We start from the raw sequence: 57,671 nt of genomic DNA on the forward strand, positions 1-57,671 counted from the left end.
GTGTCTGATCGACTGTTATGGCAGTTCACACAGCCTTGCTTGCTCATGAAGTCGGCTTTGGCAACCCGGATGATTTCCTTACCACCAACGTTTTGACGCTGGACGTAGGTTCCCTTGGGATTTTTATTTAGGTATTTCCAGGCTTCTTTCTGGTAGGAGTCCAAAACTCGTTCACTTCGGTTCGGGAATGGATAGGAACTGTATAGCTTTACTTTGGTTTCTTTTTTGGAGAGAACTTCACTAATGTCATGAATGAAAGTCGCCGGTAGCGGAATGCCTTTTTTCATTTTCTTATGATCAAAGGACGGTTTTAGATTTCCGTCCGCCTTAACCTTGGAAATAATGTTGGCAGTGTAGTAACCGCGGATTGATTTGAATTGCTCAACGATGGCACTTGCGGCTTCAACGGCGCTTTGTTCTGCATTATTTTCCACAACACGCGGAAGAATTATCCAAGCCCCTACCACAACAACAAATAATGCTATGGGAATTGGTAGATTAAGCATTCCCACGATACTTCCCGTAATCGCCTTCATTTATTAATCTCCTCAATGTCTCAGATGAATCATTCGTCTCTTAGTTTCGTCGTATTCTCAGGCCTAATAGCCACCCATTGCTATTTCCTGTTGTTAATTCTTAGGCATTCTAAGGCGCATTCTTAGTATGTGCCTATTTATCGATCATATATGACAATTGTTACACCAGTTTTACCGAACCGTTTCTAATTGTGTCTACGTATGTATGCAGATTACAACTATCCGCCTAAACGGCTTCTTGACCTAGGTCATGGAAACACTTGAACGAACGTCTATGACTATCCGTATGAAATCTCAACTTATCCACAAGTACGCCGCCAATGTGCCGCGCTACACGAGCTATCCGACGGCGCCGCATTTTTCGGATGCCGTTGATGGAGCGACATATCGGGAGTGGCTTGGGCAACTTGATCCTGCCCAAGAACTCTCGCTCTATTTCCATATTCCATTTTGTGCGGAGATGTGTTGGTTCTGTGGCTGCCACACGAAGATTACGCGTCAGTACGCACCAATTTCTGATTATATCGACACCCTGATGGCAGAAGTAGATTTGGTCGCAGATGCCCTTCCAGCCAAAATGACGGCGCGGCATATTCACTGGGGCGGTGGCAGTCCGTCCATGCTGGAAGAACAAGATTGGCTAAAAGTTCTTGATCATTTACGCAGTCGTTTTCATACCGATAGCGCGACAAAGATTGCCATCGAACTCGACCCCCGCACGACCCGGGAAAGCTATATCGCAGCTTTGGCCACGGCCGGCGTCAACCGGGTCAGCATCGGCGTCCAGGACTTCCATCCTGAAGTGCAAGAAGCCATTCACCGCATTCAACCCTACGACGTCACCAAGCGGGTCGTCGATCAGCTACGCGCCCATGGCATCAAAGACATTAACGTGGACCTGATGTATGGATTGCCGCATCAAACAGTTGAACGTGTTAAAAAGAGTGTGGACTTGGCGGTTGATCTAGACCCGACACGGTTGTCGCTGTTTGGCTACGCCCATGTTCCGTGGATGAAATCTCATCAGAAAATGATTAAGGACTCAACCTTACCCGATCCGTTCGATCGCGCGCTTCAGTTTGAAGCCGCATCAAGGCGCTTGCAGATGTGGGACTTTCTGCCAATCGGATTGGATCATTTTGCCCGTCCAGATGACGATTTAACAATCGCCATGCAGAAAGGCGAGTTGCGGCGGAATTTTCAAGGCTATACCACTGATACCGCGGCTGTCTTACTAGGTTTTGGCGCATCATCTATTGGCAAAGTGCCGCAAGGCTATATCCAGAATCAATCTCCTCTAAAAACCTATCGAGATCAGGTCAAAAATGGACACCTGGCAACGACAAAGGGGATCGCGTTTAGCGCCGAAGATCGGCTGCGCGGCGACGTCATCGAACGTTTGATGTGCGATTCCAGGGTCGACTTGGCAGACATTGCGAAGCGCCACGAAACTGACGTCTCCGTTTTCTACGATGATCTCGACGCTCTTACACCCATGGCAGAAGACCTGCTTGTCTATGTTGATGGAACACATGTTCGGGTTACGGATAAGGGGAAACCCTTCCTTCGCACAATCGCGGCAACCTTTGATTCTTATCTAAAAAAAGGCACAGCCCGCCATTCGGTTGCCGTCTAGCAGACTGCTAGAAAATCGTTCCTCCTCAGCAACAAATTTTATCGTGGTAATTTTCAATTTCCTTACTACCTTATTATTAATTGGTTCAGATAATTTGGATAGTAGGGCGCTCGTTTATCATGAACGAAACCACTGCAAAATTTAGTGTCGGACAACTCGTCAGCCACAAGCTGTTTGATTACCGCGGTGTTGTTGTGGATGTGGACCCCTTCTTCAAAGGCACCGAGCAATGGTACCAAGGCATGGCAAAATCCAAGCCGCCGCGCGACCAGCCCTGGTATCACGTCCTTGTCGATGGCCAAAACATCAACACCTATGTCGCGGAACGAAATCTCGAAGCCGATGATAATATTATGCCGGTAAATCACTACGAAATTGGCCTCCATTTTGAACGCCTTGGAGAGACCGGCTATATCTCTCTTCGCAAGGGCAATTAAAGCAAATCCACATACGGCCCCAATTGTTTCTCATACCTACGCCACCGCGCCACCGCACCGCCATGAATAGGACGCCGCACCTGCCAACTGCTGGCCGTCTTAACCGGTCTGGGACTCTTGTAAAAATTGAGACATGCGTCATCCCACGCGAGCCCTACCGCTTCTATTAAGCGGCGGCTTTCCGCCTCTTGATCGGCGACCAGGGACTCATAACGCACCTCTGTTAGGGTGACAGGAAGAACCTCTCTCCAATGATCCATGATCCGGCCATAGGCCCTGATATAGCGCGCAATATCACCCAGGTCCGTACTCCACGCATGGGCAGAAACAAAGTTCTGGAAGTAACACGATATCGCGGTATCGCGAGGATCACGCATACAATGGATAAGTGACGCTCCTGGGAACGCCTGCGCGATGAGGCCCAAGTACAGAAAATTAAACGGCGTCTTGTCGATCACCCGCAATGCACCCTCGCCAAGCTCACCAAGAGATTTTACATGTGCCTTTGCAGCCCGGGAGATGTCGGTCTGCTCCGCCGTTTTGAATCCTGAAGGAAAAGAGCCCGCAGACAAGTCCTTGGCTATCATGGAAATTCGATCAAGCTCTCCGGCACCATGAACATCTGGATGGGCCGCGAGAATCTGTTCCACCAGCGTCGTCCCAGAGCGCGGCATGCCGACAACAAACACTGGCTTATCAGAACCCTTAGCGCTTGCCCTATTATTTTGAAAATAAGCACCGTCAAATACGCCAATGATCTCCCCCACCCACGCATCAAACGTATCTGCATCGAAGCCATTACCCTCAGCCTCTAAAAGCTCGCGCCGAAGAGTGTTTCCTTGTCGGGCATGCTCGAAGGCATTGTCCCAATCTTGGCGCTGATCGGCGACCTCAGCGAGGGCAAAGTGCAAAAGGACCGTGCCAGAATGATCAACGGTTCCCTTCGAAATTAAATCTTCGACCGTCGCGACATCGCTGTCTCCAAATTGCTCGCCACGGCTGGAAGCTAAGTTATAGAACGCGTCAGCTAGCAACGGATTCAAGTCCACAGCACGGCGAAATTGGCCGACAGCGTCATCCGTTCGGCCCAAGGCCAACTGAACGATTCCCAGTCCATTATACGCCTTGGCATCGCCGGGGTTGAGAGCAATAGCCTCGTGATAAGCCGCTTCGGCCTCTTCCAATCGATCCATCCGATACAACGTTGCGCCACGATTTGCCTCCGCATCCGACATATTGGGGTTGAGAGTTAGGGCCCGACGAAAGGCGACCAACGCCGCCTCCCCGTCGTCTGCAGCCTGCAACACATTGCCTAGATTGTTATAGGCCTCCGCATAATCTGGCCGCAGATCAATGGCCTTGCGGCAGGCTGTCTCGGCGGCATCCAACTTTCCAAGTTCGCGTAAGGCCGCTCCCATATTTGCATGTGCCATGGCATCGCTGGGGGCCAATTTAATTGCCTGTTTGTACCCCTCAACCGCCTGATCTAATTCTCCCAAACGGCGGTAGATATTGCCCAACGTAATCTGTGATGCCGGGTTGGTAGCGTCACTCTGAACCGCTTGTTCGCAGAACTCTAACGCCTCATCAGGCCGCCCCAGTTCCATTAATGCCGTAGCCAGGCCAGCCAAGGCTTGCGGGTTACCAGGGTCCCCTTTCAATGCCTGGCGATGCGCTACCTCAGCTTCGGGCCATCGGCCTAACGCATTAAGGACAGACCCGTAATTTGCCATGACCGCTGGATGGTTGGCTGTTGCTGCAGCCGCTTTTTGCAACAGGGGAACCGCAGCCTCTGCATCGCCAGACTGGTATCGGATCAAGCCTAAGAAATGTAAGGCATCGCCGTGTTCTGGAGTCTGGCTCAAAACCCCTTCAAGTAGAATTCCGGCTCCCGTCCAGTCCCCGGTCTGTACTTTTTGGGTTGCTTGCTGAAAGAGTTGCTCAATGGTCAGGGACATTTGCATTAGAACCTTATGTATAATATCGACCTTGGTAACAGATATGCATATATTCTCCTAGTCTGGAACTCGCAAAACATGTATTCTCACACAATTAATTCGAACCAAATTCGCGACAATTAAATTAACGTCTATTCATATTTTGCGCGACGCTAATTAAAAATGAGCACAAAGCCTCTAAATAGCCTGAAGGGAAGGTTCTTACTTCTTCTCGTGCCCCTGTTGGTGGCACTGGGGGCCGTATTCTTTGTCGCCTTTGATATTGTGATACGCGATGTCGTTAATGCCTTAGGCCGAAGCGCTGCAGAAAAGCAGGTTCTCAATGATCGGGCTCGATCACTTGTCCCAATTGTAAAAGAAATCACTCTCGCAGAGCGCTTATCTCAATCACCGGCAATGCTCGTTTGGGCTCGTGATGAGGCAGACTCAAAGCTCAAACAACAGGGCTTAGCGGTTCTAGAGAGCTACCGTAAAGCATTTCGAGACGGCAGTTACTTCTTCGTTATCGACAAATCCGGCAATTACTATTTCAACGACCGCGCCAACAAATATGCTGGCAAACAACTCCGCTATACCCTGAAGCCCGATAATCCAAAAGACGGCTGGTACTATTCCACCAAAGCCAAAGGGGGCAACTGCACCTTGAACGTGGATTTCGACCCTGAGCTAAAAGTCACGAAACTTTGGATCAACTGTCTCCTCAAGGATGAAACCGGCGTCGCCGGGATCATTGGCACCGGACTCGATCTTTCTAGTTTTATCAACAGTGTGGTAAAGGCTAACGAGCCGGGCGTGGCCAACATGTTCATTGACCAGGATGGGGCGATCCAGGCACATCCGAATATAGATGCCATTGATTTCCATACGGTAACTAAAAAAGCCGATGCAAAAAAAACCATCTTCAGTTTGATCGGCTCAGAAATCGAGCGTCAAAATTTAAAAGATCAGATGGTGGCCCTGGCAAAGTCGCCTGGCGCTGTTTCGACCCTATTCATGAATATTGAAGGTCAGACACAATTGGTAGGGCTCGCCTATGTGAAGGAAATTGGTTGGTATAATGTCACGGTGATGGACCTTGAGCAGATTATCTTGTCGTCTCATTTCCTGCCACTGGCGCTTTTGGTTCTTGTCTCAATTATCATTACCGTCGTGTTAATTGGCGGCTTGCTGAACCGAGTTGTTCTCGTCCCCATCGCCAAATTGGACATGTCGGTGCAGGCGATGAGGGAAGGTGACTACCAAATCGATATTAAGGTAGACAGCAATGACGAAATTGGACGACTGGCGACAAACTTTACAAATATGGCTGGCAACGTAAATAGCGCGATTGAGCGCATTAGCACGGCCCACAAAGCCGCCCAAGCTGCAAACATGTCCAAGTCAGAATTCCTAGCCAACATGTCGCACGAACTGCGGACGCCGCTGAACGCCATTATCGGGTTTTCTGAAGCACTGAGTTCCGGCGCCTTGAACGTTGAACTCCCCGAGTTGGCTCAAAGCTACGTCAACGACATCAATAGCTCTGGCCATCATCTGCTGGAATTGATCAATGACATCCTCGACATGTCAGCCATTGAATCAGGAAAAATGACGCTCCACCAAGCGCCGGTCCACTTGATGCAATTGGTGTCCTTTGGCAAAGAAATCGTCGTCCCGGTGGCGACCAAAAAGGATATTTCGATCACCAGCGAAGTACCGATAGATTTTCCCGTCATCAACGTCGATGAGCGTCGCATGCGCCAAGTGGTTATCAACCTGCTCACAAATGCGGTTAAGTATAGCAACCCGGGCTCGCACGTTACGATCACCGCAAAAAATATCGGTGACAATATTGCATTGGGGTTTCGTGATAATGGCATAGGCATGACAGACGAAGAGTTGAAAATCGCTTTAACACCCTTCGGGCGGGTGGAAAGCAGCTATTCCGCGCATGAAGATGGCGGCGGCACAGGATTGGGATTGCCGCTGTGCCAAAGCCTGGCCGAAGCGCACGGCGGATCTATGATCGTGGAAAGCGTGAAGGGGGAAGGAACGACTGTAACCGTTAATTTGCCCGCATCTCTATTCGTTTCCACTTAGTAGCATTGTATCGTTTGCCTTCACATATAATCCCCACCTTTTTAAGATAAACATTTCTATGATATAGAAAGTTGGCTCGCTCTGAACCAATTCTAAACGGACGCCATGATACGACTTTTTTTAACCTGCCTTAGCCTGATCACCTGTTTTACAGCGCTGCCATTGCCGCCCTCGCTGTCCCCTGCGCTTGCCAGCATGGCCGAGGGGAAGGCTGCTTTAAGACAAGGCGATCTTTTTAACGCACACGGACATTTTATAACCGAGGGCAACAAGGGAAACCCACAGGCGCAGCTTTACTTAGGGTGGATGTATTACAACGGCAAAGGCGTAAAACGGAACTTCAAAACTTCTTTCTCATGGTACGAGGCGGCGGCCAAAAATGGAATGTTGGAGGCATGGAACGCGCTTGGGCTGATGTATGAGAGAGGTCTAGGTGTTTCCAAAGACGGCAAGAAAGCGACGGAATGGTACCTGAAAGGTGCCGCAAAGGGAGATGCGGTGACTCAATATCACCTGGGCGTCGTCTACCGCGAAGGCAAGATTATCAAACAAGATTACAAAGAAGCCGCCAAGTGGTTCTATGCTGCCGCCAAACAAGAAGATTCTCTCGCCCAATATGAACTGGCCGTTCTCTACGACTTTGGCCGGGGCGTTAAAAAGAATACAACAGCTGCTGCCGGCTGGTACTGGAAAGCCGCCCATCAAGGACATGTGGATGCGCAGTTTAATCTCGGCGTCGCCTACGAACGGGGCGACGGAGTAGAAAAAGACCTCATCCAGGCCCTCACCTGGTACAAGATCGCGTTAACTGGCGGGGGCAAGGACGGTACTGCCGCCGTAATTGGCCAGTTAGAACCCCAAGACATTAATCGCGCAGAAGCACTGGCACAGCGCTGGCTGCGTCAAAACAAAAAACCTAATTAAAACGGATAGAAGAGCCATGCCAACAGACAGCCAAACCACCGAAGCCGGTCTTGCGACAGCCAAGGCCCTGCTTGATATCAAAGCCGTTAATTTCAGGCCTGAAGAGCCTTATATTCTGACCGCAGGTTGGGCGAGTCCGGTCTATATTGATTGCCGCTGGGTGATCTCGTTTACTGAGGAACGACGGAAGATTATCCAGTTGGGCGTTGATCTCTTACAAAGCGAAGGTGTCTTGGATGCAACCGATATGATGGCGGGCGGTGAAACTGCGGGAATTCCTTATGCTGCCTGGCTTTCAGAAGCGACATCCAAGCCCATGCTCTACGTCCGAAAAGAACCAAAAGGATTTGGCCGGAGAGCTCGCATCGAAGGGAACTTGGATGACGGCAAGCACGTGCTGCTGGTCGAAGACCTTGCAACCGACGGCGGTAGCAAGCTCAACTTCGTCAACGCCCTGCGGGAGGCTGGTGCTACCGTCAGCGACTCATTCGTTGTATTTTATTACGGCGTCTTTGCCGGGGCGCTGGATAGCCTTGAAGAAGCCGGTATCACACTTCGCTATCTGGCAACATGGCATGATGTTTTGAAGGTTGCGGAAGAACAGCAATCCTTCAGCCCGGAAGCCATCCAAGGCGTAAAAGAATTTTTGGCAGATCCGATTGGATGGTCCGCAGATCATGGCGGCAAGGGAGCGGATTAGCTTCTTGTCACCAAAGCGACACCTGACACAGCGACTCCCATCCCCATGATGCCATAAATGTCTAACGACTCGCCAAAAAATAGGAACCCTAGAACGGCAACGACGGGGGGAATTAAGTAAAATAAGCTGCCGACCTCAAACGCTGAATTTAGTTTAATAAGCACATAAGTAATGGCGACAGCCCCAATTGATAGAGCAAAAACAAGCCAAGCCTGTACTAAAATTAATTCACCCGACCACTGGACTTCCATGGTTTCGAAAAGAACAGCGAATACAGCAAATGCCAGCGATGCAGCGGTAAACTGTATGACCATATTCGTTCGCATATCAATTTCAGAGCCGTAACGTTTCTGAAGCAGTGTTCCGATGGTCATGCCGAACAATGACATGACGGCGAAACCGGTGCCGTTAAATTCTGGGGTCCCAATTGAGAACTTATTCGAAATCACCATAACCACGCCGATAAATCCTAGATACAATCCAGACCATTGTCGCTTGGTAATTTGTTCGCCCAGAAACAGCCCTGCAGCAACCGCAGTCAGCAACGGTTGCACCCCGACAATAAGAGCGACAATTCCAGTTGTGACACCCTGACTAACCGCAAGATAACTCCCACTTAGAAAGAAACCGTGGATACAAATACCCACGAGGGAGGCCATCGCAATGGACTTTATATTCTTGGGCCATGGTGCCTTCATCAGCAAGCTTACCACCGCCATAAAGGCCGCCGTTATCGCGCATCGCCAAAGTAGGAGCGTGAAGGGTTCACCGTAATAGAGGCTTAGCTTGGTCCCAATAAAGCCCGTGCTCCAGAGCAGGACCATGACAACGGGAGCGAAGCGAATTAACACAGTGTTCGTGTCCTGTCCGCGATCCGCAGATGTAAAAGTAAGCATCAAAAATCCTGAAACGAGAGGGAGGTTACGGGGTAATAGACGCGTGCCAAGTTTGATCCTTCTACAGTGACAAATTTTTTAGCTGCCCAAATTGACCCCGATCATGTTTCAGAAATTTAATCTGTTCTACGGTCTGCCTTTGTTCAGTCCGACGAGCGGACCGTGTCGGCGCGTCCGGTAAGTTTTCGCTCGCCCAATTAATTAAGGCGAAGATTATGACCGCATCCTCTAAGTACAACTTTTTGCTCATCCCACCCTTCAAGCTGCCCGATCAAGACCAGTTTACTGTTCCTGGCTATTCATTACCGACGGAAACACCTAAGGAACAACGGCTTCTCAATAACGACTTTGTCCTCTCCCATCTTGATGATGTGAACTGGGAACTTCATCCGGGGGCAGAACCGCCCTATGGCAACTGGTCGGTCGAATCCCGCGAAGAATTCGCCTACGCCGCCACGGCGCGTATGAAAGGCGTTCGTGAAGCGTGTGAGTCTGGAAAATACAACGGGATCATTCTGTTGGGTGGTGGTGAACCTGGGTTTATCGAATCTCGTGAAATTGGCCGTAAATTTGGCGTCGTTGTCACTGCCAACGCATTCTCTCAGATGTACCTAGCAACCCTTCTGGGGGATGGTTTCTCGATTATCGATATCGAAGGTGTGCACAACGTTTATTACCGCGATCTCATCCGCGCCCACCAGTTACAAGATCGCTGCCGGTCGATCCGAAACATTGGCTACAGCCTGCCAAGACCGGGAGATACAGACCCGGACACCTTGACCGAACAAACCTTTGCCGCAGAACGCGGCGAGCCTTCCGTCGCCGTCGAACGCGCCATCGACCAGGCAGAGGCCGCGATTATCGAAGACGGTGCCGAAGTCATAACTCTTGGCTGCTCAATGACCTTCTGGCTCCAGCCTTACATTCGGGACGGCCTAAGAGCCCGCGGATGGGATGTACCTGTGCTTGAGGGATACACAGCCGCCATCGAACTCGCCAAACTCATGGTCAACCTTGGGGTCAACGCCAGCGGCATCACCTACATGGATGTTCGGCCCCAACGCATTCTAACCAAGGTCTATGTATGACGGCGCTAAATATTCCCAAAACAATGAAAGCTTGGGTCCTAGGAGACCCGGACGAGCTTTTACTCATCGAAAAACCGGTTCCGCAACCAGGTCCGGCCGAAGTCCTCGTTCGCATTGACGCGATTGCTGTCTGTGCCACGGACCTGGAAGTCATTTCCCACGGCCCACCTGCCATGATTGAAGGCGGGCTGCCGTTCAACAAGCAATTCATCCCGGGCCACGAATACATGGGGACCGTGGTGAAACTGGGGACTAGCGTTGACGAAATTGAGGTTGGTGAACGGGTCGCTGTTGAAATACATGCGGGGTGTGGGCGCTGCAAACGCTGCCGCCAAGGCATGTACACGTCCTGCCACAACTACGGCAAAAACTACGGCGACCAGGATAAGGGACACAGGGCAAATGGCTACACGACAGATGGTGGTTTTACCGAATACGCGGTTAATAATATCAACACTCTTATACGCGTGCCGGAAGGCATAAGTGACGAAGAAGCGACGCTTATTGTCACGGCAGGAACCGCCACCTACGGGCTTGATGTCTTGGGCGGGCTTATTGCTGGGGAAAGCGTAGTCGTCACGGGAGGTGGCCCCATCGGCTTGCTGGCAATTGCCGTCGCTAAGACGCTCGGCGCCGCTCCGGTCATTTTGACGGACATTGAGAATAACCGCCTGGAGATCGGTCGTGAACTTGGCGCGGACATCACCCTGAATGCCCGCGACGTGAATGTCGTTGAAGAGGTCCGTAAGATTTCCGGAGGTCCTGGCTGTGACTACGTCATGGAATGTTCCGGTGCGCCCAATGCCCTGAATGAAGCCGCCGATATGGTCAGTCGTGGCGGACGCATCTGTCTCGCAGCATTCGCCGCCCAACCTGTCACGTTCGATCCAGCCAAACTGGTCATGGATAACATCTATATGTTCGGCATTCGCGGCGAAGGCAAAAGCGCCGTCAAACGGGCTGGCTCTCTCATGGCGCAAGGACGAATTAACGCCAAGCCAATCCACACCCACACCTTCGGGTTAGACGAAGTGCCCACAGCCATCAAATACGCGCGCGAAAAGATTGATGGCGCCATAAAAGTTGTTATTAAAATGCGAGAGGCGTAAACCACCCTCACGTGGCAAATAACACCTGAGACGGATTCTATTATGGCGCGTTATGCATACTATACTCTAGACGTCTTCACAGATCGTATTTTTGGTGGCAATCCGCTGGCCGTATTTCCCGATGGTCGCGGGCTGGATACGGCGCAAATGCAGACGGTTGCGCGTGAATTCAATATTTCGGAAACCGTGTTCGTGTTGCCACCGGATCAACCTGACCATACCCGAAAGTTGCGCATCTTTACGCCGGGTACAGAACTACCCTTTGCAGGCCATCCAACCGTCGGTACGGCTCATCTATTGGCTGCCATCGGCGAGATTCCACTCGAAGGTCCTGAAACTCGTATTGTCTTTGAAGAAGGTGTCGGCCCTGTTCCGGTGACAATCTATGGGGCCAATGGTCACCCCACCCAGGCACAATTATCTGCGGCTCAAATGCCTGAGTACGGCGCACCCCCGCCCTCCAACACGGACCTTGCGGAGGTTCTATCACTCAATGAAGATGATATTCTAAGCGATCCCGCCCCTAATGCTGTATCCTGTGGCGTGGGTTTTCTTTTCATAATGCTCAGGGACCTTGATGCGTTGGCCAGGGCTCAAATTCGGCCCGAGGCTTGGGAACGTCTTCTCTCAGATTATTGGGCGCCTCATCCCTACCTCCTGACCCCATCCGGTTCATTTGGCGATGGTGGTCCGTATTCGACATATCGTGCCCGGATGTTCGCCCCATCCATGGGAATTGTAGAAGACCCTGCTACTGGCGGCGCAGCCACGGCACTTGCTGGTTTTCTTGTTCCATCCGGGACTTTAAAAAACGGAACCGCCTGCTGGTCGGTGGATCAAGGAGTTGAAATGGGGCGCCCCAGTCGGCTTGAAATAGAAGCCGATATTTCGAAAGGCGTAATTACAGGCATTCGGGTCAGTGGTAGTTCTGTCATGGTCAGCCAAGGCGAAATGGAAATTCAAGACAACACCTAGCGGCCCCTATATCCCAGCCACAAAAAGACCTTATTTGCGACACGCTTGCGCCATTGTCGAGCGCCCTAATGGACATGGGTCAGGAAAACAACTCGGAAGGTGCCCTTCCAATCCCATCCCACCGACACCCACAGGAAGGCACATTCCTTTTCTGACCCAATACCTAGACTCCCACTTGGCCGGTCCTTTTCACCAAGGACCGGCCCTTTTTATGGGTTTTAAAACGCTAAATTATGTCAAAAATGAATGAACGACTCGCGTCGATAAGGTGCTAAAATTATAGCCCCTTTCTTCGATGAGCGAGGGCGCTATACTATAATCTCAAGTTAAGTTAAAATTTATTTGATTGCGTCTCCGTTAAATAACTAAAATTTAAATATGATATTTCATAGACTCGCAGATGAAAATGACGCCTTACAATAGTAAAAATAACACTATAGCCAAGAAGCTAATATTATTTATTATATTATTTAGTTCTATTATTACGATTCTGGCAACAGCATTTCAGATTTATATCGAATACAAAGGCGAAATTAAACTTATAGACAAAAGCTTCTCACAAATTAAAACAGGCTATTTAAATAGCATATCCCAAGCAGTTTGGGTTGTTGACGAAACACAAATTGCTCTCCTTCTGAATGGAATTACCCGCTTGCCCAACATGGCTTTCGCGGAAATTTATCATGAGAACGAGATCATCAGCAGCACCGGGACAAAATTAGATCGCCAATCTATTACACGAAAATTTACTCTAATTGCGCCCTACAAAGGATCAGCCCAGGACATCGGTAGATTGACCGTTCATGCGGATTTGTCCCGTATTTACAACACACTATTCAATCGGGCCCTTGTAATTCTTTTCTCGACAGGCGTTATTATCGCACTCGTTGCAATCTTAATTTTTGTCCTCTTTTCAAACTTGGTGACTCGCCACGTCACTACGGCAACAAACTTTTTACGCCAAATCAACTTAGATCAACTCGACACCCCCCTAAAACTGGACCGTCCACCAGCCGCAGCAGATTCAAAGGACGAACTTGATCAATTAGTGGCCTCCATCAACGAGATGAGATTCAGTTTAAAAGACGCTATCGAAAAAAGAGACGAAAGCGAAGAACACTTCAAAAGGATCGTCGATAACTTCCCAAACTCCGTAAGCATAAAAAACCGTGAAGGAAAACTTGTATTTTCGAATAAAGCTTATGGTGAATGGATGGAGATGGAGCCTTCTGAAATGGTAGGTAAGTCTCTATACGACCTATTTCCCGAAAACACGGCCCGTTCTATCATTGAGAGTGACAGATCCGTTCTCTCGACCGGCAAGCCTTCATTTTCAGAACTCACGCGAACGTTCGGGAACGGAACAACCCGCATCCTCTACAACCAAAAATATCCATTTAACTTACGCTCAGAAGAAGATACCGCCGTCATATCGGTCATGACGGACATTACCGAACGCAAAAAAGCCGAAGCCTCCATTCGCGAAAGTGAAAGACAGCTCCGTGAGGTTCTGGAAAATAGCCCGGTTGGGATAGCAATCGTGACCCAGTCGAATGACGATAAATATAATTCTGGCAACCGCCTATTTGTTAACAGTGCGCTTGTTCAAATGTTCGCAGGTAACACTCGCCAACAAATACTAGAGGCTAATATCGTAGATACATTTGTTGATCCGGATGTATTTCATCAGACTCTAAAGATCATGTCGAAACATAAAGATTTAGTTGATTTTGAGGCACTGCGTCTAAGAGCAGATGGAACTCAGTGGTGGGATTCTATGAACTCTCGCCCCGTCAAATTCGATGATCAAAATTGTACTATGATTTGGCACTTCGATATTACCGCCCGGAAAGAGGCGGAAGACGCACTTCGTCAAGCACACGACAACCTTGAAATTCGAATTGAAGAACGTACAGAGCAATTACGGGGCGAAATCGAAGAGCGCAAACGAATTGAAGTCGAACTTCTTCAAGCCACAAAACTTGCCGAATCAGCGAGTCACGCCAAATCGGAATTTTTGGCAAATATGAGCCATGAACTGCGCACTCCTCTGAACGCCATCATTGGTTTTTCAGAAACCCTGGATCGGAATGTATTCGGTGAACTCGCTAATGAAAAACAGGTGGAATACATAAAGGACATTCATATTTCAGGCCAACACCTGCTCGAATTAATCAATGACATTCTTGATGTATCGGTGATTGAGGCTGGCAAACTTGACCTTCACGAAACCGACGTCGGCATAAAAACATTGACCGACGAGGCAATTCTTTTGGTGCAGACCCGTGCCGACCAAGACAATATCGAATTACAAAACATCATTGATGACGAAGGCTTAAAACTTAGAGCGGACGAACGCCGGTTGAAGCAGATTATGGTAAATTTGCTCTCCAACGCGATTAAGTATTCTCGTGATTCTGGAACCGTTAAAATTGAGGGCAGGATGGCCAAGGACGGGGCTTTGATTATGGAAGTCATTGATAATGGTACAGGAATGGATCCTGCTGACCTGGAAACTGCAATGGCAAAATTTGGCCAAGTCTATTCTAATTCAGAGATACATACAGAAGGGACAGGGTTGGGGTTGCCGCTCACCAACGGATTGGTCGAGGCCCACGGCGGGACCCTTGTTCTTGAAAGCGAAATAGACATAGGGACAACGGCCCGCGTCATATTCCCAAAAGAACGCGTGGTCTCTTAAACACACTATTTTTTGACTTCTCGCGTGCCCTCTGAGCGCCTATAACCAAAGAACTTTGGCGACAGGCGGGCAAATCGGTGTACTTAAAAGCAACTCTATTATTGGCAGTCATGTTTTTTCAGGTGGTCGGTGCCAACGCTGCCGATAAGAAGGACGAACTGACCATCGGGATCACGCAATTCCCGTCTACCTTTCATCCCAATATAGATTCGATGATGGCCAAGACCTATATCCTGTCCATGACCCGCCGTCCGTTTACGGCATACGACAAAAATTGGAAATTGGTCTGCCTGCTCTGCACCAAGCTCCCGACCCTCAAGAACGGCCTGGCGAAGCCTGAACTCACGCCAAAAGGAAAACGCGGCATCGCCGTTACCTATACCATCTTACCTCAAGCTGTGTGGGGAGATGGCGTACCTGTCACAACTGAAGACGTGGTGTTTACCTGGAAAATCGGTCGCCATCGCCTGAGTGGTGTTGCCGGCATGGAATTCTATCGCAGCCTTTACAAGATCGATGTGAAAGATGCGAAAACCTTCACCCTGCACTTTGATAAGCGCACTTTCGATTACAGCGCCATCAATGGATTTCTTCTGGTCCCGAAACACATCGACAAAAATAACTTCGCCAAGCCCGCCGAATATAAGCATCAGACTGCGTTCGATACCGACACGGCCAATGCGGGCCTTTACTTCGGCCCCTACGTTATAAGCAAGGTCAAACCAGGCTCTCATGTTGTTCTGGAACGAAATCCTAAATGGTGGGGCAAGAAGCCTTATTTCCAGCGTATAATTGTCCGCGTCATCGGCAATACCGCCGCCCTGGAGGCCAATCTTTTATCCGGCACGATCGATATGATCGCGGGGGAATTAGGGCTAACCGTGGATCAGGCTGTGGCCTTCGAACGCCGCCACGGTAAGAAATTCAATATTTCCTACAAGGCCGGGCTGATTTACGAACATCTTGATTTAAACTTGGACAACCCGTTCTTGAAAGATAAACGGGTCCGAAAGGCGCTTCTATATGCGCTCGACAGAGACCTGATCGTTGGGCAGTTGTTTGGCGGTCGCCAGCCTGTCGCACATACGTCCGTCAGCCCGCTCGACTGGATTGTTGCGAAAGATATTCCGACCTATCGTCACGATCCAAAAATGGCCAAGCAGCTTTTGACACAAGCCGGCTGGACCAAGCGCGGTCGCAAGCTGGTCAATAAAAAGGGCGAAACCCTAACCCTCGACATCATGACTACGGCAGGTAACCGGTCGCGTGAATTGGTTGAGCAAGTTCTGCAAAGCCAGTGGAAGAAACTTGGAATTGATGTTCGTATTAAGAACCAACCCGCACGCGTCTTCTTCGGCCAGACAGTCACCCAACGAAAATTCAAAGCCATGGCCATGTTCGCCTGGATCAGTTCGCCTGAGAGTGTTCCCAGAACGACCTTGCATTCCGACCACATCCCCAGCAAAGAAAACAATTTCGCGGGCCAGAATTACACTGGATACAAGAACCCGGAAATGGATGGGTTGCTGGAAAGAATTGAAGTGGAGCTAGACCGCGACAAACGCCAAAAGCTCTGGCATCGGTTTCAAACCATCTACGCCGACGACCTGCCGGTGATCCCCCTCTATTTCCGGGCAGAGCCCTATATACTTCCCAAATGGCTCAAGGGCCTAGAGCCTACGGGGCATCAGGACCCGTCAACATTGTGGGTCGAGCACTGGCGGAGAGGCTAAGTATTCAACGCCGAACAAAGAGAAAATCACCGCCTTCATGACCGGCCTTTCGGACATCGGCATATTCAGGCGTTTGGTCGGCCTTTAGCATTACCGGGCGGCGCAGTTGATTAAACAACTGAGTACCATCCAAAATACTATCGTTATTTTTCAGAGACTCCAGAAATGCCGTCGCAAATGGGGAATGCCCACCCCCTGTGCTATCGGCAACGGGTTCCAGCCCACCAGAGGTAATCACCAGACGTGCTCTCTTTTCGGCCATTCGGCGGATGTAATCTGGGGTTGGTTGACTAACTTTTATCCCTCTCACGAGTGTTCCGGAGTAGCAACTGTCCGCAACAACCAGGACGTGTCTGGCATTCAAGGCGCGCAGCGTGCTGGTGATGCGCGCATTGGAAATCCAGTTGGTGCGTCGGTTGGCGCGCGCGTTCACCGGCAGCCAGTAGCCTTCCTCACCTGCCTGATCAAGCCAGCCGTGACCGGCGTAATAGATCAAGAGATTATCTTTGTCGGTTAGCTGCTCGCGGTAGGTGTCCAGTGCATCAAGAATTTCCGAGCGTGTCGCATTTTCGAGCATGGTTACCTTGTAGCCATACGCGGACGTCAACAACGCCGCCACAGCCTTGGCATCGCCTGTGGCAGTCTTAAGTTTAGGCAGGTAGCGGTAGTCATTCGACCCAATGACAAGGGCGTGGTACGTCCCAAAATCAATATCGCCAAGGCGCACCATCTTTGCCTTCTGGGTAGGAACGGCTACCGCCATAGGCGTCGATGGAATAGCAGCGCGCTCAATACCCAAATGGCGATTCAACACGACCTGTTTTTTGGCTTCGTATTCGGTATCGTTGATCAGTCCCCGGTCCTTGAGCCGCTTGAGCAACGCCAGTTGCTGTTCAAGCGCGCCACTCGGCGCGGACTTGGCCGCAATGGCAGGGGGTGGCGCTTTTTTCTTAATCTTACACTTATCGACCCAAGTGCGCCCGGAAGCGCGAATTTTAGCCTCAAACTCCTCTCTCTTATCACTGATAGTCTCCCCATCAGCGTCATAGACAAAGTGAAAAACGTTACCGCATTCATCTTTGCCTTGGCCGCTGCCGGCGAGCGTCCCCTCGACCACGAGTTCCATCTCACCTTTGCGTCCATCATTGCAGCGAAGAGTGCCGTTAAATCGATCCCCAACGCCGCCAAAGCCCGGTGATTTAAAGGTCCGGTGTGCCTCTCCATTGCACGTTAGGTTTTGGCCGGGAAGGCGAAGGTGGTAGTTGGCAATCAAGGTCAGGGGATCAATAGAGCCGGAAGCGACCATTAGCTGGCTCATGTCAGTGGAATGGCCGACAATTTCGACTTGGCAGCCGACGAGTGCTGCACCCGTAGCAATCACAAGTCCAATTCGTTTCATTTTCCGTCGCAGTGTTTGCACTGGTCTGTTCCCAATCCACCCCCAACCGACCGAACATGTTAGCATAAAAATGCTTAGCTACTGTTCCCCTTGATCACAACCTTCAAACTATCCTTAGCGATCATCGAACGCAGCGCTGCTTCCGTATCCTCAACCGACATTTCAGCAGACAACAACAGGTCCGCCTTAAACGCCGGGTCGGCCAGGAGTTGCAGCGCCCGGCGGATGGTATCAGGCCGATGGTGGTAAACGCCCTTGACCGTCAGTTCGCTGTAGTGAACCAAGTGGGTATCCAACTCAATCGACGTGCCCGGTGCACAGCCGCCAAACAGGTTGACCAATCCGCCCGGCCGAACGCAGTTTATGGCATCCACCCAGACTTCGGGAACGCCGGATGCATCAACGGCGACCCACGCTCCTTTGCCTTCATCAGTGACCGCTCGAACCGCGTCGGCCTGTCCTCCGCCTCTGACGATCTTCACAGTCTTCGCAGCCCCCAAAGCCTTACCGACGTCCAAGCGACTCGGGTTGGGATCGGCCAGGATGACCTGATGCCCTGACATGGCCAGCGCGCCGACGAACAATAACCCAATCGGACCCCCGCCAAAGACAATGACCTCTGTCTCACCATACCGATCTAACTCACACGCATCCATGCCGTGCAGCACACACGCCAGCGGCTCTGTCAGGGCTGCACGCTCGAAAGACAAACCGTTCGGTATGTTGTGGGTATTACGGTCGACAAAGCGCTTAGGAACCAACAAATACTCAGCAAATGCGCCATTTATATACAGTAAATCGTCGCATAGGTTTTCGCGACCCCGCTGGCAATAGTCACACTCCCCGCACGAAGCAGAGTTGGCAGCAACAATGTTATCGCCCACAGAAAATTTGCTAACACCCTCTCCTACCGCTGCCACAGTTCCAGCCATTTCATGACCAAACAGGGTCGGAACCTTCAGCATGCGCGGATGCCCACCGCGCTTAAAAACTTTTACATCTGTGCCGCATGTAGTCGCGGCTTCAACGCGCATCAATAGTTCGCCAGGACCCGGACGGGGAACAGGAATATCCTGAACCTGTATCTCTTCAGGTCCCAAGAGCACCGCCCCCCGCATGGTTTCCATTACGCAGACTCCCGCGAAGGCGTGAACAGGACTTTGAGCGCCTTATGCTGGCGCACCAAATCGACACCCTTTTGAAATTCATCCAGCGGCATGGAATGGGTCACCAAAGGCGTCGGATCCAAGGCACCGGACGTGATCAATTCAAAAATGCCCACTTGTTCTTTGACCGCACCAGAATAGGTCCCCAAAATTCGGCGTTCGTACTTGAATAAATCATTCAAATCAAAATCAGCCCGCTCGCCATCTCCAGCATGGGCGAATAGCACAATGGACCCGCCTTGCCGCGACAGGTCGAGCCCCGCCTGCAAAGTCCTATTCCCGCCAACCGTATCGAATATCGCATCGGCACCGGTGTCATCGGTCAAAGATTTCACCACTGCCAAGGCCTCATTACCGGGCATAGCTGCTTTAGCCGCCCCCAGTTCCAGCGCGAGTTCTCGTCGTTCGGGCACAGGATCAATGACGATGACCTTCACTCCTGGCAACGCAGCATGCAAAACCAATAGATGCAGCAACCCCATACTGCCGCCACCTAAGACCACGGCGGTCCCTTCGGCTGTGATACCGGACCTTTCCACACCGCGCAGCACGCACGCCGCAGGCTCCACAAACACCGCGGCCTCGTCGCTCACATGATCCGGCAGGACGTGGGCGGCGAGCTCGACAGCGCGCGGACGGATTAAGACCGTGTCGGCAAATCCCCCCGGCTCCATCAAATTCTCACGAAATGTCTCGCACATGGTTTCATTACCACGTCTGCACACCACGCATTTACCGCATGGCACGTGGTGCGGGACAGCGACTCGGTTTCCAACGTTAAAACCTTCAACGCCATCACCAACGGCAACAACTTCGCCAACCAATTCATGGCCCAACACGGTGCCAACAGAGGCACTGCCGGTATTCAGCTTAAATAAATCAGTACCACAAAAGCCCACGACCCGAAGTTTTAGCAATAATTCCCCAGCACCAACCTCCGGCATAGGCCGCTGTTCCAGGGCGGTTTTATCGCTTCCTTGGCAGGCAACAACGTTGTGAAGGCCGTTTGATTGCATAAATACTGTTTAGGACCTCTACGCGTGGATTTCCAGGTTAAGTTATGCCAGTGTAGCGAAACAAAATCTTACGGAGGACACCATGGCTAAAAGCGTCATCATTACCTGTGCAGTCACAGGATCAATTCACACCCCATCCATGTCGGAATATTTGCCCCTTACCCCCAATGAAATAGCCGAAGGCGCCATTGCTGCGGCCGAGGCTGGAGCTTCTATCCTGCACCTACATGCCCGCGACCCGGAAGATGGTAAACCGACTGCATCTGCAGACAGGTTCATGGAATTCCTGCCGCGCATTAAGCAGTCCACGGACGCTGTGGTCAACATTACTACTGGCGGCGGACACGGCATGACATTGGAAGAACGCTGCGCCGGCGCGCTTCGGGCCAGTCCTGAAATGACGTCGTTGAACATGGGTTCCATGAACTTCGGCCTCTACCCCATCCTAGACAAACCTTTCGACTGGAAACACAAATGGGAGCCGGAATACCTGGAAATGACCCGCGACTTCATCTTTAGAAACACGTTTAAGGACATTGAATGGGTCTTACAGGAACTCGGCGAAGGCCACGGCGTTCGGTTTGAATTCGAATGCTATGACATGGGACATCTCTATAACCTCGCCCACTTCGTTGACCGGGGCCTCGTCAAACCGCCGTTCTTCGTTCAAACCATCTTTGGCATTCTGGGCGGCATCGGTGCCGATATTGAAAATCTGACCCACATGCGACGCATGGCTAACAAGCTGTTCGGTGAGGAAAACTACGAATGGTCAATCTTGGCAGCAGGACGCCACCAAATGGCTTTTACCACGACAGGCGCAATTTTGGGCGGTAATGTCCGGGTGGGGCTGGAAGATTCGCTCTACATCGGCAAAGGCAAACTCGCCAAGTCCAACGCCGAACAAGTCAGCAAAATCAGGCGCATCGTTGAAGATCTTTCGTTGGAAGTTGCGACCCCAACCGAAGCCCGCCAACGCTTGGCCCTAAAAGGCGGCGACCAAGTGGCGTTTTAGGCAAACGACCTTGACCACCTCCCTTCAGGTTGAAGACCTCCGCGTTGCCTTCGCAACGGACGGCGGAGACCTAGCCGCCGTTGATGGCGTTTCGTTTGCTCTCCAAGCGGGTAGAACCCTCGGGTTGGTGGGCGAATCGGGCTGTGGGAAGTCGGTTACGGCCCTGTCGCTGTTAGGCCTAGTGCCGCCGCCAGGACACATCACGGGCGGGCGGATTTCATATGGCGGCGATGACCTTCTGGAACTCACCGAGCCAGAACTCACGGCCCTTCGCGGTAAGCGCATTGGCATGATCTTCCAAGAACCGATGACCGCGCTCAACCCTGTATTTTCAGTTGGGGCACAGGTCGCTGAAGCCTTGTGGCTGCATGAACCTATGAGCAAGGCGGACGCTCACAGCCAAGCCGTGCAGATGCTGGAACAGGTCGGAATTGCCGATGCGGCAGCGCGGGCCGATAGCTATCCCCACCAACTTTCCGGCGGCATGCGTCAGCGGGTGATGATTGCGATGGCGTTGATCTGTAAGCCCGATATTCTGATCGCAGACGAGCCTACCACGGCGCTCGACGTCACCGTTCAGGCGCAAATTCTCGACCTAATCATGGAGATGCAGGCGGAATTGGGGCTGGCTGTTTTGTTTATTTCTCACGATCTAGGGGTGGTCTCTGAAATTGCTGACGAGGTCATGGTGATGTACGCGGGCCGGGTGGTTGAACAGGAATCTGCCACCCATTTGTTTGCTACCCCAAATCATCCCTACACCCAGGGACTCATCGCTACCTTGCCTCAGTCTCATACTAAAAATGAACGTCTTCCGGCGATCCCAGGGCAGGTTCCAGACCTGCGTAACCTACCCGGAGGTTGCGCGTTTGCGCCTCGCTGCCCCATTGCGGAAGACCGGTGCAGGGTTGAAACACCACCGTTAGTCGACGGTACAGCGTGTTGGAAGGGCGGATCATGAGCCACCCCCCCCTCCTCCAAGCCCCCCTCCTCCAAGCTCGGGCCATCACTCATCGCTTTCCTGTCTCCCATGGCAGAAACCTCGTGGCGGTGAACAACGCCGATCTCGACCTATATGCAGGAGAGACCCTGGCCATCGTCGGAGAATCTGGCTGCGGCAAGACGACCTTGGCCCGCGCGGTCTCGTGGCTTGTTCCGCCGACCGGTGGCAGCGTCCACCTGGAAGGAGTGGAGTTGGGCAAACTTTCAAAAAAAGACCTCCGACACGCCCGGCAAGAAATTCAAATGGTCTTTCAGGACCCATACGGATCATTGAACCCACGCCAGCCTGTGGGGGCAGCCATTGCTGAGCCACTGACCATTCACCGCATTGGCACGGCACGGGAACGAACAGAGAAAGTGGCGGCGCTTATGGAGTCGGTAGGGCTGCGCCCGGACGACGTTAACCGCTATCCACACCAGTTTTCAGGTGGCCAACGCCAACGCGTCGCCATCGCCCGCGCCATTGCTTTGGAGCCCAAAATCATCGTCGCTGATGAGCCGGTTTCAGCCTTAGATGTGTCAGTACAGAGCCAAGTCTTGAACCTATTGGCTGACCTGAAGGAGGCGCACAGCCTCACCTTCCTATTCATCAGCCATGACTTAACCGTCGTCCGGCACTTCGCAGATCGGGTCGCAGTAATGTATCTCGGTAAAATTGTTGAGGAAGGTCCCGTTGCAGAAGTCTTCGAGAATCCCAGACATCCCTATACCCAAGCCCTAATTGCCGCTGCACCCAAGATCGGCGAAGGCAAGCGCACACCCGGCAGCACGCTCAAGGGTGACGTGCCAAGCCCGCTGAACCCACCTTCAGGCTGTGCATTCCATCCTCGTTGCCCGGTGGCGGTTGATCGATGCCGGAGGGAGGCTCCGTTATTGAAGGGCGGCGTCGCTTGCCACCTAAATGAAGAGGGCGGGTCATGATTGGTTATTTAGGCCACCGCGCTCTGCATTCCTTGATCGTGCTGTCTGTCATGTCGTTTGTCATTTACGGGCTGATGGGCTTGATGCCGGGTGATCCAATTGACCTGATGATCAGCGCGGACCCTAAGCTCACAAGCGAAGACGCTATTCGGTTGCGCGAACTATATGGACTGGATAAGTCGATTATGGAGCGTTATGGAAACTGGCTGGGAGCTGCAGTTTCCGGAGACTTTGGGTATTCTCGATTGTTCGCCAAACCCGTGCTGGATGTTTTGTTCCCGGCACTCGCCAATACAGTGGTGCTCATTGGGATCGCGATTGGACTTTCGTTGCTGATTGGCCTGCCTGCTGGTTTGATTGCGGCCCTAAAGCCCTATTCCAAGTTGGACTACTCAATTAATTTGCTCGCGTTCGGCGGGATTTCCATGCCGGCATTCTGGCTGGCCCTGCTGCTGATTATCTTATTCGCCGTAACATGGGGGGTTCTACCGGCGGGTGGAACTGGAGAGTTGGCGGCGGGCGGTGCTTGGACCAAGCTTCAGTTCCTGGTTCTACCGGTGATGACCCTGACCATCGCCAGCGTCGGCGGCCATACCCGCTATATGCGGGCGGCGATGCTTGAGACGCTCCGCCAAGACTACATTCGCACGGCCAAGGCCAAGGGAGCCGGGCAGGTTCGGATCGTCCTTGTCCACGCCCTCCGGAACGCAATGATTCCGGTCGTTACCATTATCGCGCTGGATTTTGGCTTCCTATTTTCAGGTGCCCTGGTGACGGAAACGGTGTTTGCCTATCCCGGCATGGGCAAGCTGATCTTCGACTCAATCATGGGCAACGATTTTAACTTAGCGTTGGTGGCGCTTTTGCTGGCAACAGGCGTGACCTTGATCGGGAACTTATTAGCGGATTTGGCCTATGCCTGGTTGGACCCGAGGATTTCCTATAGATGACCGCTTCAACCACCCTCCTCTCCCTCGCTTATAAGCGTTTTAAGCGCCATAAGCTGGCCCTTGCCAGTGGACTGGTACTAATCGTGCTGACGGTGCTGGCCCTCGGCGCACCGGTGGCTGAGGCCATTCTTGGTATTGCCGCAGATGACGTAGATTTGTTGGCGAGGTTCTCAGGTCCCTCAGCCAGCCATCCTCTGGGCACGGATGAGTTAGGACGCGATTTCCTGATTCGCCTGCTCTACGGCGGCCAAGTATCGTTGATGGTCGGCATGACGGCAGCCTTGGCCGCGGCTGGATTGGGCACTGCTGTTGGCCTATACGCGGGATATCATGGCGGCAGGGCCGATGCGTTCTTAATGCGATTTACGGATGGCATTATTTCGTTGCCGCTTCTGCCGCTGCTGATCGTGCTTGCGGCGCTGGATTTGGAAAAGGTTGGCATTCCCGACGCCATCGCCAATTCCGAAAACGTCAGCCTTTATCGGATTATCCTGATCGTTGCCTTGGTTGGATGGACGACAGTCGCGCGGTTGGTTCGGGGGGCGGCATTAAGTCTGAGAGAAAGGGATTTCGTGCTCGCCGCCCGCTCCCACGGGGCCAGTGACCTGCGCATCATGGGGGTCCATATTCTGCCCAATCTGGTTTCCCCGATCGTTGTTGCGACGACCTTATCGGTGGGCAACGTGATCCTTCTAGAATCAGTGCTGAGCTTTTTAGGACTTGGCATACAACCGCCCCTCCCGAGCTGGGGGAATCTGCTTACGAACGCACAGGAATTAATCTGGACCGCGCCCGCCTTGGCGGTTTACCCAGGCATGATGATCTTCACCACCGTTATTGCCTTTAATTTCCTAGGCGACGGTTTGCAAGACGCATTGGACCCAAAAGCGATGGAATAATCACGATAATCCATCCTGTGGATAAATTGCTAATTAGGTTTAAAACTTACTAACAACCCTTTATTTACAATAGGTAATAATATGGATAACTTATTCACACCCGGTGGATAAATTGGCAATCCCACGGCATGGTTTAAAAATAAGACTGGCACCTTCATTTATCGCCCCCAAATGACGACTGAGAACAAAGTTGGCACCCGGCGGAACGGGAGCCGTCAATATTAGCAGTGAATTAAACGTGATGGCGGCTGATAGCATGCTGGGTCTTATTCAAGCACCGGAAATAAACCGGAGTGGCATCGATTGGTTTAATATTGATGCGCCGGTGAAAATCAGCGACCTTCACGGACGTCTGGGTGTTATTGCATTTTGGGTATCAGGCTGCTTTCCCTGCATTAATACTCTTTCCGTTCTCAAAACCATTGAGGACGAATTCCCCGATGATGCCTCCGTTGTCAGCATTCACGCGCCAACATTTCCGGCAGAGCCTGCTTCGGCTCAACTCCTAAAAGTTATTGATTACCATGGGATTACCCTGCCTGTAGCCCATGATATCAAACTGGAACTGTGGACCAGCTATAAAATTAATACCTGCCCGACCCTCATAATTACCGACCCGAGTGGTAAAATTATTGGTTCCCTGCCAGGAGAACCAGACCCGGACAAGCTTATCCCTGGTCTTGCCCGTATGATCTTGGATTGGCAGGCGGGTGGCCTATTTGATGCCGGAAGAGCTTAAACTCGTTTAAAATTCATTTTAAATCGTTATATATACGAGCCATATATATGGGGCTGCCAAAAATTTTTGATCTAATCGCAGGGTCTGTTGCTCATCCATTGATTAAGATCAAGGCTCATCCCATTAATATAAACAACTATTGCCGTGATAAAGCGGCGGATTTAAAAGGTTTTTGAACATGACGAACCAAGGCAACTCGGCCGCCAGCCGGGACATCGCGAACTATTTGCATCCCTACACGAACCTCCGCGCTCACGAAAAATCCGGCCCCTTGGTCATTACCCGCGGCGAAGGTGTTCGCGTGTTTGATGATTCCGGCAACGGATATATCGAAGGCATGGCCGGGCTGTGGTGCACGTCTTTGGGATTTGGCGAAGAACGCTTGGTCGAAGCTGCCGTGGCGCAAATGCGGAAACTGCCATTTTATCATGGATTTGGCGGAAAAGTTCCCGATATCGGCATCGAATTGGCTGAAAGGCTAATAAACCTCGCGCCTTGCCCCATGTCCAAGGTGTTTTTTGCAAACTCCGGGTCAGAAGCCATCGACACAGCAATCAAGCTGACGCGCTATTTCAATAACGCCAAAGGTCGTCCTGAGAAAAAGAAGCTCATTTCACGGACTAAAGCCTATCACGGTGTGACCCTTGCCGCCGCCAGCCTGACCCGGCTGCCGATCAACCAGACAGATTTTGATCTGCCCATTCCCGGTATTCTCTACACCGATTGCCCGCACTATTACCGCTTTGCTGAAGACGGCGAGAGCGAAGAGGCATTCTCTGCCCGTCTTGCAGACAATCTCGAAAAGCTAATCGTGGACGAAGGCCCGGATACCATTGCCGCCTTTTTCGCTGAGCCGGTCCAAGGTGCTGGCGGGGTTATCGTGCCCCCTGCAGGCTACTTTGAAAAAGTTCAGGCGATCTTGAAGAAATACGACATCCTGTTCGTCGCAGATGAAGTCATTTGTGGGTTTGGCCGCACCGCCAATATGTGGGGCAGCACCACGTTTGACCTGAAACCGGACATGATCACCATGGCGAAGGCGCTATCGTCGGCGTATCTCCCTATTTCAGCCCTGATGATTAGCGACGAAATGTATCAAGCCCTTGCCGACAACAGCGCCAAGATCGGCATGCTGGGTCATGGCTACACCTATGGTGGCCATCCTGTGCCCGCTGCTGTCGCCGTGGAAACCCTCAAAATTTACGAAGAGCGCGATACCATCGGACACGTTCGCCAAGTCTCCCCTACACTGCAAGACGGCCTTAATAAATTCGCAGATCACCCAATGGTCGGCGAAGTCAGGGGTGTAGGTTTGGTCGCTGGTGTGGAACTGGTCCAGAGCAAAGAAACCAAAGAAGCATTCGATCCGTCAGCAAAGGTTGGCATGAAGCTCGTCTCCATCGCTCAGGAACGGGGACTAATTGGTCGTGCTATCGGTGACACCATCGCGTTTTCGCCGCCGTTGATTATCAGCGATGCCGAAATCGAAGAAATGATCGGCATTTTCGCCGCGGCGTTGGATGAAACCCATGATTGGGCCAAGGGTGAAGGTTTATTGCCTTAATCAAAATAACAGCGTCAGCGTTGAAGTTCGCATACAGAATAGGTTAGAATAAACTGATATTAAGATTATTTTGGTCTATTTCTGTTTACGGTTAGGTAACAGAGAAAGGGATTGTAGTGGACTACGACGAGATATTTAAAAATGGCGTTCGTGAGCTAAAAGACGAAGGCCGGTATAGAGTTTTTGCTGACCTTGAACGCCAAGTCGGGGCCTTCCCCATGGCCAAGAACCATTATGAAGGCGGTGTCAGAGACATCGTCGTCTGGTGTGCCAACGATTATCTGGGCATGGGACAGCATCCAATAGTTTTGGAAGCGATGCACGAAGCGATTGATCTCTGTGGCGCTGGTGCGGGTGGCACTCGAAATATTTCTGGCACCAACCACTTTCATGTGTTGCTTGAAGAAACCTTAGCGAAACTACACCAGACCGAGGCTGCGCTGTTGTTTGCCTCCGGCTGGGTCGCCAACATGACCACTTTGAGCACCCTTGGACGGAACATTCCTGACTTGGTAATCCTATCGGATGAACTCAATCATAACTCGATGATCGAGGGAATTATCTCTGCCAAGTGCGAGAAAAAGGTTTTTAAGCACAATAGTGTAGAGGCGCTGGAAGATCTTTTAAAATCTTACCCGAAAGACCGTCCAAAGTTGATCGCCTTTGAATCCGTCTATTCCATGGACGGCGACATAGCGCCGATTAAGGAATTCTGTGATCTGGCAGACAAATATAATGCCATGACCTTCCTGGATGAAGTGCACGCGGTCGGCATGTACGGCCAACACGGTGGCGGCGTCGCCGAACGTGAAGGTCAGATGGATCGGATTACCGTCATTCAAGGCACATTGGCCAAGGCTTTTGGCGTTGTTGGCGGCTACATCGCGGGCTCTGACGCAATGTGCGACTTCATTCGTTCTTACGGTACTGGATTCATTTTCTCTACCTCACCGCCCCCGGGCGTTGCAGCTGCAGCCCTCGCCAGTATCAAATACCTGATGGACCACAACGAAATTCGCGAACGTCACCAAGAACGCTCAGCGACGTTAAAGCGTCGTCTGATTGAGGCCGGCATTCCGTTGATGCCGTCGGTCAGCCACGTCGTCCCTGTCTTGGTCGGCGATCCTGTGCTTTGCAAACAGGCCAGCGACGACCTTATGAATATCCACGGCATTTACGTCCAGCCGATCAACTATCCGACCGTCCCCCGTGGCACGGAGCGTCTGCGCTTTACGCCGACGCCTTTGCATACGGATGATCACATGGATCACTTGTTGGACGCGTTAAAAGAAGTTTGGGGCCGTTTGGGCCTTAGAGCGGCAGCGTAATAGTACTTTAGGGAGAAACGTCATGTATGCAGACAATACCCTAACACCAAAAGAAGCCATCCGGCTTTGTGCGCTCGGCACGCTCGCGGTTAAACCGTACCGTTATAGTGTGCTGGCAAATTCCGTGCGCCACTTTGTCAGCCATTTGTTGGGACCGTCTTTAGATATGATGGGAACGTCAATTGAGCTGCTGAAATATGAAGGCTTGGTTGAATCTGTTGAAGATGACGGCGCAGATGATGAAGAGATCGCGATTACGGAAGAAGGCCGCACGGCGCTTCATGCCCTTCTAACCGCCAATGTCCGGTCTTCAGCACAAGACCTCAACGATCTCATAATTGCGCTCAAGTTTAGGTTTCTTCACCTGTTGGCCGCATCTGATCAAAAAGACCAAATCGCATTGCTTAAAGATGTTTGCGAGGGAGAATTGGGTCGGCTGGAAAATCTACGTCAGCATCATGCGGAAGACGAAGGCCATCTGCCAAAATGGCTCGACCAAGCCCTGCACGAAACAGAGTCGCGGCTGACTTGGCTAACAGACTTCGAAGTTAATCTTTAAGATTATTAGGAATTGCGGACTTTTGTGGAGACCTGAACAAGGCCTTCAAGCAGAGTCCGACCGCCCATACCGCCATCACCTTCCATACGCTCAGCTATGACCAACTTCATGGTAGAGATGTGAACTTGAATGACTTCAATAAGATCAGGCGTCGCTTCTGTCCGTTCTTCGACCAAGCCACACAACATATCCCCAATGGACGTCATTAACTGATAGCCAAAGCTTCCGCCTTGACCCTTCATGTCATGGGAAATCTGAAACACATCGTTTAGCCCACTGGCCATTTCATCAGCCGTCGCCGTTTTCAAGGCATTGGCAGCGTTTTGAATGCGCTCAAGATCTTCTTCGACCCATTCAAGGTAATCGCCGGCCAGATTAGCAATAGCCTGCTCAGCACGCTCAATGGCCTTCAAGTCCACAGCACCAGGGCCACCAACGCCAACCTTATCATTTAAAGAGGTTGGGGGCTTAATGACCTTATTTTCGCCGTTATCAGCCATGAATTAAATGTCCTTCTCGAGTATACCTAAAACCGATCCCTGAAAAAGCGCACCATCAGTATCTTAGGCCGCATAATATAGATAAATTTATTTTCAAACAATCTTCGTGTTCACCAGAACACATTAAATATTTATATCTATCGCTTCAAGACTACTATAGTAACCCCAGATTTCGCAACTCAGCCGCCATTTCTGCTGGTAATTCAACCTCTGAAGCATCTGAATTTACATCAACAGGGGCGTTTTCACCTTCAAGATAGCGCCATCCCTGAAAGGGTTTCCACGGCATCATCTGCGTCCGCACTAGAATCGGTTCCAGCACCAAGCCACACCCGGACCGGGTTTCGCCCTCGATTCCGTCTTCAACCCCGAGGATGCACTGGCGTGCACGAACAAACCCTTTTATGACCCAATACATAGAGCCACCTTCGATAAGTTCCGCCATGCGCCGGGGCTTGTTGCGGGTAATATGAAATAACTTTGTCTCTTTCGAGCGCAAGGCCGCCGCTTTCAAACGCCGCGTCTGAATTTCCTGAAGATGATCCACGTCTTCGACGCCGACCGCTAATTTGATTAAATTAAGTGTCATATCCCAATCAGCATTCTTCTCTGGACTTGGTCCAACTGTCCCGCTGTAGATGCTTCTTGATCATCCACATGCGATCCGAGCCCCAGAAGCCCTCACCATCCACAATGAAAAAGGGCGATCCGAAAACACCACGCTCTACAGCCTCTGTAGTCTCGCGCTTCAATCGATCCTTGATTGCTGGATCGCCAACCGCAGCCGTCAGTTCATCGCCGTCTACACCTAGCCCTGTGGCAATTTCAGCAACGACCTCGACTGGTGTGATATCCACCCCTTCGCCGAAATAGCGGTGGTACGCGGCCTGGGCAAAGCGTTTCGCCAAGGGTCGATCCTGATCATCGAGCCAATAAAACGCGCGCGCCGCTGCCAGGGTCGGAATGGGAAACGCAACCGGCAGAACCCAAGGCATATCCATAAACTCGCCCATGCGTTCCCAATCATGAATACAATAATCGCCTTTTATCGGTTGTTGGGCCAAGGGGATGTTGCCGGTTTCTTTAAACGCAGCACCTAGCATGATGGGTTTCCACACGGTTTCCCGCCCTTGCTTCTTCGCTAAACCTTCAATCTTAGCCGTCGCAAAATAACCATAGGGGGACGAAAAATCGAAAAAGAACTCAATAATATCAGTCATCTACAAAAACCTTACCAGGGAATAACGGTGCCGTCGTAATTTAGGAACTGCCCCGTGTCACCGCGTCGGATGCCATCAATCACCTGCCGCATGGCGCGAATACTCTCAGCGGCCTCCATATCAGCCCCGGCGCCGCCCATATCGGTCGTGACCCAGCCCGGATGCATGGCAACCACTGTTACTCCCCGGTCGCGAAGATCGATGGCGAGGTTCTTGGTCACCGCATTGGCCGCAGCCTTGGTCGAACGATAGCTATAGGCGCCACCAACTTCATTGTCAGTGATGCTGCCCATGATACTCGATACAACGACGATTAGCTTTCGGTCGCTGCGGGCAATATGATCAATAAAACATTCTGTCATGCGCATGGGTCCCATGGTGTTGACGCGAAACACCTCATCCCAGGCTTCGTAATCAATTGCACCAAGACGAGATGGCCTGGGACCATGAATACCGGCATTATTCAACAAAACATCAATCGATTCGCGCCTAAGGGTATGGGCGAGCGCCAAGATTTGATCGTGGTCAGAGATGTCGAGCTTATGAACTTCGATCTCACCGCCGAGTTTGGTTAGCGGTTCCATATCCTTTGCACCGCGACAGGTCGCAATAACGCGCCAGCCCGCAAGGGAGTACTGGCGTGCAAATTCGAAACCTAACCCTCGGCTAGCGCCTGTTAATAATACCGTCGGCACTCAAAATTCCCCTATAACAAAAATACCGCAGCCAACCCCAAGAAGGCGGCAAATCCAACGACGTCTGTTATCGTCGTCAAAAACACGCTCGATGCAACCGCCGGGTCTGCGCCTAAGCGTTCCAGAAACAACGGAATCGTCGTTCCGGCAATACCAGCGACCAGCATATTAACCACCATAGCCATGGCAATCACCAAACCCAATCCGATATTTTCGAACCAAAACCAAGCAACGACCCCGCTCAAGATCGCAAAGAGAACTCCATTTATGCCCCCGACCAGGACTTCCTTGCCAACAACCCGCATGGCATTGGTGGCCGATAGCTCCTTCATCGCCAAGGCGCGAACGGTCACCGTCATGGTCTGTGTTCCGGCATTCCCCCCCATCGAGGCCACAATCGGCATCAAAATAGCAACCGCGACAATTTCCTCCAACGTCCCTTCAAACAGACTGATCACCATGGAAGCAACGATGGCCGTTCCCAAATTCACAAACAGCCAAGAAAACCGCGACCACGTCGTCGCCATCGTCGCTTCGTACAGATCATCCTCCCGCACGCCGCCCAAGCGCATAATATCTTCTTCGACTTCCTCATGGATAACGTCGACCACGTCATCAACCGTCACGACACCAACCAGACGTCCGCCGTCGTCTACCACAGGGGCCGACGTTAGATCGCGCTGGCGGAAGATAAACGCGACATCTTCCTGGTCCATAGTGACCGGAATAATCCTCATTTCCGGCTCCATAATTTCCGTCGTCTTCACCGGGCGTTTGGTCCTGAGCAGACGGCTCACCGGAATGGTACCGACCGGCATATGGGTCGGGCTTACAACGAAAATGTCATAAAACATCTCCGGTAGGTCCAAGGTTTCATCGTCGACGCTTTCGCGCAGGAAATCGATGGTCTGTCCGACGCTCCAGAATTCCGGCACCGTCACCACCTCGCGCTGCATCAGGCGCCCGGCACTGTCTTCCGGGAACGAAAGACTTTCTTCGATCAGCGTTCGGTCGCTGACCGGAATGGCGTCCAAGACCTGCTTTTGTTCGTGCTCTTCCAGTTCTTCGACAATTTGAACCGCGTCGTCAGATTCCAACTCTCGAACAACGGCAGCGACGCTTGCCAGCCCCAAATCGTCGATTACGTCGTCGCGGACAGTTTCATCTAGTTCGGAAACGATTTCGGGCAGGTCTTCGTCGTCGCCCAAAATGCCCAGAACCACATGGCGATCATCAGGAGTCAGACGTTCGAGAAGGTCGGCCACATCGGCGTAATGCAACGGCTCGATCAGGCCTTCGACCCTGTCGATATCCCCCGCATCCAAAGCCTGAACGATCAGGTCCTCAAGCTCGACATGCAGGTCGCGAACGGGATCTCCGTCACCTGGTCCCGGATCGTTCCGCTCGACATCCAAATTTTCAGACGGTTCGCTCACCAGACACCCTCCAACACTTGTGGATAATGTGCCCGAGGCCGTATGCAGAGACAACGCCTAAAAGGCGCTGCCCTGTAAAGTACTAAGGTAAAGTACTGAGGATTTTGAAGGGGATGGTGCGGTCGAGAAGACTCGAACTTCCACGGGATTAACTCCCACAGCGACCTCAACGCTGCGCGTCTACCAGTTCCGCCACGACCGCACATGACATCCAGCAACTGAAACAGTTGCCTTTTTGGTTCGCCGGGAATACCAAATCCCTAAGAGGTTATCAAGCGCTGCTGTTCAATTGGGTGAAAATTAGGAAAATGTCCCATGGCCGAGGTCGAATGGAAAATCAGCGACACCCCCGTCGACTATGACGAGGCGGTAGATATTATGGAAGCCCGAGCGGCTGAAATCCTCGACGGCCGCACGCCTGAACTGGTTTGGCTTTTGGAACACCCGCCGCTTTACACCGCCGGCACCAGCGCCAATTCAGTCGATCTTCTGACCCCGGATCGGTTCCCTGTATACAAGACCGGGCGCGGTGGGGAATACACCTACCACGGGCCTGGCCAACGGGTTGCCTATGTGATGTTGAACTTGAATGAACGGACGCGGGATGTGCGCGCCTATGTCCGCAACTTGGAAGAATGGATCATCCAAACCCTAGGCGAATTCTCCATCACCGGCGAGCGCCGGGACGGGCGGGTCGGGATCTGGGTGGACCGGGGCGCCAATTCAGATGGCTCACGCATCGAAAATAAAATCGCCGCCATTGGTGTGCGAGTACGCCGTTGGGTAACGTTCCATGGCATTTCCATCAATGTGGAACCAGAGTTGGAGCATTTTTCAGGGATTGTGCCCTGTGGGATTGCGGAGCATGGGGTGACGTCGCTGGTTGACCTTGGTATTCCCGCAACGACGACGGATGTGGATGTGGCGTTGAGGAAGACATTTGGGGAGGTGTTTTAGGATACACGCCCTTCGAGACGCCGCTGACGCGGCTCCTCAGGATGAAGAATTTTTTTATTCTAAATTAGAATCTTCATCCTGAGGAGCGCTGAAAGCGCGTCTCGAAGGACGCTGAACAGAGTTCAAATGCGAATTACTCCTCTGCCGGTTCCGGCAGTTCCGTCCACGCGACCACTTCGCCCAACAGCACCTCATGAGATTCTGAGCCCAGCCAAAACGGCCCGTGCCGGTGGCCGACTGAAACGTAGCGCTTGTCGACATATTTAGTGGAAACCAGAACATCAACGCTTTCGTCAGGCACCCGATCTTCCACGCTGATCCATTCAACCTTCATAACTCGCTCCTTATACCGTCGGCAGTTGCCGAAATCCTGGAGTCAGGGGGCCTTCGAACGGCTCTACCACGACATCTGCAACCTGGGCAGACGGCGGTCCCTGACGGCAGGCTTCTATCATGGCATCCACGGAGTCCTCAAGCCCCGCGAAAAGAGCTTCAACGCTGCCATCGGAATGATTTCGAACCCAGCCGTTTAAATCTGCCCGCTGGGCCTCTTGGACAGTCCAGCCCCTATACCAGACCCCCTGCACACGTCCTGTAATGTGGACGCGAACAATTTTCGTCGCCACCGCGTTCACTCCTTATTCGAATTCAATAATTGTCTGATCCACAACCAAATTATCGCCGGGTCTAGCATGGACCTTGCTGATCACGCCATCTCGTTCCGCCCGCAGCACGTTTTCCATCTTCATCGCCTCAACCACACAGACTTCCTCCCCCGCCTTAACTTCCTGACCTTCCTGAAACGCGACGGAGACCAGCAACCCCGGCATGGGCGAAAGCACGTATTTCGACAAATCAGGTGTGATTTTCTCCGGCATCAAGGCATAAAGCTCAGCAACCCTCGGCGTTAGCACCAAGGCTTGGGCCTCCGACCCTGAATGCAGAAGTCGGTAGCGCATGTCGTTACGTTCCATTTGCATGCACAGTTCGACCCCATTTACATGGGCGCGGAACAACGGCTCACCAAAGTTCCAATCTGTGTGTATTTCATAGTTTTCTTTACCGACAGTCACTTCGAACCCACCCGGCAAAGTCGAAACCCGTGCTTCGTACTGCAGGCCGTTTAGATAGACGATCCAATCCTTGCCGACCTTCGGCTTGGTCCTCGCATCGTGCCGACCAGAGATGGACGCGGCGCGGTCCGTGTAGGTCCGATGTAGTGAGGCCACCACTGCCACCAATAATTCAGGGTCATCGTGCGGCACATATAGCGGGTGAAATCCATCTTCGTATTCTTCATCGATAAACTGGGTCGAAAGGTCCCCGGCAATAAATCGAGGATGCGCCATAACAGCAGCCAAGAAGCCAATATTGTTGGAAACGCCCTTAATATAGAACTGATCCAGCGCCCGCCGCATGTTGGCGATGGCACTCTTGCGGTCGGGTCCACTGGTCACCAGCTTTGCGATCATCGGATCGTAATAAATGGGAATTTCGCCACCTTCGTAAACGCCTGTGTCCACCCGTACTGTGGCGCTTTCAGCAGGTGCCCCATAGCGCACAAGCCGTCCCGCCGATGGCAGGAATCCCCGCACCGGGTCTTCCGCATAAATACGGGATTCCATGGCCCAGCCGTTCAGTTTTACGTCGGCTTGACTGAAGGGCAGTTTCTCCCCGGCGGCAACGCGGATCATCAACTCCACCAAATCCAACCCAGTTATGTATTCAGTGACCGGATGTTCGACCTGCAATCGGGTGTTCATCTCCAAGAAATAAAAATTCTGATCCACATCCATGATGAACTCGACCGTGCCGGCGGAAACATACTTAACCGCCTTGGCCAGTTTTATCGCCTGTTCTCCCATGGCGGTACGAATGTCAGGGGTGACGAAAGGCGACGGTGCTTCCTCAATGACTTTTTGGTGGCGGCGTTGGATCGAACATTCGCGCTCACCCAGATAAACGATATTGCCATGATCATCGGCGAATACCTGAATTTCTATATGGCGCGGCTGTTCGATGAATTTTTCGATGAAAACACGACCATCGCCAAAGCTTGATTCAGCCTCGCGCACAGCGGAACGAAGGCCGTCTTTGACTTCTTCATCACTGCGCGCGACCCGCATGCCCTTACCGCCGCCGCCAGCAGACGCCTTCAGCATCACCGGATAGCCGATCTTCTTGGAAATTGTGACGGCCTTGCGGGCGTCGGTGACGGCTTCCGTATGACCGGGAATGACACTAACCCCTGCCTTTTCCGCCAATTTTTTCGACTCGATCTTATCGCCCATGGATTTGATGGCGCGGGGCTTTGGACCGATGAAGGCGATTCCTTCACGGGCGAGCCTGCGCGCAAATGCTGGATTTTCTGACAAAAACCCATAGCCCGGATGAACGGCATCGGCACCGGTTTCTTTAATTGCCGCGATGATATTCTTGACCGAAAGATAGCTATCGGTCGACGGCGCAGGCCCGACACACACCGCCTCATCCGCCATCTGAACGTGCAGACCAAGGCGGTCGGCCTCTGAAAAGACAGCAACCGTCTTGATCCCCATCTTTTTCGCCGACTTTATAATTCGGCAGGCAATTTCACCCCGGTTGGCAATAAGTATCTTTTTAAACATGGTCCCTCGGAACGTCCGCTAACTCGAAACTATAGATTACCCGAACCGCGGAAAAAGGCATCCCTCTTTTTGCTAATTCCGGATATCATGATAATATCTGTGTAAGGATAATGGTTTATTCTGGAATCATGAACGAACTCGCTGCCATACCCCACCTTGATCTGAGCGCCGAAGTTTCATCTTCGCGGCTGGACGAAATCATTACCGATGGCCGCGCTTGGACGCGGGATAGCATTGACCCTGCCGACGCTGCCTTCACCCCGGATGCCGAGGCTCAGGACGACCTTCAGAACTTGGCGAAAAAGTGCCAGGGACTTCACCCGGATGATCTTCCAACAGCCAGCCTTCCCGACCTGACACCGTCGTTGAAGACGTTCATGGCAAAAGTTAAAGCCAGTTGCGACACGGGATTGGGGTTCGCAGCGGTGGATCGGTTGAACTTGGAGGGGATCGATATTGAGACCGCAACCGCCGTTTCCTGGACATTGGGCCACGCCGTGGGCCGGCAGGTCGCCCAAAAATGGGACGGCAGCATGCTCTACCACGTTACTGATTATGGGCTGAAGTATGAATATGGCGTGCGCGGATCGTATACCAATGTTGAATTGGTGTTCCACACGGATAATGCCTTCGCTGCTATGCCACCAGACTATGTAAGCCTGTTGTGCCTCAACGCGGCCAAGAAGGGTGGAGTCAGCCGGTTTTGTAGCCTCTACACTTTGCACAACCTGCTTTTAGAGGATCATCCTAAAGCCCTGGCTCGGCTGTATGAACCGCTGGTCTATGATCGGCAGGCTGAACACGCGGCTGATGCACCAAAGGTTTCCTATGCGCCGATGTTTCGGTGGGATGGGAAAAGGTTAACAGGTCGGGCGCACCATGGTTTGATCAAGAAAGGCTATGAAATTATTGGCACCGGCATGGATACAGAAACCAAAGACGCGCTTTCGGCCTTAGAAGAAGCCATTTCGTCACCGGATATTTGGGTCGAACAGCATCTAAAGCGGGGACAAATTCAATTCCTCAACAACCGGGAACTGGCCCACTATAGAAGCACGTTCGAAGACCATGACGACCCCACCAAAAAACGCCACCTCATTCGTTCTTGGCATCGCGATCAAGGCGGCGTTGGATATGACGGCTAATAAATATTTTTAGGGAACGACGAAGTCATGGCGATACCTGAACCCAAAATTCCTTACATAGACCAATCAGACGTTTATACCCACCCCCCCTTGGACCGAATGGTTAGGGATGGCCGGGCTTGGACTCTGGATACCGTAGACCCGGATCACACGATTATTCATTTAAATGATGACCAGCAGGAGGAATTACGGGCGCTGGCTAAACATTTAACTGATAATCCGCTGCCAGAATTGAAGCGCAACCCGGATCAAATCAGTGCGCCGAAAATGACCCTGGCGATGGAACAGATTAGAAATCTCCTTGCGAGCCCCGGTATCGGTGTCATTGATCGCCTGCCGCTCGATGATTTGAGCCTTGAAACAGCCAGGGCGATGTACTGGATTCTTGGACAAATGGTCAGCCGTCCCGTCGCCCAGAAATGGAACGGCACGATGCTTTATGATGTCCTAGATGTCCAAAAGCTCAATAACGATACGGGCAAAGTCGATTACGGCTTGCGCGGCTCGCTTACCAATGCCGAATTATTATTCCATACCGATAACGGTTTTAACGTAAACCTACCCGACGCTGTTTCGTTGCTTTGCGTCAACCAAGCCAAAGAAGGGGGAGTTAGCCGCTTCGCCAGTATTTATTCGCTGCACAATCGATTGCTCGAACGCTACCCGGAACACTTAAAGCGGCTGTATCAACCAGCCCTATTCAATCGCAACATGGAACATGCTGAGGACGAGCCAAAACTCCTCCGCACATCCATATTCTCGTGGGACGGTGAACGCTTAACGGCGCGACCGAATCCCTTCTATGTCCGCCAAGCCTTTGAAATGGGCGGGATCGAGATGGATTCCGAACTCACCGATGCCATTGAAGCAATGTTGGAGGTCGCCAAGGACTCTGATCTCTGGATCGAAATGCGCATGGAGCGCGGTCAAATGCAATTCCTGAACAATCGCCAAGTCTTGCATTACCGCAGTTCATACATCGATTACGACGAACCAGAACGCCGACGCCACGCGATCCGCATGTGGTACCGGAATTCTGGAAGCCCCCTGTATGGCGGCTGAATTTAGTCAGGCACCCGCGCTGCTGTCGCTTCGGCTTCGAAGATAAAGTCCGGATTGGCCAATGAAGATACAACCAAGAAAGTCGAACACGGATAGGGCTCGGGGAAATATTTCTTTCGCACTTCGAACATTTCCTGACGGTCTTCCAAGCTGGTCAAGAAACACGTCAGCATCACAACATCCGTCATGTCCCAGCCGTGATGATCTAAGATCATTTTGATGTTGTTGAAAGCTACTTCGGCCTGCCCCGTCATACCCTCTGGGATTGAGCCATCGGGTGCGACACCCACTTGCCCGGCCATCACCAGCCATTCGGCGTTGGCAGGAACTTTAATGGAGTGCGAATAAATGCCATTGGGCGGCGCATTGGTTGCTGGATTGACGCGGGGTAAAGTCATGGTCTCCTCCTATGTTTGTTGATTATTGAAATAGTACTAAGGCTTCTCGATAGCGTCTACGAGCAGCCGAAAAAGAATTTCTCCGCTTTTCTTTAAATCTTTAATTGGCGCGCCTTCGTCAATGCCGTGAAAATTAATGGGTGGTCCTAGGCGCGGATGAAACAACGCCCCCGCCGCCAACAACTCAGAATGACCCTTGGCGTCGGTTCCGCCGCCAATGCCGAGCTTTGGACAGGGTTTTCCCATGACCTGCTTGTAAGCGCGATCGATCCGTTGAAAGCGATCATTCCCTGCGGGAACCTTTAGATCAGGAGCAAAGGCTGTTTTGGTTGTGATCAGGTTAACCAGGGGACCTGGAATGGCTTTATTAAACTGTTTCGTTATCGTATTGAAAATTTCAGTAAATCGGCTTTTGCCTGGCAAGGTCCCTTCTGTCTTGCCATCCCACTTTATCCCATGGTGTCCGAGTGCGTAACGAATATCGAGTTCAAGAGTGACCGCGCCGCCAGTTTTAAACCGTGTCACGGCGTAGGTGGTGCCATTGCCAGTTCCAAATGTTTCATCTTCGGCCTTAAGCAAGTCCGGATGTTTCTCACCAAACACGCGCGTGCCCCAGGTCCACTTGACGAACTGCGTCATCCGTGCGGCACCGTTCATGCTTAGCCGACCTGTCTCAACCAAGCGTCCCAGAAAATTCACCAGAGACACCAGAGGATTGGCACCGGTCGCTCGGTTCTCCTCAGGTGCCGAGCCATGCTGTGCGCCCGCGACCCGGGTAATGAGCAGCAATTCCCCCGGCCTTGGATTGCGAACGACCAAATACGCCCGTCGATAGTCCGGGTCGTCGAACTGATACAATTGATATAAAAGCCCAATGTGTTTTGCCAGGTTACGAATGTCGCGAGGATTGAGTCCTTGGATCAGAGCCCGCGCCGAATCAGGAATTTGGTTCACCGGCCCCGGCGAAGAATTAAGCTCCTTAATCCAAGGTTTGTCCGGAATGGCGTCTCCCTGCAATACAGAGAACAATGGCCGCTCAATCCCCTTCTCCGCCCGAATGCACCAGAACCCATCATGCACAATACCCATCCACGGCTTTGCCGCAGGATTGGCTTTTAGGTAATGCGGCATCGACATGTCGGTTTCCTCCGATGTGTCGAACAGAACCTCCAGGGTCACTCCGTTTAGCTTTTCAGGGGTCGCATCGTAGGCCTTGGCAATGGCGCGCAGGACGGCAAACGTCACGACCGCCGGTCCCTTGTTATCAATCACCCCGCGCCCCGTGATGAAGTCCGTGATATCACCACCATAGGCGCGTTCTATTTCTTCGATATCAAGCGGGTTTTCCTGAAACCAACCGCGCCCCGGCGGCACCGTATCCAGATGAGTGATCAGCGATATCTTTTTCGGACCGGAACCGATACGAAATCCGAACACCCGATACTTACGATCTGCTGAACGCCATTCGAAAGATTTGAGTTTTAAGGTCCCAAGTTTCGAATTGAACATTAACGCCCAGGGTGAAAAAAATCCTTCCCGCAGGCGATCCAAGCCAATTTGGACTCTCCGTTCATCCATGACCCCGCCCCGATAGGTCGGGACTTGGACCAACGCGCGGACCTGATGCAAGAAATCACGGTCGAACAATTCACGATAAATTTTAATGTTGTCTGCGGCAGCACTAAAGCTAACCGAAATTATCACAGCGATGGCAAGTACGAGGCGCATAGTCGATCCTACCGATTACCCGTTAGACTGCGCAAACAACCCCATGGCATATGCCGCATGAATGGCGAGGACGGGGCTCCAGCCTAACATGGGGAAGAGGACCCAAAGATTTTCCGGTGTCCCCAATAAATTAACCGCGCCCGAGACCACAATGACGAAGAAGTACGCCGCCATGTGCTTGGTAAAGCCCCTTACCCGGTGGTGCGCTAATGCTTCTGCCTCATCGGTCAAAGCGGAATGTTGCCGTGCTTGCGCCACGGATTTTCCAGCTTCTTATCCTTCAACATGCGCAACGATCGACAAATCCGATTGCGAGAATTATGTGGCATGATCACATCGTCAATAAAGCCGCGCCGACCGGCGATGAATGGATTGGCAAAGCGTTCGCGGTATTCTTCGGTGCGGGCTTCTATCTTTTTCTCGTTACCAATTTCAGAACGGAAGATAATTTCAACGGCCCCCTTCGGTCCCATGACGGCGATCTCCGCGCTCGGCCAGGCGAAATTAACGTCGCCGCGAAGGTGCTTGGAACTCATCACACAATAGGCCCCGCCATAGGCTTTCCGGGTGATCAAGGTGACCTTGGGGACTGTAGCTTCGGCATACGCAAATATAAGCTTCGCGCCGTGCTTAATGATCCCGCCGTATTCCTGCGATGTCCCCGGCATGAAGCCTGGAACATCAACCAAGGTCACGATGGGGATATTAAACGCATCACAGAAGCGCACGAACCGCGCTGCCTTTACAGAGGCATCAATATCCAAACATCCCGCCAGCACCATCGGCTGGTTGGCGACGATACCGACAGTAGAACCTTCCATGCGTCCAAAACCGGTAATGATATTGCCCGCAAAATTTTGCTTAAGTTCAAAGAAGTCGCCTTCGTCCACGACCTTCTCAATCAATTCCCGCATGTCATATGGCTTATTCGGATTGTCCGGCACCAATGTATCGAGCGAAGGCTCTTGGCGGGTTGGATCATCAGGTGTCGGACGGACCGGCGGCTTTTCACGATTGTTGGCAGGCAGGAAGTCAATAAGCCGTCGCAGGTTTAAGAGCGCCTCGGCGTCATTTTCAAACGCCCTGTCCGCGACACCGGATACGCTTGTGTGGGTCCCGGCACCGCCCAGTTCCTCGCGGGTGACTTCTTCATGGGTCACGGTTTTGACTACATCTGGGCCGGTGACAAACATGTACGAAGTATCTTCGACCATAAAAATAAAATCAGTAACTGCGGGCGAATAGACCGCGCCGCCTGCACACGGCCCCATGATCATAGAGACCTGTGGAACGACGCCACTGGCCATGACATTGCGCTGAAAGACTTCGGTGTAGCCCGCGAGTGAGGCGACGCCTTCTTGAATTCGCGCCCCGCCAGAATCGTTAATTCCAATAACCGGCGCGCCGACCTTCATCGCTTGATCCATAATCTTGCAAATTTTTTCAGCATGGGCTTCGGATAAAGAACCGCCAAACACGGTAAAGTCCTGACTAAAGACAAACACCAACCGACCGTTCACCGTGCCATATCCGGTGACCACACCGTCGCCGGGAATAGACTGATCCGCCATGCCGAAATCGGAGGAGCGATGTTCGACGAACATATCCCATTCTTCGAATGAGTCTGGGTCCAGCAGGAACTCAATCCGCTCCCGCGCCGTTAGTTTGCCATTTCCATGTTGGGTATCGATACGTTTCTGCCCGCCGCCAAGTCGGGCCTGGCGACGTTTTTCATCAAGTTGCTTAATAATATCGTACATGCAGTCCGACCCCCGTTATACGCAAAGTCTAACGCGAACGGCACCACCCGCACCAGAGGAAAGCGTTTCGTCTCAGCTTTCTAAGAGTACGAGAAAATTTGTCATATTGGTGATACTGACGCGGAGACGTTGTCTTTTATCCGCGGCCTCATCGTCTTCGCCCCAAAGCTCTATCTGATGGGTCTCATCAAGTTGGGAGACGTCGAACGCCTGCCCCGCATCCAGCCGACCGCTTCGAACTGCCAAGGCAATGATTAACGACCCGCACGCTGCCGTTAGTGCAGACAAGGCCGCCAATTGGAAATTAGCCTCCTTCTCGACCACCCGCCGCAAACCAGTCAATGCATCATCTGGCTGACTAATCGGCATAATCCCTTCGGTTACGGCCATTTGAACGCCAAAGGTTTCATCTGCCCAATCTAGCAGCGGTTGCCACGTTTTAGCCTGGTGCGCGACCAAGTCAGCCGGTTCATCAGCGCGGTAGCACAGCAAATCCGTTTCTGCGTACTTAATCATTTCGTCAAGTACGGCAGATCGACTATCTACAATTCTGTCGATGGCCGTATTGGCGATCCCTGTTAAGGGCATGGTTAGGGGGTTAATTGTTTCCGTCTGCGCGTCCCATTCTTCAGCCATCGCCCGAGCCAGGGCTTCAGATGGCACCACCAACGCAGCCCCCACCGGCGTCCGCACATCCTTACCATCCAAGGAAATGCCATAGCCATCTTCGGATACTTCAACATCAACAGATTTATAAAATCGTTTTGAAATTTGAGTCGGCATGACGAATTCTATTCAACAGATTCGAATAGGGCTTCCAGAAGCTCATTCATGGTCTCGACCACAGTCTCTGCACCCGCCCGGATGAGTGAATCAGGTTCATGATACCCCCAGGATACACCGACCGCTCTGACACCCGCATTCACCGCCATTTCAATATCGAAGGTCGTATCACCAATCATCACCGTATTGGCGCTTACCGCACCGGCTTCGGCCATCGCGTTCAAGAGCATTTCCGGATGGGGCTTGCCCCTCGCCTTGTCTGCGGTTTGTAAGGTCACGAAGTGCTCTTCCAATCCATGTCCGCGCAGCGTATTCATTAGGCCGTCAGTCCCCTTCCCTGTTGCTACGCCAAGCAACCATCCATTTTCATCCAAAGCCCGCAGAATTTGTTGGATGCCAGGATAAAGTGCCTCTTCGACCAAATCGTCGCGGCGGAGCTTCGAGAAGGCTTCTTTGTAGCCGTCCCTCAGCCGGTCATGGGTGCTGTCATCAAGATCAGGTGCCAAGCGACGAAACGTCTCCAGCAAAGGCAAGCCAACAATTTCGCGGATCGCTTGCGGGGTTGGGCGCTTGATGTTGTTGGCATCGAAGGATGCAAACATGGATGAGATAATCGAGAGCTGAGAATCGACAAGCGTGCCGTCACAGTCAAATACAGCAAGCCTGATATCGGCCGGCGCGTGATCGGAATTTCGTTTTAGCATGGCGGGATAATACACATCCTCAGCAAAGTTTCCAGCCGAGGATGGCTAGATCATGTCTTTGTCCTTGAAGTATTCCTCTTCGACATCCTCTTCAGGATCGAACAGGTCGTCATCGGCAAAGGTCTTTGCCTTTTCATCAATGACATCCTCTTCAGGATCGAATAGATCATCATCGGCAAAGGTCTTTGCCTTTTCATCAATGACATCCCCTTTGTCGTCCTCAAAGACTTCGTCTCCGTCCTCACCATCGTCAACCATACCCATGTTAGCGTTGGCTTCAGCCATAAGATCGGCCGCCCACTGCCGACCCTGTGGGCTTTCTTCCCAAGCCTTTTCACGCGCTTCAAGGCGCCCAGCCAAAGCAACCTTTACAATTTGCGAGCCAATGATCGCTAACAGCGGTGCCATAAATGCTGCGGCAATCCAAATACTAATGTCTTCACTAGAAGCCTGAACCCCTTGCACCGAATGATAATAGACAGCACCGGTGCCAAGAATAAATTCCGACATCAAAAACAATCTGAACGACGGTTTCTGCACCAGGGTTCGGGGTGGCGACGGCCTTTCAAACGCGAAGAGTGCGGTACTCGTCAACCCACCACAGAAATTAGCCAGCAAAATTATTGTGCAAACCCAGAAAACCATAATTACCTTCCCACCCGAAATTTTTGGAACTCGTATTTTACCACACTGTTACGTCATAAGACATAATTACGGCTAAGAATTTTGCCATAGAGAAATAGTTCGCCCTATTCCGCAGCCGACCTTGGCCGTGAAACTTCCTCCGCCCCCCTCGAAAATTGAAGGGTGAATGTTGCACCACCACCCGGCGTATCGCTTAAATCAATATATCCGCCATGGGCGTCAACGATCCGTTGAACGATCGAAAGCCCTAGCCCTGCGCCACCGCCACGCTGGTCTATTCTTAAAAAACGCCGAAATATATCTTTGCGCTGATCTTCTGGGACCCCCTTCCCATGATCAATCACCCGAACCGAGTAGTTCGGAAATACCTCCAACGTAATCGTCGACCCTCGCGCCGAATATTTAATCGCATTTTCTACAAGATTACGCATTGCCTGCTTTAAGGCATCGACAGCACCGTTGACGACAACCGGACTGTCGGCACCTAGAACCTCTATCGATCGCCCTTCCTGGATCGCTAACGGCGCAATATAAGCTGCCACAGCAGTACAAATTTCGCATAGATCAGCCTGGTCCGACCGAGTTACTTTGAGCGAATCGAGTTGTGCATAGGCCAGTAGTTGATTTACCAAACGCGCCATGTCGTCTACGTCACCAATCAACGATTTAATGTTTTCAGCGCCCCCCATGCCGTCAAGATGCGCCCGCAGTATCGCCAACGGTGTTCGCAATTGATGCGCAACATCGCCGGCAAACATGCGATATCGCTCCTCACTTTCACGCAAAGCCGTTTCAACTTCGATCAGCTCGCTGATATCAGTTCTAATAATGGCCGTGCATCCGTCACTGGTTTTAAATTCGTCAATTTGCAAAGTTTGGCCATCAGGCGACGAGCCGAGATAGGGCCCAATTGGATTCTTATGTCGCTCTCTGCGTTCATTGACAGTAATATTTTTGCCCTCCAGCTGGCCATGAAGAAGACCTTGTTCTTCACGCAGGAGAAGTTGCTCTTCGAAACTGATACCCGGCATCATGATTTTCTTAAGCTCCGGACGAAACTTGAAGAAATTTTCATTAATTAAAGCAAGCGTATCGTTCTCGTCATAAAGTGCGAACCCATGGGGAATGGCCTCCATCGCACTCTTCAAAAATTGTTCCGTCCGGGCTTGCTCCGTAATGTCAAACCGAAGTGAACAGATTGCAGGCTCACCATCCCACTGAATTAGGAACTGGCGATTGTGAATAATGACTTTTGATCCATCACGTTTGCTTCTAACAATTTTTTTATCAGTATTTTTTATTTCACCCGAAAGCAGCTTTTCATAGGTTTCTTGAACCGATTCCCGCTCGTCTTCAGGAATCATCTCAAGAAGAGGATCCGCCGCCAAAACCTCTTCCGGCGACTCATATCCATAGATGTCGGCAAACGCCTGATTCACATAAAGCAGCTTAAAATTCCGGTGGACATTCACACCTTGCATGGAACTGTCCGACAGCGTCCTAAACCTTTCTTCGCTTTGCCGAAGAGCTACTTCCACCTGTCTTTGTTTGGTGATATCGGTCCGAATGATGGCGCGCGCCCCATCATTCATTTTGAAATCATGTATTTGTTTTACCGAGCCATCAGATAACTCAAACTCAAAGGGTCCAGTTAAATCCCTGTGAATTCGGAGCCTTTCTTCCAAGGGTATTCGCGTGCTTCCTAAATACTTACCACGCATATTTTCCGACTCTAAGGCTCGCGTTATCTCTTCAAATGTTCTACCTGGCTTGAGGATATCTGCATATTCGGGGCGATCCTTAATGAAGTTCTCATTGTAGAGCACCAGACGGTCATCCTTGTCATAAATGGCAACACCACCCGGTATACTCTCGACGACTCGTTTTAAAATATCGCTCGCTGTTCGCGCTTCTGTAGCATCAAAACGCGCAGAACAAACTGCCGGCTCACCATCCCAATCGATAACAAATGAATGTTTGCCAACCCAAAGTTCAGAACCGTCCTTTCGGCGCCCTCTAATTTCTGCATCACGGGGTATGTCTTCACCCATGAGACGTGATTCGTGAACTCTTTCTTCCATGTGGGTCGGAGAAATCAGGACCTCTGATGACGCCAATGCCAAAATTTCCTTTGGCGATTCATAGCCATAAAGATCAGCCAAGGCTTGATTAGCAAAAAGCGGCTTGCGATGCCTGTGAACAAGTATTCCCTGAGTTGAGTTCTCCAAGATCAAGCGGAACTTATCTTCGTTTTCTTGCCGGGCATTTTGCGAAGCCTCTAGTTCGAGAACACGCTCTTGGAGCGCTTCGACCTCGGCTGCCAATTCCGCCTTGGTTCGGCTAGATTCTTTAACTTGGGCTTTTGCCAAGCGAGCCATTCCGGTTGTTCCTTGCCAATAGGGGCTTCACAAGCCAAGAGTCTCACGGATTGAATTTCGACGCAATATGACCTGGGCTATTTTCGGGGCTATTTTCGGGGCTATTTTCGGGGTTAACTTAGGGCTATTTGTTTTCTTCTGATAGAAGATAGCCAACACCCCTTAAGGTGTGAATGTTCGTCGTCGCCCCGGCATTGCTCAGCCGCTTCAGCAGGCGTGATATATGAACCTCTAACGAATTCGACGTAACTTCCGCCTCGAACCCGTATAAGCGCTCTTCCAACACATTCTTGGGAACCACGCGTCCAAACCGCCGCATAAGCTGTTCAAGAACGCTCATCTCTCGCCTTGAAATATTGATCGGTTGCTCTTGGATACAAACCTCACGCAAAGAGGTATCAAACGAAATATTGCCCGCAGTTAATGTTTGTCCCAAGGCACCACCAGGACGCCTGAGAAGTGCCCGCAGCCGAGCCACGAGTTCTTCCAGCGCCACCGGCTTTAATACATAATCGTCACTACCGGCATTAAGGCCGCGCACTCTTTCGTCGACTCTGTCTCTGGCAGTCAAGATAAGAACAGGTGTCATGTTATGCGCACTACGCAAATCTTTTAGGAGATCAAGGCCATCTCCATCGGGAAGTCCAAGATCCAAAATTATCGCGTCATACTGTACCGACTCAATCGCCGCCCTGGAATCCATCAATGTTTCAAAAACATCGACGCTGAAACCTTCACGTTCCAAACCGACTTTAATCGATTCTGAAAGTCGCTGGCTGTCTTCTGCAAGCAGTATTCTCATGGCATTACCAAATACACGCTACTTAAAATCAAATACCCGGATCATTCCTATTAATATAGATAAGCACGACTACGTTATCGTGCCAGTATTATTTTTTTTGAAATTTTTTTTCGCTAACCCGGATTATTCAAAATATTCATTTGGATTCACGAACGACTGAGGATCAAACCCAAAGTATTTAACGGCTGACAGAAATTGCTTTGGGGGCGGCGCGCAAACGTTCAACATTCCAGAACTTGGATGCGGGACTTTTATCGCCCAAGCATGAAGGTATAAACCCTTAGGAATATCCGTTCCGGCTGGAAATGCCTCTGGGCCGCCATATTTGCCGTCGCCCAAGATCGGTGTCTCCATAAAGGCAGAATGAACACGCAACTGATGGGTTCGACCTGTCAGCGGTTCCATCAGGACGAGAGACACCTTACGGCCAGCATTCTCCAGCACTTGATAGCGCGTAATCGCCCGCTTTCCGTCAATTTGGTTGGGAGCCATGCTTTCACCGAATTTTCCCGGCTTCTTTGATAACGCCAAATCAATTTGCCCCTGACTGGGCTTTGGATTTCCGGCGAGAAGGGCCAGATAGAATTTTCGTGTGTCATGCGACCTAAAGGCCGCTGTCAGGGCCGCAGTCGCCTTTCGTGACCTTCCCAATAGCAAAACCCCGGAGGTATCCTTATCGAGCCTATGAACAAGCCTGGGGCGCTCTTCTGCATCAAACTGTAGGCCATCCAGCATGCCATCCAAATGATACTTAGTTTTGCTGCCCCCCTGGACTGCCAAACCAGCTGGCTTATCAATTGCCAAAACGTCCTTATCTTGATGCAGGATTCTTTTGCGAAGTTCTTCTAATGCCCCTTCGGATACTGGCTTCGCGGGTTTTTTAGGGGGCTGCCTATTTGCGTTGGGCGCGGGCATGGGTGGAACCCGGATGGATTGCCCTGCCAGCAATCGAGCATTGGCCTTCGTGCGTTTGCCGTCGAGGCGCACTTGCCCGGTACGCAGCATCTTCTGCAGCCGTCCGTGGCCAAGGTCTGGGTAATGACGCTTAAACCAGCGATCCAACCGCTGATCATCATCTTCCGTGCCGACTTCGACTGTCACAACACCGGTCATGCCAAAATCTGCCTTAGAAGATGCATTCCGGCATAAAATCCGACCACACATACAACCACCGACGCCCCGATATAGGCCGTCGCTGCCAAAATGCTGCCACGTTCAATCAAGGTGACCGTATCTAAGGAAAACGTGGAAAAGGTGGTGAAGGCACCGAGCACGCCAACAACAAGGAAGGCCCGCACCTCCTGACCAGGAGACCACGTCAGTGCCATGATCTCAACGATCGACCCGAGAATAAAAGACCCAACAATATTTACCGTCAGCGTCGCATACGGAAAGCCGGTTCCAAGCCAATGCCCGACACCACTCATCACCAAATAGCGACCAACAGCACCAAGCGCCCCACCCGCCGCAACTGAAAGCAAAATATTTATCGACATGTGTAATATCTAACCCCCTTCAAAGCAGAGGGGTCAGCTCTCTCCACTCTTGTTTTTTCTGATGCGGCTCCAATAGGCCAGTCTTTTCTCGATCTCGCGCTCAAATCCCCGGTCCAAGGGAGTATAGAATTGCTGGCGGCTCATATCATCCGGAAAATAATTCTGGCCGGAGAACCCCTCGTCAGCGTTGTGATCGTACTCATAGCCCTCACCATAACCCAAGTCCTTCATCATCTTCGTAGGCGCGTTCAGGCTATGCTTGGGCGGCATCAGTGACCCGGTGTCTCTCGCTGCCTTCTTAGCCGCTTTCTCCGCCCTGTAGGCCGCATTGGACTTAGGAGCCGTTGCCAGATAAATCAGCGCTTGGACTAAAGCTAATTCCCCCTCAGGTGAGCCCAATCGCTCAAAACTCTGCCAAGCTGTGAGAGCCTGCACCATGGCTTGAGGATCGGCGAGCCCTATATCCTCCGACGCGAACCGCAACATCCGTCGGGCGATATAGTGAGGATCCTCCCCACCCGCCAGCATCCGCGCGAACCAATAAAGCGCAGCGTCCGTGTCAGAGCCTCTAAGCGCTTTATGCAGGGCACTGATAAGATTGTAATGGCCTTCTTGCGACTTATCGTACAAGGGCGCACGCTGCTGAACCGCTTCGGCAAGTCCGGCATTGTCTAAAGGTGCCTCAGAAGACACATCGGCCAATCCCTCCACCATGTTAAGCAGATATCGCCCATCGCCGTCTGCCATGGCCCTAAGCGCTACTCGTGCATCATCTGTTAGGGGCAGAGAATTGCCGGTCTCCTGCTCTGCCCGGCTTAGCAATTCCTGCAACGCCGCATCATCCAACCTGTTCAACACCAGCACCTGACACCGCGACAGGAGTGCACCGTTCAATTCAAAAGAGGGGTTTTCCGTCGTTGCACCAACAAGAATAACCGTCCCGTCCTCCACGAATGGCAGAAAACTATCTTGCTGCGCCCGGTTAAAGCGGTGGATTTCATCAATGAACAGGAGCGTTCCCTGCCCCATTCCACGACGATTTCTAGCTGCCTCAAAGACTTTTCTTAGGTCTGCAACGCCAGAAAATATCGCTGATAGGGGTTCGAAATACAGGTCCGTACGCTCGGCCAACAATCGCGCGATTGTGGTCTTTCCCGTGCCAGGCGGGCCCCACAAAATTACCGATGATAATCGCCCCTGGGCCAACATACGGCCAAGGGCACCGTCGTCTGAAATGAGATGGTCCTGCCCGACAACGTCACTCAAACTCCTAGGCCGCAGACGATCCGCCAGCGGACGAGGTGCTTGAGCTTCGAAAAGGGTGTTCATCCATCCAATTCCAGCCTTAGGGTTTGCCCACCCCGTCGGATGGCGATACTCCAGCCTTGAGGTCGTGTCTTCAACTGCTGCTGCAACACGGAAACCAGATCTATCTTCACACCGTTGATCACATCGACCCGGTCTCCTGGTTTAAAGCCTAAGCGACTGGCATGGGTGCCCCGCCGTATGGCAAGCACATACACACCCGGCGAAAATGGACCCGGAGCGCGAAGTTCATCCGCCAAGGCTGGCGACATATTAGCAACGATGGCACCGCTGAGGGGATTGCGCCCCTGAATTTTCTGCTGATCGCGTTTGGGATTTTCAGGCGGGGGAACCAGTCGAATTGAAAAGGTTTGTTCTCGCCCGCGCCGCAAGACGGTCATTTTAGCCGTGGAACCGACGGGTAACGTCGATATTCTGTAGATTAAACCATTCGGGTCATTAATTTCACGGCCGTTCACCGCCACAAGAACATCGCCCCGCTTTAACCCAGCCTGGGAAGCAGGGCCTTTGGGATAGATGCTTGTCACTAAGACGCCGACTGGACGAGGCATGCCAAGTGACGCCGCAATCTCCGCCGTTACGGGACCGCCCCACGCGCCAAGCCAAGGACGAACCAGACGGCCACCAGCCGCAATCCCGGCGACGACAGATCGGACCATATTAGATGGAATGGCAAATCCAATTCCATGCGACCCGCCACTTTTAGAAAAAATCGCACTATTAACGCCGACTAACCGGCCATCCAACGAAACCAGTGCTCCGCCGGAATTTCCTGGGTTAATCGCAGCATCGGTTTGGATAAAGAAGTTTAAATCGTTGATACCGACCTGAGTTCGGGCCAAGGCTGAAACAATGCCGCTGGTCACTGTTTGACCAACACCAAACGGATTGCCGATCGCCAACACAATATCGCCGACTTCCAAATCATCGGAATCCCGCATCTTCAGGTGGGTGAGTTTCTCTCCCTTGGTATCGATCCGAATGACCGCGAGGTCGGTGCGTTTATCCTTGCCCATGACCTTGGCTTCAAATTCTCTTCGGTCGGCTAAAACAACGGTAATTTCATCGGCGCCTTCGATGACGTGCACGTTGGTGATGATCAGCCCACTCGGGTCAATGATAACTCCTGAACCCAGAGAGTTCTGTCGGCGGCGCTTGGTTGGCGCCTGATTGCCAAAATCTAAATTTTCGCCGAAAAATCGCTTAAAAAACGGATCATTAAACAGCGACAATGCGCGCCGCGAACTGGTGATTTTAGTGGTATAAATATTGACCACGGCAGCGGATACTTTTTTTACCAATGGCGCATAGGAAAGCTGCACCTGTTGGCGCGACTGAGGAACCTGTTTAACTTGGGCGCTCACACCAGCAGAGACGAAAACACAAACCGCGAACACTAAAATCCATTTCATCTTCATAACAATTCCGTCTCATTTGAATAATCATCAGTTTAACATGGCGAAACAAAAAGAGGCAGCCACTAAGGACTGCCTCTTAAAACAAATCTTTTGCGATTTGGCGCCCTATTCTTCGTCCACAGCCGCTTCTTCCGCTTCAACCCGGGCTAAATCTTCAGCACCCTTGGCATCAGGATCACGATCAACCAATTCAATGATCGCCATCGGTGCCGAATCGCCATAGCGATAGCCAGCACGAAGCACGCGGGTGTAGCCACCACTGCGCTCCTTGTAGCGCTCAGCCAACGTGCTAAACAGCTTGCCAACCAAAGCCCGGTCTTTCAAAACCGAAACAGCTTGGCGACGCGCGTGTAGATTGCCCCGCTTGCCCAGGGTAATCATCTTATCGGTCACCCGGCGCAATTCCTTGGCCTTGGGCAATGTTGTTTTGATCTGTTCGTGAGTCAGCAATGACACTGCCATATTCACAAACATGGCCTTGCGGTGCGAACTCGTACGATTTAGCTTCCGGCCGCTCATACCGTGGCGCATGGTTTTAACTCCTTAACGATTAATTCTTTTCTATTTGACGAAAACTCAGAACGGGTCTTCCAACCGTTTCGCCATTTCTTCAATATTCTCAGGCGGCCAATTGGGGATTTCCATGCCCAAGTGCAGCCCCATTTGCTGAAGCACTTCCTTGATCTCATTCAAGGACTTACGGCCAAAGTTTGGCGTCCGCAGCATATCGGCTTCAGTTTTTTGAACCAGGTCACCAATGTAGATGATGTTGTCGTTCTTCAGGCAATTGGCAGAACGTACGGACAGTTCAAGTTCGTCAACCTTACGAAGAAGGTTTTTATTGAACGGCAATTCGTCTCTGTCTTCTTCGCTGCCCCGTGTTTCGGGCTCTTCGAAGTTGATGAACAACTGCATTTGGTCTTGAAGGATCCGTGCTGCCAATGCCACCGCATCTTCTGGTGAAACCGCGCCGTTGGTCGTGACATCAAGCGTCAGCTTATCGTGGTCAGTTACTTGGCCAACCCGTGTATTCGTAACTTTATAGGCCACCTTACGCACGGGAGAGAACATGGCGTCGATGGGAATCAAACCAATCGGTGATTCTTCCGGCCGGTTTTGCGTCGCCGCAACGTAGCCTTTGCCCAATTCAACGGTCAGTTCCATGCTTAATTTGGCCCCTTTATCGAGGGTACAAATCACATGATCCGGGTTCATGACTTCAATATCAGGACCCGTTTCAATCATGCCAGCCGTTACTGCCCCTGGCTTTTCAGCCCGCAGCATCATCCGTTTCGGACCTTCCGCACTAAGACGGAGACCGATGCCCTTAATGTTCAGGACTATGTCGGTCACGTCTTCACCGACGCCCGGAAGCGACGAGAATTCGTGCAGCGCACCGTCGATGTGGATTGCTGTTACCGCTGCACCTTGCAGCGACGACAACAGAATCCGCCTCAACGAATTGCCCAAAGTAAGGCCGAAGCCCCGCTCCAACGGTTCCGCAACGATTGTGGCGTTGCGCGTCGGGTCATCACCAGCCACCACTTCTAGTTTCGCCGGTTTAATGAGTTCTTGCCAATTTTTTTGAATCACCTGAGCGACCTCACGCTTGTCATGTTTTTGAGAAACATGACCTGTTTCTAAAATGCCTAAGCTTTTTCACAAATCGTGCCGGAAGCTTAGGACGTAAACTTAAATACCCCTGTTAAACGCGACGGCGTTTCCGGGGGCGGCAACCATTGTGTGGGATCGCCGTCACATCACGAATAGCTGTGATGGAGAACCCAATAGCCTGTAATGCCCGCAACGCTGATTCACGTCCGGACCCGGGGCCTTTAACTTCGACCTCCAAGGATTTCATACCGTGCTCCATGGCCTTACGTCCGGCTTCTTCACCGGCCATCTGGGCCGCATACGGCGTCGACTTGCGGGAGCCCTTGAAACCCTGGGCCCCAGCAGACGACCATGCGATTGCGTTACCTTGCGCATCGGTAATCGTAATCATCGTATTATTAAACGTCGCATTAACGTGCGCTACGCCGGAAACAATGTTTTTCCGTTCGCGGCGGCGTGTACGTACAGTAGTGGGCTTTGCCATGACCGTTACTTAACCTTTAAATTCTAAATTATGTCGTTACTTTTTTCTTACCGGCGATCGCTTTGGCCGGGCCCTTACGGGTCCGCGCATTGGTATGCGTCCGTTGGCCGCGCACAGGCAGCCCCCGACGATGCCGAAGGCCCCGGTAACAACCAAGATCCATCAATCGTTTAATGTTCATCGCTTTTTCACGACGCAGATCACCTTCAACCTGGTAATTCTGGTCGATTGATTCGCGAATTTGTGTAAGCTCACTGTCGGTAAGCTCGTTAACCCTGCGGCTATCGGGGATTCCAATATTCGCGCAAATCTCACGCGCCTTGGTCCGACCGATTCCATGAATGTAAGAAAGCGCTATAACAACCCTTTTTTGGGTCGGTATGTTCACGCCAGCAATACGCGCCAAAGCTGGTACTCCTTAAACCTTGTAATTAAACGCAAATGAGCCCACGGGAAACCCGAAAGAGGCGCGATTATAAGCGTACACGCCTCTAAGTCAACCTGAACTCAACCCTTTAAAATCTCATTCAAACGATCTGTTACAATATCAATCGCAGCCATACCGTCTACACTACTTAACACTCCTTTTTCGCGATAGAACGCGAGGATCGGAGCCGTCTGCTCGTGGTACATATTTAGTCGATTTCGTACCGTTTCCGCATTGTCGTCGGAACGCCTGATAAACGTCGTCCCACTACACTTGTCGCACACCCCTTCTTGTTGGGGCTTTTGAAACTCATCGTGATAACCGGCACCGCAATCTTCGCAGGTATAGCGGCCTGTAATCCGTGTCACCATGGCGTCATCGTTGCACGCCAATTCTAAAACATGATCGATCCGAAGCGCCTTTTCCTCCAACATGGTGGCCAGCGCTTCAGCCTGGGCCGTCGTCCGGGGAAAGCCGTCCAGGATAAATCCGTTCTCGCAATCCGGCTCACTAATCCGTGACGATATCATCTCGATGATAATTTCGTCAGACACGAGCTCCCCAGCATCCATAATTCCTTTTAACCTTTCGCCCAATTCACTCCCGGATGCCACTGCTGCGCGCAACATGTCGCCGGTAGAGAGTTGGACAATGTTATGTCCCTCTTCCAATCTCTTCGCCTGTGTCCCCTTACCAGCCCCTGGGGGACCAAAAAGGATTATGTTCATCCCCTTCTACCCCTTAGCTTGGATTTCTTGATCAGACCCTCGTACTGATGCGCCAGCAAATGCGACTGAACCTGCGCAACCGTATCAATGGTCACCGAAACAACAATTAGCAAACTCGTACCACCGAAATAGAACGGCACCGAATACTTAGAAATAAGAATTTCCGGCAACAAGCAGACCAGAGCCAAATAGGCGGCACCTATAACAGTTAGGCGGGTCAACACTCTGTCGAGATACTCAGATGTATTTTTGCCCGGTCGAATTCCCGGCACAAAGCCGCCGTACTTCTTCAAATTATCCGCAGTCTCCGTCGGGTTGAAAACCACAGCGGTGTAGAAGAAGGCAAAGAACACAATCAGTGAGATATAAATTATCAGATAAGCTGGCTGACCTCGCCCCATATAAGCGTTAAGAATCTGTAGCCATTCAGGCCCAGTGCCCGCCGACAACTGCATCACCGTTACCGGCATCAACAGCAAAGAACTCGCGAAAATTGGCGGGATCACGCCGGACGTATTGAGCTTCAACGGCAAATGCGAAGTTTCGCCCTGTGTCATCCGATTGCCTTGCTGGCGTTTCGGATACTGAACAATAATTCGTCGCTGGGCTCGCTCGACAAAAACGATGAAGTAAATTACACCGACTGACATTGCCAACAGGAAGACGATGAACAGTGTCGATAATGCGCCCGTCCGACCTAATTCGACCGTTCCCGCCAACGCACTCGGCAAGTTCGCAACAATGCCTGCAAAAATAATCAGGGAAATGCCGTTACCGACGCCCCGCGCAGTGATCTGTTCACCCAGCCACATCAGGAACATCGTGCCGCCAATCAGCGTCACAACCGTTGTGAAGCGGAAGAATGCACCGGGATCCATCACCGCAGAGCCTTGGCTCGTGCTCATGCCTTCAAGACCGACGGAAATTCCATAGGCTTGCATGGCGGTGATTAAAACTGTGCCGTATCGGGTATATTGGTTGATCTTCTTCCTGCCGGATTCGCCTTCTTTTTTCAAGGCTTCAAGGCTTGGCGAAACCGCCGTCATCAACTGCATGATAATCGACGCGGAAATATAAGGCATGATGTTCAACGCAAAGATCGTCATGCGGCTTAAAGCACCGCCGGCGAACATATCGAACATGCCCATGATGCCGCCAGAATTCTGCTGGAAGAAGTCTTTCAGAACGTTGGCATCAATTCCCGGCAACGGGATATAGGTCCCCAATCGATAAACAATCAGCGCGCCCAAGGTAAACCAGATGCGTTTCTTCAGTTCCGTCGCCTTTGAGAAGGCACTGAAGTTAATATTAGCAGCTAATTGTTCCGCAGCCGAAGCCATATTGTTATCCCAATGCTTGGAAAATCAGATCAATGTGATTTAGGCTTTCGCCTTTGCTTTCGCAACCTTCGGGCGCTGGGCGCTGCCATCATGGATCGCCTTAGACCTAGCACCCGCTTCCCCCTTATCTTTCTTTGCCGCCGCTTTTTCAGCCGAAGATGGACCAGCATCGATAACCGTCACCGTGCCACCAGCTTTTTCGACCGCAGCAATTGCACTCTTGGAGGCGCCCGTAACTTCGAGGCTTACCTTGCTCTTGATTTCACCGTTGCCGAGCAGCTTAACGCCGTCGTTGCTGCCTTTGATAAGGCCCGCTGCAACCAAGATATCGTGAGTGACAACGCCTTTGGCGTCCAATTTCTTAGCGTCAATTGCGGTCTGAATTTGGCCAACATTTACTTCGGCAAATTCTTTCCGGAAAATGTTGTTGAAGCCGCGCTTTGGAAGACGCCGATACAAAGGCATCTGGCCGCCTTCAAATCCGAGCAACGAAACGCCGCTCCGGGATTTTTGACCTTTTTGGCCGCTACCAGACGTTTTTCCGGTGCCTGATGCCATGCCGCGACCAACCCGTTTCCGGTCTCTGGTCGCACCTTTGTTATCACTAATTTCGTTCAGTCTCATCGTCTTCCACGCCTTCCGTTTGTCCAGGTATTAACCGAGTGCCG

56 protein-coding genes and 1 tRNA gene (1 of these 57 only partly in view) are annotated in these 57,671 nt (G+C 51.7%); 22 read left to right on the forward strand and 35 right to left on the reverse strand.

All coding sequences use genetic code 11. The features are described 5' to 3' along the window. A protein-coding gene (locus tag HOM51_16200) for a DUF3365 domain-containing protein (GenBank protein MBT5036056.1) crosses the window boundary here: on the reverse strand, window positions 1-536 show its beginning. 1,213 nt of this gene lie to the left of the window's left edge; only the first 536 of its 1,749 coding nucleotides appear in the window; its start codon is at window positions 534-536; its stop codon lies off the left edge, out of view. Window positions 537-822: 286 nt separating this feature from the next. On the opposite strand from HOM51_16200, the gene hemN reads away from it, so the two are divergent. Both hemN and hspQ read left to right on the forward strand, forming a co-directional pair. Next, window positions 823-2,172 carry an oxygen-independent coproporphyrinogen III oxidase gene (gene hemN / locus HOM51_16205; protein ID MBT5036057.1) on the forward strand — a complete coding sequence of 450 codons (1,350 nt, stop codon included), beginning with the start codon at window positions 823-825 and terminating at the stop codon, window positions 2,170-2,172. 119 nt (window positions 2,173-2,291) lie between these two features. Continuing rightward, complete coding sequence (gene hspQ, locus HOM51_16210; protein ID MBT5036058.1) at window positions 2,292-2,609, forward strand: heat shock protein HspQ; 318 nt, start codon at window positions 2,292-2,294, stop codon at window positions 2,607-2,609. Here the strand turns inward: hspQ and HOM51_16215 are convergent. After that, on the reverse strand, window positions 2,606-4,567 hold the full coding sequence (locus tag HOM51_16215) for a tetratricopeptide repeat protein (protein MBT5036059.1): 1,962 nt from the start codon (window positions 4,565-4,567) through the stop codon (window positions 2,606-2,608). The two genes, hspQ and HOM51_16215, sit on opposite strands and share 4 nt — an antisense overlap. 162 nt (window positions 4,568-4,729) lie before the next feature. Between HOM51_16215 and HOM51_16220 the strand changes: the two genes are divergently transcribed. The 3 genes from HOM51_16220 (at window position 4,730) to HOM51_16230 (ending at window position 8,270) form a co-directional block, all read left to right on the forward strand. Then, on the forward strand, window positions 4,730-6,646 hold the full coding sequence (locus HOM51_16220; protein ID MBT5036060.1) for a sensor histidine kinase: 1,917 nt from the start codon (window positions 4,730-4,732) through the stop codon (window positions 6,644-6,646). Between the two features lie 105 nt (window positions 6,647-6,751). Further along, window positions 6,752-7,570 carry a sel1 repeat family protein gene (locus tag HOM51_16225; GenBank protein MBT5036061.1) on the forward strand — a complete coding sequence of 273 codons (819 nt, stop codon included), beginning with the start codon at window positions 6,752-6,754 and terminating at the stop codon, window positions 7,568-7,570. Between the two features lie 16 nt (window positions 7,571-7,586). Next, window positions 7,587-8,270 (forward strand): orotate phosphoribosyltransferase, encoded by a 684-nt coding sequence (locus tag HOM51_16230; protein MBT5036062.1) that lies wholly within the window; start codon window positions 7,587-7,589, stop codon window positions 8,268-8,270. Here HOM51_16230 and HOM51_16235 read toward each other — a convergent pair. Beyond that, complete coding sequence (locus tag HOM51_16235) at window positions 8,267-9,166, reverse strand: DMT family transporter (protein MBT5036063.1); 900 nt, start codon at window positions 9,164-9,166, stop codon at window positions 8,267-8,269. The genes HOM51_16230 and HOM51_16235 overlap by 4 nt on opposite strands. Window positions 9,167-9,381: 215 nt before the next feature. On the opposite strand from HOM51_16235, the gene HOM51_16240 reads away from it, so the two are divergent. The 5 genes from HOM51_16240 to HOM51_16260 all read left to right on the forward strand — a co-directional run bounded on the left by HOM51_16240 (window position 9,382) and on the right by HOM51_16260 (window position 16,772). Further along, window positions 9,382-10,254: a hypothetical protein gene (locus tag HOM51_16240; GenBank protein MBT5036064.1), complete on the forward strand. Its 873-nt coding sequence runs from the start codon at window positions 9,382-9,384 to the stop codon at window positions 10,252-10,254. Next, the gene (locus HOM51_16245; protein MBT5036065.1) at window positions 10,251-11,363 is read left to right on the forward strand and encodes an alcohol dehydrogenase catalytic domain-containing protein; all 1,113 of its coding nucleotides are present in this window, start codon (window positions 10,251-10,253) and stop codon (window positions 11,361-11,363) included. The genes HOM51_16240 and HOM51_16245 overlap by 4 nt, the downstream gene beginning before the upstream one ends. A 42-nt stretch (window positions 11,364-11,405) precedes the next feature. Continuing rightward, on the forward strand, window positions 11,406-12,338 hold the full coding sequence (locus HOM51_16250; GenBank protein MBT5036066.1) for a PhzF family phenazine biosynthesis protein: 933 nt from the start codon (window positions 11,406-11,408) through the stop codon (window positions 12,336-12,338). A 400-nt stretch (window positions 12,339-12,738) separates the two neighbouring features. Beyond that, window positions 12,739-15,039, forward strand: coding sequence for a PAS domain S-box protein (locus HOM51_16255; GenBank protein MBT5036067.1), 2,301 nt, complete (start codon window positions 12,739-12,741; stop codon window positions 15,037-15,039). Between the two features lie 110 nt (window positions 15,040-15,149). After that, on the forward strand, window positions 15,150-16,772 hold the full coding sequence (locus HOM51_16260) for a peptide ABC transporter substrate-binding protein (protein MBT5036068.1): 1,623 nt from the start codon (window positions 15,150-15,152) through the stop codon (window positions 16,770-16,772). 4 nt (window positions 16,773-16,776) lie between these two features. On the opposite strand, the gene HOM51_16265 is transcribed toward HOM51_16260, so the two are convergent. The 3 genes from HOM51_16265 to HOM51_16275 form a co-directional block, all read right to left on the reverse strand. Beyond that, window positions 16,777-18,171, reverse strand: a complete 1,395-nt coding sequence (locus HOM51_16265) for a hypothetical protein (protein ID MBT5036069.1) — start codon at window positions 18,169-18,171, stop codon at window positions 16,777-16,779. Between the two features lie 74 nt (window positions 18,172-18,245). After that, window positions 18,246-19,298, reverse strand: coding sequence for an alcohol dehydrogenase catalytic domain-containing protein (locus HOM51_16270; protein ID MBT5036070.1), 1,053 nt, complete (start codon window positions 19,296-19,298; stop codon window positions 18,246-18,248). Beyond that, window positions 19,298-20,353 (reverse strand): alcohol dehydrogenase catalytic domain-containing protein, encoded by a 1,056-nt coding sequence (locus tag HOM51_16275; GenBank protein MBT5036071.1) that lies wholly within the window; start codon window positions 20,351-20,353, stop codon window positions 19,298-19,300. Before HOM51_16275 ends, HOM51_16270 begins: the two co-directional genes overlap by 1 nt. An 82-nt stretch (window positions 20,354-20,435) precedes the next feature. Between HOM51_16275 and HOM51_16280 the strand changes: the two genes are divergently transcribed. From HOM51_16280 to HOM51_16320, 9 genes are all read left to right on the forward strand, one after another. Next, window positions 20,436-21,368: a 3-keto-5-aminohexanoate cleavage protein gene (locus HOM51_16280; protein ID MBT5036072.1), complete on the forward strand. Its 933-nt coding sequence runs from the start codon at window positions 20,436-20,438 to the stop codon at window positions 21,366-21,368. A gap of 10 nt (window positions 21,369-21,378) precedes the next feature. Beyond that, entirely contained in the window at window positions 21,379-22,329 is a 951-nt protein-coding gene (locus HOM51_16285; protein ID MBT5036073.1) for an ABC transporter ATP-binding protein, read from the forward strand. Beyond that, on the forward strand, window positions 22,326-23,291 hold the full coding sequence (locus HOM51_16290; GenBank protein ID MBT5036074.1) for a dipeptide ABC transporter ATP-binding protein: 966 nt from the start codon (window positions 22,326-22,328) through the stop codon (window positions 23,289-23,291). Before HOM51_16285 ends, HOM51_16290 begins: the two co-directional genes overlap by 4 nt. After that, window positions 23,288-24,241 carry an ABC transporter permease gene (locus HOM51_16295; protein MBT5036075.1) on the forward strand — a complete coding sequence of 318 codons (954 nt, stop codon included), beginning with the start codon at window positions 23,288-23,290 and terminating at the stop codon, window positions 24,239-24,241. The genes HOM51_16290 and HOM51_16295 overlap by 4 nt, the downstream gene beginning before the upstream one ends. Then, window positions 24,238-25,140, forward strand: coding sequence for an ABC transporter permease (locus HOM51_16300; protein MBT5036076.1), 903 nt, complete (start codon window positions 24,238-24,240; stop codon window positions 25,138-25,140). Before HOM51_16295 ends, HOM51_16300 begins: the two co-directional genes overlap by 4 nt. Before the next feature lie 190 nt (window positions 25,141-25,330). Next, a complete protein-coding gene (locus HOM51_16305; protein MBT5036077.1) occupies window positions 25,331-25,879 on the forward strand; it encodes a redoxin domain-containing protein in 549 nt (182 codons plus the stop codon). A 178-nt stretch (window positions 25,880-26,057) separates the two neighbouring features. Then, the gene (locus HOM51_16310) at window positions 26,058-27,443 is read left to right on the forward strand and encodes an aspartate aminotransferase family protein (GenBank protein MBT5036078.1); all 1,386 of its coding nucleotides are present in this window, start codon (window positions 26,058-26,060) and stop codon (window positions 27,441-27,443) included. 116 nt (window positions 27,444-27,559) lie between these two features. Then, complete coding sequence (gene hemA, locus HOM51_16315; protein MBT5036079.1) at window positions 27,560-28,771, forward strand: 5-aminolevulinate synthase; 1,212 nt, start codon at window positions 27,560-27,562, stop codon at window positions 28,769-28,771. A gap of 22 nt (window positions 28,772-28,793) precedes the next feature. Then, on the forward strand, window positions 28,794-29,330 hold the full coding sequence (locus HOM51_16320; protein ID MBT5036080.1) for a hypothetical protein: 537 nt from the start codon (window positions 28,794-28,796) through the stop codon (window positions 29,328-29,330). A gap of 5 nt (window positions 29,331-29,335) precedes the next feature. On the opposite strand, the gene HOM51_16325 is transcribed toward HOM51_16320, so the two are convergent. The 6 genes from HOM51_16325 to HOM51_16350 form a co-directional block, all read right to left on the reverse strand. Beyond that, complete coding sequence (locus tag HOM51_16325; protein MBT5036081.1) at window positions 29,336-29,830, reverse strand: Hpt domain-containing protein; 495 nt, start codon at window positions 29,828-29,830, stop codon at window positions 29,336-29,338. Window positions 29,831-29,984: 154 nt separating this feature from the next. Then, window positions 29,985-30,419, reverse strand: a complete 435-nt coding sequence (locus tag HOM51_16330; GenBank protein MBT5036082.1) for a DUF1489 domain-containing protein — start codon at window positions 30,417-30,419, stop codon at window positions 29,985-29,987. Between the two features lie 7 nt (window positions 30,420-30,426). Continuing rightward, window positions 30,427-31,050, reverse strand: coding sequence for a 2-hydroxychromene-2-carboxylate isomerase (locus tag HOM51_16335; GenBank protein ID MBT5036083.1), 624 nt, complete (start codon window positions 31,048-31,050; stop codon window positions 30,427-30,429). 11 nt (window positions 31,051-31,061) lie between these two features. Beyond that, a complete protein-coding gene (locus HOM51_16340) occupies window positions 31,062-31,745 on the reverse strand; it encodes an SDR family oxidoreductase (protein ID MBT5036084.1) in 684 nt (227 codons plus the stop codon). Window positions 31,746-31,756: 11 nt separating this feature from the next. After that, window positions 31,757-33,160 carry a magnesium transporter gene (mgtE, locus tag HOM51_16345; protein MBT5036085.1) on the reverse strand — a complete coding sequence of 468 codons (1,404 nt, stop codon included), beginning with the start codon at window positions 33,158-33,160 and terminating at the stop codon, window positions 31,757-31,759. A 135-nt stretch (window positions 33,161-33,295) separates the two neighbouring features. Then, window positions 33,296-33,383, reverse strand: a tRNA-Leu gene (locus tag HOM51_16350). A 113-nt stretch (window positions 33,384-33,496) separates the two neighbouring features. On the opposite strand from HOM51_16350, the gene lipB reads away from it, so the two are divergent. Continuing rightward, complete coding sequence (gene lipB / locus HOM51_16355) at window positions 33,497-34,138, forward strand: lipoyl(octanoyl) transferase LipB (protein MBT5036086.1); 642 nt, start codon at window positions 33,497-33,499, stop codon at window positions 34,136-34,138. A gap of 133 nt (window positions 34,139-34,271) precedes the next feature. Here the strand turns inward: lipB and HOM51_16360 are convergent, their stop codons facing one another. Genes HOM51_16360 through accC form a run of 3 tightly spaced genes read right to left on the reverse strand, consistent with a single transcriptional unit; the run spans window position 34,272 to window position 36,765 of the window. Beyond that, window positions 34,272-34,472 (reverse strand): DUF551 domain-containing protein, encoded by a 201-nt coding sequence (locus tag HOM51_16360; GenBank protein MBT5036087.1) that lies wholly within the window; start codon window positions 34,470-34,472, stop codon window positions 34,272-34,274. Between the two features lie 10 nt (window positions 34,473-34,482). Further along, window positions 34,483-34,764: an acylphosphatase gene (locus HOM51_16365; GenBank protein ID MBT5036088.1), complete on the reverse strand. Its 282-nt coding sequence runs from the start codon at window positions 34,762-34,764 to the stop codon at window positions 34,483-34,485. Window positions 34,765-34,776: 12 nt separating this feature from the next. Then, on the reverse strand, window positions 34,777-36,765 hold the full coding sequence (gene accC, locus HOM51_16370) for an acetyl-CoA carboxylase biotin carboxylase subunit (GenBank protein MBT5036089.1): 1,989 nt from the start codon (window positions 36,763-36,765) through the stop codon (window positions 34,777-34,779). A 110-nt stretch (window positions 36,766-36,875) separates the two neighbouring features. Between accC and HOM51_16375 the strand changes: the two genes are divergently transcribed. Beyond that, the gene (locus HOM51_16375) at window positions 36,876-37,910 is read left to right on the forward strand and encodes a TauD/TfdA family dioxygenase (protein MBT5036090.1); all 1,035 of its coding nucleotides are present in this window, start codon (window positions 36,876-36,878) and stop codon (window positions 37,908-37,910) included. 27 nt (window positions 37,911-37,937) lie between these two features. Beyond that, a complete protein-coding gene (locus HOM51_16380; GenBank protein ID MBT5036091.1) occupies window positions 37,938-38,972 on the forward strand; it encodes a TauD/TfdA family dioxygenase in 1,035 nt (344 codons plus the stop codon). Window positions 38,973-38,974: 2 nt separating this feature from the next. Here HOM51_16380 and HOM51_16385 read toward each other — a convergent pair whose 3' ends face one another. The 20 genes from HOM51_16385 to HOM51_16480 all read right to left on the reverse strand — a co-directional run bounded on the left by HOM51_16385 (window position 38,975) and on the right by HOM51_16480 (window position 57,627). Continuing rightward, window positions 38,975-39,370, reverse strand: a complete 396-nt coding sequence (locus HOM51_16385; protein ID MBT5036092.1) for a RidA family protein — start codon at window positions 39,368-39,370, stop codon at window positions 38,975-38,977. Between the two features lie 36 nt (window positions 39,371-39,406). After that, the gene (locus HOM51_16390) at window positions 39,407-41,098 is read right to left on the reverse strand and encodes a M20/M25/M40 family metallo-hydrolase (GenBank protein MBT5036093.1); all 1,692 of its coding nucleotides are present in this window, start codon (window positions 41,096-41,098) and stop codon (window positions 39,407-39,409) included. A 15-nt stretch (window positions 41,099-41,113) separates the two neighbouring features. After that, a complete protein-coding gene (locus HOM51_16395) occupies window positions 41,114-41,356 on the reverse strand; it encodes a 2TM domain-containing protein (GenBank protein MBT5036094.1) in 243 nt (80 codons plus the stop codon). Continuing rightward, complete coding sequence (locus tag HOM51_16400; protein MBT5036095.1) at window positions 41,326-42,858, reverse strand: acyl-CoA carboxylase subunit beta; 1,533 nt, start codon at window positions 42,856-42,858, stop codon at window positions 41,326-41,328. Before HOM51_16400 ends, HOM51_16395 begins: the two co-directional genes overlap by 31 nt. 72 nt (window positions 42,859-42,930) lie before the next feature. Then, window positions 42,931-43,641, reverse strand: coding sequence for an ATPase (locus HOM51_16405; GenBank protein MBT5036096.1), 711 nt, complete (start codon window positions 43,639-43,641; stop codon window positions 42,931-42,933). A gap of 8 nt (window positions 43,642-43,649) precedes the next feature. Continuing rightward, window positions 43,650-44,345, reverse strand: a complete 696-nt coding sequence (locus HOM51_16410) for an HAD-IA family hydrolase (GenBank protein ID MBT5036097.1) — start codon at window positions 44,343-44,345, stop codon at window positions 43,650-43,652. 45 nt (window positions 44,346-44,390) lie between these two features. Beyond that, window positions 44,391-44,855 carry a hypothetical protein gene (locus tag HOM51_16415; protein ID MBT5036098.1) on the reverse strand — a complete coding sequence of 155 codons (465 nt, stop codon included), beginning with the start codon at window positions 44,853-44,855 and terminating at the stop codon, window positions 44,391-44,393. A gap of 239 nt (window positions 44,856-45,094) precedes the next feature. Beyond that, a complete protein-coding gene (locus HOM51_16420; GenBank protein MBT5036099.1) occupies window positions 45,095-47,368 on the reverse strand; it encodes a PAS domain S-box protein in 2,274 nt (757 codons plus the stop codon). A 124-nt stretch (window positions 47,369-47,492) separates the two neighbouring features. Further along, window positions 47,493-48,170 (reverse strand): response regulator transcription factor, encoded by a 678-nt coding sequence (locus tag HOM51_16425; GenBank protein ID MBT5036100.1) that lies wholly within the window; start codon window positions 48,168-48,170, stop codon window positions 47,493-47,495. Between the two features lie 123 nt (window positions 48,171-48,293). Then, complete coding sequence (locus tag HOM51_16430; protein MBT5036101.1) at window positions 48,294-49,283, reverse strand: RluA family pseudouridine synthase; 990 nt, start codon at window positions 49,281-49,283, stop codon at window positions 48,294-48,296. Further along, a complete protein-coding gene (gene crcB / locus HOM51_16435) occupies window positions 49,280-49,666 on the reverse strand; it encodes a fluoride efflux transporter CrcB (GenBank protein MBT5036102.1) in 387 nt (128 codons plus the stop codon). The genes HOM51_16430 and crcB overlap by 4 nt, the downstream gene beginning before the upstream one ends. 33 nt (window positions 49,667-49,699) lie before the next feature. After that, on the reverse strand, window positions 49,700-50,995 hold the full coding sequence (locus HOM51_16440; GenBank protein ID MBT5036103.1) for a replication-associated recombination protein A: 1,296 nt from the start codon (window positions 50,993-50,995) through the stop codon (window positions 49,700-49,702). Then, entirely contained in the window at window positions 50,992-52,410 is a 1,419-nt protein-coding gene (locus HOM51_16445; protein ID MBT5036104.1) for a DegQ family serine endoprotease, read from the reverse strand. The genes HOM51_16440 and HOM51_16445 overlap by 4 nt, the downstream gene beginning before the upstream one ends. A gap of 105 nt (window positions 52,411-52,515) precedes the next feature. Then, window positions 52,516-52,929, reverse strand: a complete 414-nt coding sequence (gene rplQ, locus HOM51_16450; protein MBT5036105.1) for a 50S ribosomal protein L17 — start codon at window positions 52,927-52,929, stop codon at window positions 52,516-52,518. Between the two features lie 57 nt (window positions 52,930-52,986). Continuing rightward, window positions 52,987-54,003, reverse strand: a complete 1,017-nt coding sequence (locus HOM51_16455) for a DNA-directed RNA polymerase subunit alpha (GenBank protein MBT5036106.1) — start codon at window positions 54,001-54,003, stop codon at window positions 52,987-52,989. A 112-nt stretch (window positions 54,004-54,115) separates the two neighbouring features. Further along, window positions 54,116-54,508, reverse strand: coding sequence for a 30S ribosomal protein S11 (gene rpsK / locus HOM51_16460; protein ID MBT5036107.1), 393 nt, complete (start codon window positions 54,506-54,508; stop codon window positions 54,116-54,118). 28 nt (window positions 54,509-54,536) lie between these two features. Further along, a complete protein-coding gene (gene rpsM / locus HOM51_16465; GenBank protein ID MBT5036108.1) occupies window positions 54,537-54,914 on the reverse strand; it encodes a 30S ribosomal protein S13 in 378 nt (125 codons plus the stop codon). A 101-nt stretch (window positions 54,915-55,015) separates the two neighbouring features. Further along, on the reverse strand, window positions 55,016-55,663 hold the full coding sequence (locus HOM51_16470) for an adenylate kinase (GenBank protein ID MBT5036109.1): 648 nt from the start codon (window positions 55,661-55,663) through the stop codon (window positions 55,016-55,018). After that, window positions 55,660-57,003, reverse strand: a complete 1,344-nt coding sequence (gene secY / locus HOM51_16475; protein MBT5036110.1) for a preprotein translocase subunit SecY — start codon at window positions 57,001-57,003, stop codon at window positions 55,660-55,662. Before secY ends, HOM51_16470 begins: the two co-directional genes overlap by 4 nt. 39 nt (window positions 57,004-57,042) lie before the next feature. Next, window positions 57,043-57,627, reverse strand: coding sequence for a 50S ribosomal protein L15 (locus HOM51_16480; GenBank protein MBT5036111.1), 585 nt, complete (start codon window positions 57,625-57,627; stop codon window positions 57,043-57,045). Window positions 57,628-57,671 lie beyond the last annotated feature (44 nt).

It is taken from the genome of Rhodospirillaceae bacterium (genome assembly GCA_018660465.1).
Lineage (GTDB): Bacteria > Pseudomonadota > Alphaproteobacteria > Rhodospirillales > JABJKH01 > JABJKH01.

Coding starts and splice junctions, on each gene's coding strand:
- HOM51_16425 (MBT5036100.1), bottom strand. CDS start 48,170: ATGAGAATACTGCTTGCAGAAGACAGCCAGCGACTTTCAGAATCGATT.
- HOM51_16320 (MBT5036080.1), top strand. CDS start 28,794: ATGTATGCAGACAATACCCTAACACCAAAAGAAGCCATCCGGCTTTGT.
- HOM51_16440 (MBT5036103.1), bottom strand. CDS start 50,995: ATGAACACCCTTTTCGAAGCTCAAGCACCTCGTCCGCTGGCGGATCGT.
- HOM51_16235 (MBT5036063.1), bottom strand. CDS start 9,166: ATGCTTACTTTTACATCTGCGGATCGCGGACAGGACACGAACACTGTG.
- HOM51_16290 (MBT5036074.1), top strand. CDS start 22,326: ATGAGCCACCCCCCCCTCCTCCAAGCCCCCCTCCTCCAAGCTCGGGCC.
- HOM51_16270 (MBT5036070.1), bottom strand. CDS start 19,298: ATGGAAACCATGCGGGGGGCGGTGCTCTTGGGACCTGAAGAGATACAG.
- HOM51_16250 (MBT5036066.1), top strand. CDS start 11,406: ATGGCGCGTTATGCATACTATACTCTAGACGTCTTCACAGATCGTATT.
- HOM51_16265 (MBT5036069.1), bottom strand. CDS start 18,171: ATGAAACGAATTGGACTTGTGATTGCTACGGGTGCAGCACTCGTCGGC.
- HOM51_16335 (MBT5036083.1), bottom strand. CDS start 31,050: ATGACTGATATTATTGAGTTCTTTTTCGATTTTTCGTCCCCCTATGGT.
- HOM51_16410 (MBT5036097.1), bottom strand. CDS start 44,345: ATGCTAAAACGAAATTCCGATCACGCGCCGGCCGATATCAGGCTTGCT.
- crcB (MBT5036102.1), bottom strand. CDS start 49,666: ATGTCGATAAATATTTTGCTTTCAGTTGCGGCGGGTGGGGCGCTTGGT.
- HOM51_16445 (MBT5036104.1), bottom strand. CDS start 52,410: ATGAAGATGAAATGGATTTTAGTGTTCGCGGTTTGTGTTTTCGTCTCT.
- HOM51_16215 (MBT5036059.1), bottom strand. CDS start 4,567: ATGTCCCTGACCATTGAGCAACTCTTTCAGCAAGCAACCCAAAAAGTA.
- HOM51_16275 (MBT5036071.1), bottom strand. CDS start 20,353: ATGCAATCAAACGGCCTTCACAACGTTGTTGCCTGCCAAGGAAGCGAT.
- accC (MBT5036089.1), bottom strand. CDS start 36,765: ATGTTTAAAAAGATACTTATTGCCAACCGGGGTGAAATTGCCTGCCGA.
- HOM51_16240 (MBT5036064.1), top strand. CDS start 9,382: ATGACCGCATCCTCTAAGTACAACTTTTTGCTCATCCCACCCTTCAAG.
- HOM51_16385 (MBT5036092.1), bottom strand. CDS start 39,370: ATGACTTTACCCCGCGTCAATCCAGCAACCAATGCGCCGCCCAATGGC.
- HOM51_16260 (MBT5036068.1), top strand. CDS start 15,150: ATGTTTTTTCAGGTGGTCGGTGCCAACGCTGCCGATAAGAAGGACGAA.
- rpsK (MBT5036107.1), bottom strand. CDS start 54,508: ATGGCAAAGCCCACTACTGTACGTACACGCCGCCGCGAACGGAAAAAC.
- HOM51_16390 (MBT5036093.1), bottom strand. CDS start 41,098: ATGCGCCTCGTACTTGCCATCGCTGTGATAATTTCGGTTAGCTTTAGT.
- HOM51_16420 (MBT5036099.1), bottom strand. CDS start 47,368: ATGGCTCGCTTGGCAAAAGCCCAAGTTAAAGAATCTAGCCGAACCAAG.
- HOM51_16415 (MBT5036098.1), bottom strand. CDS start 44,855: ATGTCGGAATTTATTCTTGGCACCGGTGCTGTCTATTATCATTCGGTG.
- hemN (MBT5036057.1), top strand. CDS start 823: ATGAAATCTCAACTTATCCACAAGTACGCCGCCAATGTGCCGCGCTAC.
- HOM51_16225 (MBT5036061.1), top strand. CDS start 6,752: ATGATACGACTTTTTTTAACCTGCCTTAGCCTGATCACCTGTTTTACA.
- HOM51_16330 (MBT5036082.1), bottom strand. CDS start 30,419: ATGACACTTAATTTAATCAAATTAGCGGTCGGCGTCGAAGACGTGGAT.
- HOM51_16220 (MBT5036060.1), top strand. CDS start 4,730: ATGAGCACAAAGCCTCTAAATAGCCTGAAGGGAAGGTTCTTACTTCTT.
- HOM51_16360 (MBT5036087.1), bottom strand. CDS start 34,472: ATGAAGGTTGAATGGATCAGCGTGGAAGATCGGGTGCCTGACGAAAGC.
- HOM51_16480 (MBT5036111.1), bottom strand. CDS start 57,627: ATGAGACTGAACGAAATTAGTGATAACAAAGGTGCGACCAGAGACCGG.
- HOM51_16430 (MBT5036101.1), bottom strand. CDS start 49,283: ATGACCGGTGTTGTGACAGTCGAAGTCGGCACGGAAGATGATGATCAG.
- HOM51_16405 (MBT5036096.1), bottom strand. CDS start 43,641: ATGCCGACTCAAATTTCAAAACGATTTTATAAATCTGTTGATGTTGAA.
- HOM51_16400 (MBT5036095.1), bottom strand. CDS start 42,858: ATGTACGATATTATTAAGCAACTTGATGAAAAACGTCGCCAGGCCCGA.
- secY (MBT5036110.1), bottom strand. CDS start 57,003: ATGGCTTCGGCTGCGGAACAATTAGCTGCTAATATTAACTTCAGTGCC.
- lipB (MBT5036086.1), top strand. CDS start 33,497: ATGGCCGAGGTCGAATGGAAAATCAGCGACACCCCCGTCGACTATGAC.
- HOM51_16280 (MBT5036072.1), top strand. CDS start 20,436: ATGGCTAAAAGCGTCATCATTACCTGTGCAGTCACAGGATCAATTCAC.
- HOM51_16230 (MBT5036062.1), top strand. CDS start 7,587: ATGCCAACAGACAGCCAAACCACCGAAGCCGGTCTTGCGACAGCCAAG.
- HOM51_16470 (MBT5036109.1), bottom strand. CDS start 55,663: ATGAACATAATCCTTTTTGGTCCCCCAGGGGCTGGTAAGGGGACACAG.
- HOM51_16255 (MBT5036067.1), top strand. CDS start 12,739: ATGAAAATGACGCCTTACAATAGTAAAAATAACACTATAGCCAAGAAG.
- rplQ (MBT5036105.1), bottom strand. CDS start 52,929: ATGAGCGGCCGGAAGCTAAATCGTACGAGTTCGCACCGCAAGGCCATG.
- HOM51_16325 (MBT5036081.1), bottom strand. CDS start 29,830: ATGGCTGATAACGGCGAAAATAAGGTCATTAAGCCCCCAACCTCTTTA.
- HOM51_16295 (MBT5036075.1), top strand. CDS start 23,288: ATGATTGGTTATTTAGGCCACCGCGCTCTGCATTCCTTGATCGTGCTG.
- HOM51_16375 (MBT5036090.1), top strand. CDS start 36,876: ATGGTTTATTCTGGAATCATGAACGAACTCGCTGCCATACCCCACCTT.
- hspQ (MBT5036058.1), top strand. CDS start 2,292: ATGAACGAAACCACTGCAAAATTTAGTGTCGGACAACTCGTCAGCCAC.
- HOM51_16310 (MBT5036078.1), top strand. CDS start 26,058: ATGACGAACCAAGGCAACTCGGCCGCCAGCCGGGACATCGCGAACTAT.
- HOM51_16245 (MBT5036065.1), top strand. CDS start 10,251: ATGACGGCGCTAAATATTCCCAAAACAATGAAAGCTTGGGTCCTAGGA.
- HOM51_16380 (MBT5036091.1), top strand. CDS start 37,938: ATGGCGATACCTGAACCCAAAATTCCTTACATAGACCAATCAGACGTT.
- HOM51_16300 (MBT5036076.1), top strand. CDS start 24,238: ATGACCGCTTCAACCACCCTCCTCTCCCTCGCTTATAAGCGTTTTAAG.